A 57,671-nucleotide genomic window follows, 5' to 3' on the forward strand; every position below is an offset into this window, starting at 1 on the left:
TTAGTCGATTGTTAAATTCTACAATCGGCTTTTTTGCTATATTTCTGGCCGATAGGCCATTGTATTTTCCTCCACTATGTCGATATTAGTAATATACCACTAAAACCAAATACCAACATAGGGAGGTTGTTACCATGTTTTCTTTATCAGAATTTAAGCAACTAAATCTATTTGAACAATTTTCATCTTTAAAAGTACTTTCTTATGAAAAACCAGAGGTTTTTCTAAATTTAATTAAAGATAATTTTAATCTTGAATCTTTTATACCTGATGCTTTTCGTAACCATTATTACTCTAGTTTAGGTAGGAATAGAGACTATAATCTTTCTTCAATACTTGCAGCTTTATTATTTATGCATATGTTCAATATTCCTACAACTACTTTACTAACCCTATTCCTTCAATTTTCAAAGGTTCTCAGAGAGTTTTGTGGTTTTAATAATAAAGTCCCTGATGATTCCTTTTTTAGTAGATTCAAAATTAATTATGAAAAAGATATTTGCGATTTATTTAATTCTATGACCTCTTATGTCTTAGATATTTGTAATGAATTTGATGAATCTTTAGATGACGATTCACCTTTAAAAGGCTTAGCTTCAATACTTATTTATGATACATCTGGGTTAAAACCTAAGGTTAAAGAAAATAATCCTAAAACTTTGGCTTCTGAGATAAATAAGCAAAAAACCTATGCTAAAATCACTAATAATGAAATTTTCAATCCTTATGCTGCCGCATATAAAAACATGCCTAAACAAGCTGAGACTAATTCTTCTATTAAATTAGATTTTGTTAATGGTCATTTTGGTTATTTTTATAAATTTGGTATTCTTACTAATGGTTTTGGAATACCAATGCACATTAACTTTTTTGATGATGATTTTTATTCTTCTATAGACGATGTTTTTGATACTCCAGAGGAACAAAAATTTTCCTTTGATAATGCCTCTCTAAAGCCTGTAATAGACCAATTTTTTAAACATAATCCTAATAAAAAATTTATTAGTTTCCTTGGCGATAGTGAGTTTGATAGCTATAATAATTTTTCACTTTTAAAACATTATGGTTTTGAAAAAGTTTTTATCCCTATTAACACCCGCAATACTAATCGTGTTGATAATTCTGACTTAGAATTTGATGTATCCGGTGCTCCTCTTTGTCTTCTTACTAAAGAACCTTTTATTCCTGAAGGAATTTGTAGAGGAAAAAATAGAAGCCCTCGTTTAAAGTATAAATGTCCTAAAGCCCGTAGGGATAAAAAAGGTAAATGCTATCATACTTGTGAAAATCCATGTACATCTTCCAAAGCTGGAAGAATGCATTATGTTTATCCTGATAAAGACTTTAGACTTTATCCTGGCATTCAAAGAAATTCTGATGAGTGGAATTCTACTTATAAGCTTAGAACAACTATTGAAAGAACTATAGCTTCGCTAAAGAAAAATTCCTCTATTGCTTTTCCTATAACTTTAAACACAACCAGTATGAGAGCCAATTTATTTTTAACAGCCATAACTAAATTAATTAATGTTATAGTTGCTAACGCAATAAATAAACCACAATATTTTAGAAGTATCAGAAAGCTTTATAAATTAGCTTCTTAACACTATCCACAAGTTAATATTTTTTCACTATGCTACGCATTATTTTATATTAAAAAATTATGGGACTTAATAAATGCGTCCTTTTTTGTGCTTTTTTCTATGTTTTTTCAGTCTTTGTTGTGGATAACTCTTTAATTTATTTTACAATCCACTAAAGAAGTTATCATATTTGTAAAGGACAATGGATTAGGCATTGCCAGCGAAGATCTTCCTAATATTTTTCAACGTTTTTATAAAGGTAGCAAATCTAGCATTTCTAGTACAAAGAGCCGAGGGCTTGGATTATCTATAACAAAAGAAATTGTTGAATATCATGGTGGACATAGTAAAATAAATAAAGGTAGTACCTTCTATTTCTCTTTACCTATATATTAGAAGAATATTTCACATTTAAAATAATTTTTCAAATTTATCATAGATACTATTGAATTGTCCTTCTATATATGGTTACAATAAAGTAAGTGAAAAATATATTTTAGAACAAATTTACTATACAAGGAATTTCATAATTCAAATTTGGTACAATTGCATATTATACATAGTATGCTGTTAAAAAATTTAAAACTATATGTAATAGCAAAGTTTTACTTAAGGGAATTATACAAATTCCTCAATAAAGTTAAAAAATATAAAGGAGGAGCTCAATGAAATCATTTAATATCAACTCTCAAGACGAAAAATTGTTGAGTAAAAAATATTCTTTAAAAGAAGAAATAGCAAATAGCATTACCCATGGAATAGGAATTGTATTTAGTGTAGTGGCACTAACAATCCTTTTGGTTTTTGCTATTTGGAAAAAGAATCCTATTTCTATTGTCAGCTTTAGTATCTATGGATTGTGCTCTATTGCTTTATATACAGCCTCAACCCTTTATCACAGTTTTCGAAAGGAAAAGCTAAAAAGGATACTTAGAATATTTGATCATTCATCTATTTTCCTTTTTATAGCTGGTACCTATACCCCTATAGCTTTACTTTCTATGGAAGGATATTGGAGAATCGGAATATTAGTCGCAATATGGGTGATTGCAATTGTAGGTATCGTCTTTAAAATAATTTCTTATAATAAGTTAGATAAACATAAATTATTCTCCTTGATTCTTTATCTTGCTATGGGTTGGCTAGTTGTAATAGCAATCAAGCCTATGCTTGAGATTACCCCTATAAATTTTTTAATATGGCTTGTGGCAGGAGGATTATTTTATAGCCTTGGTACTATCTTTTACTCTAATAAAAAAATTCCTTTTAATCATGCCATTTGGCATATTTTTGTACTAGGTGGTAGTGTAATGCACTTTTTGGGTATATTCTTTTATCTTAGGTAAAACATAATGTAACCTGTTATGCTATTAATTCAATTGTTTTGGTTTGAAATATAAACTAGGGAGTTTTAATATTTCATTTTAGTAATTTTTACAAACCTGTTTTTTCCTTAAAAATTATATATAAAAACAGGTTTATAGCATGAACGAAAAGGAAATATTAAAACTCCCGATATACGAACTAGCACAACAGGTTAATATACAATTCTATTATCTCAATTACAAAAAGCTGTACTTTAAACTACCATATAGGGTTATAAGTACAGCTTCCATTAACTCCAAGATAAAAAATATATACTTTTCTATTCCCGTATTATGTATAAGTTTTTTAGAAGACTTCTAAATCAAAAATAGATTTTATTTCTTCCTCACTCAATTTTGATATAAGCGTTTGACCTGGTTTTATTACCGATTCTATTAATTCCTTTTTCTTTTCCTGGAGTCTAAATATCTTTTCTTCAATTGTTCCTTTTGTTATGAGCTTCATTACATGAACAGAGTTTTTTTGTCCAATCCTATAGGCCCTATCGGTGGCCTGCTGCTCAACAGCAGGGTTCCACCATGGATCAAAATGTATAACTGTATCGGCACCGGTTAAATTCAATCCCGTTCCTCCGGCTTTAAGGGATATTAAAAAAATATCTCCTTTTCCTTCATTAAACTCCCTAACAAGGTGCCCTCTTTTTTTAATATCCGTTGACCCATCAAGATATTTGTACTCAACACTATTTTCATCTAGCATATTTCTAATTATTCCAAGCATTGATGTAAATTGTGAAAACAATAAAATTCTATGTCCACTACTAATAGATTCTTTTATAAGCTCTTCTAGTAAAAGTAATTTTCCACTGGAACCTTTATAATTTTCAATAAACATAGCAGGATGGCAGCATATTTGTCTTAGTCGTGTTAAACCTGCTAAAATCTTGATATGACTTCTTTGAAAACCCTTGCTATTTATTTCTTCTTCAATTTCGCCCTTGATCTTTTGTAGATATGCAAGATATATTTTTTTCTGATCATCAGTAAATTCAGCAATTAGCTTGCTTTCAATTTTTTCAGGAAGTTCCTTTAATACATCCTTTTTAATTCTTCTCAACACAAAGGGTTTTATATGTTTACTTAGCTCAAGCAATGCATTATTATCCTTGTTCTTTACTATAGGGTTTTCATATTTTTTCTTAAATTTATTATAATTCAAAAGATATCCTGGCATTATAAAATCAAAAATTGACCATAGTTCGGTTAAAGAATTTTCTATAGGCGTACCTGTTAATGCAAAATAATTATTTGCTTTTATTTCCTTAACAGATTTAGCATTTTGTGATACAGGATTTTTTATATGCTGAGCTTCATCCAAAATACAATATCTAAATGATATACCTTCATACATATATATATCCCTTCTAATAAGTGGATAAGATGTAATTATAATATCGCATTTTTCAATGGTGCTTATTATTTCTTTTCTCTCTTCCTTTTTACCAGTCACTACAAGGGCTCTTAACTCTGGAGTAAACTTTTCTATCTCTGCCAACCAATTGTAAACCAATGATGTAGGTGCAATTATAATTGATGGACACATACCCTTTTCTTTCTTTTCCGATAATAAAAATGTAAGAACCTGTAGTGTTTTACCTAGCCCCATATCATCTGCCAAAATTCCGCCAAGCCCATAGCCAGATAATGTTTTAAGCCATTTAAAACCAAATTTTTGATATTTTCTTAATATATGATTTAAATTGTTTGGAACCTTATAATCCATATCTCCAGGCTCTTTAATATTTTGAACCAATTCTTTAAATTTAAGATTTCTCTTTACTGAGGTAATATTTGACTCCTTTAAATGTTCATCTATATATAATGCTCTATATTTAGGAATATTTATCATTTCTTTTTCAAAATCCTTTGAATCTAAATCTAAATATTCCATAAGCTTAGATATTTCATAAAGCTCTTTAATATCCAATGGTAAAAAAGATCCACCATTTAATCTATAATACTTCTTATTCTCTTTTATAGAATTAAATACATCATTAAGCTCGGAACTATCTATCCCATCAATTGAAAAATTAAATTCCAATAAATCATTTTCTATATTTAATCTTACTCCACCTGTAAATGAGCTAGAATCATGGATTTTTAACCCCTTAAAGCTTTCAGAATAATATACATCCGCAATTTCTTGTAGCTGTGGAAGCTTATAATATACAAAATCAAATATTCCATCCTCATCATCCAAATAAATATAATTATTACTAACTTTAAATTCAGCAGCTTCAAAATAACCTACTACTTCCTTCTCTCTAGCAATATCCCTTAGTAGTATTCTATCACTTCCACTTGTTTTTTCTTTTTCATTGAAGGCATTTATAGTAATATCTCCATATATAAATTTTATATCGGCAGTAATTTTCTCTTTTACTCTATCAAAAAATATCTCAGGCTTTATACCTGGATTATAAATGGAGTCCTTTACCCTTTCATCAATTTTTACCTTTCCTATCTTTTTTATAATTGGATATACTTCAGAAATAAATCTATCATTATACTTTTGTGAAATCTTAATTACATTTCTATTTTCCTTAAGAAGGGTTTTGTAAAAGGGTTTTAAATTTTCCCTCTGATATTTCGAAATTCTATATATTTTATTATTAGAAAAGACATATTCTCCATCGGTGACTAAGGGTATTAAAAGTTTACCCAAATCCACTTCAAGCTTTAAATCACTATCTTCTTTTGTAAAGAAAAATTCTATTTGTAAGTCCTCATGAACTATTTCCAAATCATCTACAATTATGCCATCAATAATTCCTTTAAAAGGTCTGTTCTTGACTATTTTAAAAAACCTCTTTATTACACTTTGAGATAGATATACCTTCTTTCCATTAAAAAGCGATGGATTTCTATAGGAATAGGCAAATTGTAATAGTGCTTCTTCATTATCATAAAGCTCTGTAAGCAAATCTATAATAGCCATATCCTCTTCTCTGAAGCAATGCAGCTTAGGGTCAAATGTAAATTCTTTACCATAATAAATTGTATCATTTGTTTTAATACTTTTAATAAGATTTTTTATACTCTTAACAACATATAGCTTTTCTTCTCCAATTTTCATACTTAGATATGTATCATTTAGAAGGCCATATCCATTACGAATAAACTCATATGTAATCTCTATATTTATAGGCATTTTTCGTGGAGCTTCTTTATAACTAAAAAAATCCAGTATATTTTTAGCAGCTTCATCTTCTTTTATATAATTATATTCTTTTTTGAAATTCTTCTCTAATATCTTCAAAAGCACAGCCGTTATATGCTTACAATAACCCCAATATTCGGTATAGGCCGGACAATCACAAACAGCATTTTCTAGATACCCATCCCTATCAAAGGTAGCTTTTACAGTATAGTCATAAGAACCTTCTACCTCTGCAAAAAATGTATAGGCCCCTTCATCAAAAAAAAATCTCTTCACCCTGTTTTCTAAATAATACTTTTCTCCCCTTATAAATGTAAGCTCATTGGTAGCCATATCTTTAATATCTTTTCTTGTTAAATAAATCATAATACCCTCCACAACAAATTGACAGCAAAAATAATTAGACTATCTTTGTTTCTTATATCCATGATTATAAACATTATTTTATAAATTATATCATATCATAGTAAATTCTATAATTGTATTCTTTAAAAATAATTATTATATTTTCTGTATTATTCCAGAAATATAATTATAATTTACAAACATTAAACCATGATATAATTTGAAATAACTAGACTATTTAAATTTATGATAAAGATAAACAAATTTTAAAATATAAAAAGGTGGAAGTAATATGACTGTAGATAAGATTCTAAAAAAATATAGTGATGAACTAGAGACTTTAGTTTTCGACCATTTCACCAGTGAAACTGCTTTAGCTATTGGCCAATCTATTATTGATACCGCCAGGAATAATAAATATAAAATAGCTGTTGATATAAGTAGATTTAATCATCAATTATTTCACTACTCCTTCGATGGGACTACTCCCGATAAAGATTTATGGATTTATCGTAAAAAAAATGTGACTTTACATTTTTATACCAGTTCAATTTATATGGCTTATAAACTAAAACATGACAATACAACTCTTACAGAAAAATATGGATTGTCAAATGAAAAGTACTCAGCCACTGGAGGAGCAGTTCCCATTGTAGTTAAGAATATTGGTGTAATAGGTGCAATAACTATAACTGGTTTAACACCTGAGCAGGATCATGATTTAGTCGTATCAGCAATAAGAAATTATTTAAAAGATTTAGAATAAAGGAGATGAGCTAAATGGACTCAACATTTAATGTTCCAACTAAAATACACTTTGGTGCCGGGGAAATAGAAAATTTGTCTCAAATTGCTAAAACATATGGGAAAAAATGTTTATTGGTTACTACTGAAAATATATATCCTTTAAATGAACTTTTCTCAAAGATAAAGGGTTTATTAACAGAACATGGTTTTGAGGTAGTTCATTTTGATAAAGTAATACCTAATCCTACAACTGAAGTTGTAGAAAAAGGAATTAAAATCCTTAATGAAAATAATATAGATTTTGTTTTATCTGTAGGTGGGGGATCTAGTATAGATACAGCAAAAATTATTTCTTTACTTAATGGACTTGATAAAATCGATTGGAAAAATATGTTCGATACCTATAATAATCCACAGGGCACTTATAAATCCTTATCTCCCAAATATATTCCTCACATTGCAATACCAACTACTGCCGGAACCGGTTCTGAAGTAACACAAGCTGCAGTAATCTCCATGGGAGAAGAAAAAAACACCATTTTTCATCAGGATAATTATTCCGACACTGCTGTACTTGATCCAAATTTATTAATAACCTTACCACAAAAATTAACTGCTTCAACTGGTTTCGATGCTTTTTGTCACGCTTTTGAAAGTTACATTCACTCTAACACTTCTCCATTTGGTGAATTAGCATCCCTTGAGGCTATTAAAACAATAAAGGAATATCTCGTAAAATCAGTAGAAAACCTGGAAAATGTTGAATATAGGAAACAATTATTGTATGCTCAAACATTAGCAGGTATAGGATTATCCAATGCTGGAGCCTCTGCACCCCATCCCCTTAGTGAAATTATAGGAGGCATTACCCATATTAGCCATGGTGAAGCTTTAGCACTTGTTTTTCCTGAATTTCTACGTAATAAATATCATTTAAATATACAAAAATTTGCTAAAGTAGCTAAAATTTACGATGAATCCTTAAACTCAATATCTGATGAAAAAGCAGCAGCTAAATTAGGGGATATTATTGAAAATTTCCTTAAAGAAATTGGACTTTACTACAAATTTGAAGATTATAATTTGACAGATGAGCAGTTCAAAGCTATAATTGATTGCCCAATTCTTGGATTTTTACCTTTTGGAACTAAGGAAGAACTGCAACAAATTATTTTAGATTCAAAGGAATTAAGATAGTAAGCGCCTAATCAGGCACTTTTTTATAGCATGACGAAAATTATAATAATATTATATAAAAAAGCTAGGACGATATTAGATTTATCTATCCTAGCTTTTGCTTTTCTGTATTTTATAATAATTCAAATCCCGCTGTAAAATGCCTTAATGATGTTATCGGCCCTTCATATACAAGCTTCATTCCCTTGTATTGGTCTCGGTTTTTATATATTTCACCAAGGGCATTAGCAATTACATCCATATGGCTATTTGTATAAACCCTCCTGGAGATTGCAATTCTCATTGTTTCCAGTTCGGGCCATATTGGCTCTCCTGTTTCCTTATCCTTTGATCCAAAGGCACATGCTCCTAATTCTACTGCACGTACTCCTGCTTCTTTATATAAAGCACAAACCAGTCTCTGGGATGGAAATTCATATTGCGGAATATGAGGAAAGAATCTTCTCCCATCTACATATACTCCATGGCCACCGGTAGGTTCAACTATTGGTACTCCTTTTTCTTGTAATTTATCTCCTAGATATTTTACTTGATTTATACGGTACTCAAGATATTGTTCATCACAAACTTCCTGAAGCCCTACAGCTAATGCTTCCATATCTCTTCCTGACATACCTCCATAGGTTATGAATCCTTCGTGAACAATTGCCAATTGGTTTGCAAGTCCAAATACTTCTTTATTTCTTGTTACAAAAAGTCCACCTATATTAACAAGACCATCTTTTTTTGAACTCATAGTGGCTGTTTCACAATATGAGAACATTTCCCTTGTTATTTCTTTAATAGACTTATCCTGATACCCTTCTTCCCTTTGCTTAATAAAATATGCATTTTCTGCAAGCCTTGCACTATCCATAACTACGGGAATATTATGTTTTTTAGCAAGTTCACTTACTTCTCTAATATTCTGCATGGAAACCGGTTGTCCACCATTATTATTGCAAGTAACAGTTATAATAACTACTGATATGTTTTCTGCACCTTTTTCATCTATTAGTCTCTGCATTTTATTAATATCTATATTTCCCTTAAACGGATGGGAAGCACTTCCTGCATCCTTACCTTCATCTATAACATAATCAACTGCTAAAGCTCCTAAAACCTCGGCATTTCCCCTAAATGTATCAAAGTGCATATTTCCAATGGCATATTTACCTTCTTTAGCATAAATTTTTGCCATAATATAATCTGCTGCCCTTCCCTGATGGGTTGGCTGTACATAAGGCATCCCAAAAACATCTTGAACAGATTCCTCTAATCTATAAAAACTCTTACAGCCTGCATAGGATTCATCTCCCAACATTAAAGCTGACCATTGATGACTGCTCATAGCCGATGTTCCACTATCTGTTAAGCAGTCCACATAAACATCTTCCGCTCTAAGTCTAAAAGCATTGTATCCGGCTTCCTTAAGATATTTCTGTCTTTGCGCCTTTGTAGTTTTTCTGATAGGTTCTACCATTTTAATTCTAAAGGGTTCCGCTGTCATGAATTTCATAGTCTTTCTCCTCTCGTAATAAAACTAATTTGACCTGTTGTGCTAGCAAATTGGATATTTAGTTCTAAGTTTGATTTAAGGGATTTTAATATGGTAAATACACAACGAGTTAATTTATTCTAAGATTAATAAGATCACCTTGTTTAGCCTCACCAGACTCTTCTAATTCAACTGTTTTTCCTTTTAAATTAGTAATAACAACTGCGGTTATTAAAGATGGTATTTTATCTTTAATATTATCAATATCTACATCAAGCAATAAATCCCCCGACGCTACCCTATCTCCAGTATTAACATGAAGCTTAAAACCTTCACCATTAAGATTTACAGTATCTATACCAAAATGTATCAGCACCTCATACCCATCATCTGATTTTATTCCAATAGCATGTTTAGTAGGAAATATAGACATTATTTCTCCCTTTACTGGAGAATAGACCTTTCCAATAGTTGGGTCAATACAAAAGCCATCTCCCATCATCTTTTCTGAAAAAACTGGATCAGGAGCTTCGGTAATTGGCTTAACTATACCAGTTAATGGTACTGACCACGATAATTCTTTCTTCTTTTTTAAAAATTTTTTAAGCATTTTTCCACCACCTTAAAGCAAGGTAAATTTCTAATTATTCTAAGTTAAATTTTCTGGCTGCTGTATCAATTGCCTCTCTACAAGCCTTTACTCCCGCTGTAATTCCATCGGGATGTTTAAATATAGCTGATGAAAGAACTATTACATCAGGGTTACACTCTATTAATGGCTCCATATTGTTATGTCTTAAGCCTCCATCAATTGCCAACTCGCATTTTGGATTTTTTTCGTCGATTAATTTTCTAGCTCTTTTAACAAGATCCACTGCACTCCTGCGCCATCCCCAATTATCCTTTCCGTCGGTTTCATCTACTCCATGTACAACTAAATGCAATCTATCTATATCATAAATTGATTCTTCAACAAAACATAATGGTGTATAGCATCCAAGGGTTAAACCAAATTTTATGCCAAATTCTCTACAATAATTGATAATATAAGCTAATTGTGCTCCAATAAAATGTTCAGCCGGTAGTATTAACATATCCGTCCCTACATCAGCTAGCTTTTCTATAAATAATCTATCACAGGTCTCTGTATAAAAATGACATTCAATCATGTTATCAGTAACAGGTCTAATCCCTTGTATAATTTGATGTCCTCCCATTAATTGCTGATTCTTTAAATCATGCATATCGGCAGCATCTGAGTGGACATAATCTGCACCTGCTTCAACGGCTTCCTTTACAACGCCTGCAATATTTCCATAATTTACATGGGCTAATCCTGCTGCAATTTTTATATGTTTCATATGATCACTCCTTATTTTTCTTTCTTCATTGATAGTCTAACATAATATTTTTTTCTCTGCTGTAAAAGTAATTACCACTATTTATGGAACTTTCTTAAATTTTTATCATTCTGCTTTTCATATATATCTCTAAGTATTTTAGAAAATTTATCCATATCTTCATTTACTAATACTGTTGGCAATACAACTATCTTACTATCAGATTCTTCTAGTTTTTGAGTTGTTATTATTAAATCCACTTCATGGTGATTAATGTCATCAATCATAGAAATTGGAATAACTTTTTTAACTTTAAGCTGATTGAAATTGTTCCTTAGAATTTCTATCATGAGTTTAATCTCACTATAACTAGAATGATAAACAATATAAGTAGAAATAGATTTTTTGCTACGCTCTATAGCAGCAGCTATATGAAGAGCAATATACCCAACCTCTTCGATAGGAATTTCATAACTGTAATATTCTTCAAATATTGATTTACTCTTTAAAGCAATTTCAAAGGGTTCAGCATAATTCTTTTTTATTTCATCAACTAAGGTATTATGAAAATCTAAACCATATTTGATTTTATTTGTAACAGACTTTAAATGATGTATCAGTCCATTATAAAAGGTTTCTTCATCGGATATATGATAACTCTCCTTTGTAAGTTCAATTATATCTTTAGCTACAATTTTATTTATAACTAACATTTTTTCACTGATATTCCAATCAATATCATCAAAATGGGTTTTAGATACTATTGTAATTCCAAACAAATAGCCTATTTCTTCTACTGGAACTATAGTATTAAATTCCCTTTCTATCTCATGTGCAACATCAATCATCTTTTCATATTTGTCTAATTCCTGTAGATCCTTTAATGTGGATTCCTTCATTTTCACATACTTTTTATCCATCATTCTGGAAATTGCCAAAGAATATTTCACAGTCAATCTACTTAAATCAGTAGCTGTAAATTTAATATTGAATTTGTCTTCCAGTCCTAAAATAATATTATTTACTTTCTCATAATCCAACCCTAAAATATCCTCTTTTTGACAATATGAAAAATAGTTAATGGCGGCATAATTTGAATCGCTATATTCACTGGTTTTTTCAACTGCATCCAGCATTTCATCGTAATCTTCACTTAAAAAGAATAGATCAAACATAGCCTTTCTAATTCTTTTTTCACCAGCCTTAAGAATTAATCCTTTCCTTTTATCCGCTACAACATCTATATCCCTTTCCTTTAACCATTCCTTAACTTTTTCTAAATCTTTATAAACAGAAGGCCTGCTTATAAAAAGCTCATTTTGCAAAGTGCTCGTTGTAATTTTTTTATTGCTTGTAAGGAGCTGATTAAGAATATATAACTGTCTGTCCCTGGATGTATAATGAGAACTCATTTGTTTATAGGATTTAACATTAGTAATCATCTTTAACTTTGCTTTTTCATCACCTTCAATATAAATGCCTACACCTGTTTTTTTAATAAGTCTCAAATTATTTTCAGATAATAATTTTCCCACACTCTTTAAATCATTTCTAATGGTTTTATTTGAAACCTTTAATTTATCAGCAACATAAGCAATGGTTTTTATTTCATTATCATTAAGCAATATCTTAATAATTTGAGGTATCCTGGCATTCATAATATCACCTCTTATAATTTCAATCTTTTTTATAGAGTTTACATAGTAAAACTTAGTTTATACATGTGCAAATACTCACTGCTTTTTGGGATTTTTTGATGTATAAACTTACTTTTGAATTTGTTTTACTATATATCTAGCTTAATAATTTAATTGCTTCTGCATATATAAGAAGGGCTTTTTCAAAATCCTTTAAATTAATGTTTTCATTTGGTTTATGGGAATTTGCTCTATGGGTGGAAAATGTGGGGCCAAAAGCAACTCCCTGCTCTAATGTTCTTGCATAGCTTGCTGCTCCTTTGGAAAAAAGCTGTGCTTCCTCTTTAGTAATATTATGATAGGCCTTCTTTAAAGCACAAATCAAAATGCTATCTGAAGATACATATAACAGAGGCATCTCTTTTATTGTAATTAACTCCAACTTGTTTTTAATTCCTATTTCCTTAAGTCTGTTAATGACTTTTTCATATTCTACTCCTTTACCATATCTGTAATCAAAGGAAATAATACAGGTCTCATCATTTAATAGTACATAGGAAAGATTATTAGTTGTAATTCCTGTCTCCTCATCATTATAATAAAGCCCAAGCTTTTCTCCATGTATAGAATCAACAAAATAGCCATTTAGAAAATCTATTAATTCCTTTGCCCTTTTATCTAGACCATCGATAGTTTTAAAATCTTTTACAAATTTAAAAATAGCATTTTCTCCTCTATGGGGATTCCTTCCCATCGCTGATATACCTCTATAAACAATTTTGACACCATTATCATCAATATAATTATCTATATTATCCGATAAAATTTCTAATAGCTTTTCCGGATAATGAGTTTGAACATATATTTCCACTTCTGAACAAACCTTAGTAATATCTTCTTTAGCTTTGATTGAAACAATATTATAAATTCCATCATTAGTAGCTTTTCTTAAACCCTGGTAATTATAATAGCTAATTCCCTTTTCACAATTGACAATAGGAAAATCACCATCGGGAGAAAAACCATATATCGGCATTTTATTATATCTAAAATAATGACTCATACATTCCCATGTAGTTTCTTCTGCGCCTCCAAGGATAAGCCTGATTTTTTTATTAGGTTTATAGCCAAGCTCCTTTAATATTTTTAATAGATACAAACATCCAAGCATAGGACCTTTATTATCATTTATACCGCGTCCATACCAAAAACCATTCTTTTCTATTAATTCAAAAGGTTTACTATTCCACTTGTCTTCCTCCTGAATTCCTACTATATCCAAATGACCTAATATTCCCAATACTTCCTCTCCATATCCATATTCAATATGCATCGCATAGCCATCAAAGTCCCTTACAGTAAATCCTTCTCTTTTTGCAAATTCAATCATTTTATTAAAGCATTTCCTGATTCCTAATCCAAAGGGAGCTCCTACTTTTTTAGTTGTTAAATCCCTCTTTGAATTAATTTCAATAAGCTGGGAAAGATCCCTTTTAATATCACCTCTATAGCTATGAAGCTTTTCTAATATTTTACCAGTATCCATTAATTTCACCTCTTAGAAGTATAAAAACAGAATCGATACTTTTACCTTCTAAATTTTTATTTTTAAATTTCAAGCAGTAAAGTTATAAGAGGCCTTCTTTAAAAAAGAAGGCTCTTTTTTAATCGTTGCTTGAATCAGTATTTAATGCTTCTTTTACAGCAGTAGCAATCGAAATTACCCTTGGACCATATATTATCTGAAAACCTTTGTTATTTCTTACAACTCCATGGGCTTCCAGTTTTTCAACCCAAACCGAATTATCAGAAACTAAAGACTTATCCTTTACGCTAACCCTTAATCTTGTAGCACAATTACTAACACTTTCTATATTATCCTCTCCACCAAGATTTTCAATAATGCCTTCTATTAAATTATTAGCTTTTTCCTTTTTATTTTTTTGTTTTTCTTTATAGTCCCTTTTATTAAATAATTTTATATTGCCTTCATTCCTTCTACCTGGTGTAGGAATATTAAATTTTAAAATTGCCCATTTGAATAGGAAGAAATATGCAGCAAAATAAGCTGGTACTAATAGGAATAAAGACAGTGCATGGACTTTATGGGGTTGAAATAAATTTGGTATCATAAAGAACAATGCATGACCATTAATTGAAACCTTTGTTATTTCTGCCAATACATATGCTAGACCTGATAGCGGCACATGGATTAAATAATAGAGTAATGGGTTAACAAATAAGAATGTATATTCAATTGGCTCAGAAATACCAACAAACATTGCTGTTAATGCAGCAGGAAGAACAATTGAAGCAACCTTCTTTTTATTTGCTGATTTAGCAGTTGCATATATTGCTGCAGCCGCACCGGGAAGCCCACCAAATTGAAATAAAATTCTGCCTGTTGTAAAATTACGTACTATATAACCAGTTGCCTCCGCTGAACCAGCTTGTCCAACAATAATATTTCTAACTCCTTCATATACAATCCCACCTATCTCCATGGTTCCACCAACACGTGTATATTCAATAGGGAATGCTATCAAATGGTGAATTCCAAATGGCAGTAGAGCTTTGTCCGTTGCACCGAAAAGGAAGGTTCCAAACAATCCTGATGTTGTAATTAGTTTAGTAAGACTTTGTAGCCCAGCAGCAACTATTGGCCAAATATAGTAAGTGGCAATTCCTAAGGGGATTGAGAATAAAGTAATGAGTATAATCACATATCTTGGACCACTGAAAAAGGAAAATACAGTTGGGAGCTCCTTCTTATACCATTTGTTGTGAATAGCAGCAGTAACAATACCAGTTATAATTCCACTAAAAATTCCCATATCAAAGGTGAATATTCCTGCAATATTTTTCCAGAGGGCATTATAGTTTTGTGCCTTTGTCATTGCCCATCCCAGATTATTAACTAAATGGTCTACAGTAGTAGTATCTGCATTCCATCCCTGAGCTCCAGCATAAGTACTTATAACAGTATTAAAACACATAAACATTACAAAGCCGCTAAAAGCAGCCCAGCCTTTTTCCTTTTTAGCCAATCCAAAAGCAACACCTATTGCAAACCAAAATGGCAAATAGCTCATAATCATAAAACCTATGCTAGCAATAACGGAAAAAATTGTATGCAAAAAAGTCCCTTCGGTTAGAATATATGCAGTAAATGAGCTTGCAATACTAACATAAAAGCCTACCAGTACAAGTAAAATAATTGGAATCATCATTGAACCTGCGAATGCTTGTAATTTTTCTCTCATGACCTCACCTCATTTATTTAGTATGACACATAATTTTACTGAAAAATTCAATTTTTTACTATTTTATTAATTATCGATAATTAATTTATATTTATAATTATACAGCTGAAAACGTTTTTGTTGAACATTTCACTTGTAAAACTAATTGCCACATTAAAACGGTAAGTTTTAACTGAAATTTACCACAAGTAAGTTTCAAGAGTAAGCTGAGCATCGTTCATAATGTTTATATGTACCTTCTATTTTGTACCTCCTGCATCAACGTTAATTATACCATCCATAAAATTACTCCTTAATCAATAGCTATTGCTATATTGTTTGTATTTATTCTTTCCTCTACAATTTTCAAATTATGTCTAGTTGGATGCACCATGTTCCCTGTTGGTTAGTAATATAAAGGCTTTATTAAACTTTTTATCAATTAGCATAGAAGTCCCGGTAAATTCTGTATGATATTATTCAAAACTAATATATTTATAGCATAAAAATAAACCCTTAAATTGTATTAATCTAAGGGTCTTAGGATATGACCAAAATAATATTGTATTGTCTTAATATAAATCTATATTTTAATTATTCTTCTTCAAATTTAGCTTTGAAAGAGCCTGGGCTAAAGCATTATTAAAGGGCTCATCCTTTGATTTTTTTTGTTCCTTAATATATTTGCTTACATCCTTCTTTGAAGCTTTATTTGTTTCTTTTTTCTTTCTTTTATTAAATGAAGAAAGCTTTTCTTTATAGCCACATCTGCAAACAAATATTTTTCCTTCTCCTTCACCACAGAGCTCCATTTTTTTATGACAGTTTGGACATCTTGCATTAGTTATCTTAGAAATACTTTTTCTATACCCGCATTCCCTATCTTGGCATACAAGCATCTTACCTTTCTTGCTATTAACCTCTAACATAAATTTATCACACTGGGGGCATCTGTTTCCTGTAATATTATCGTGTTTAAACTTTTCTTGACTATTTTTTATCTCATCTACAATTTCCTTGGAGTAATCCTTCATATCATTTATAAAGCTATTCTTTTTAAGAAGCCCCTTTGAAATAGAGCTTAATTTTTGCTCCCACTGTGCTGTTAATGTAGGAGATTTTAAATCCTCCGGAACTAAATCAAGGAGCTGCCTTCCCTTTGACGTAGTGAAGATGTTTTTTCCCTTCTTTTCAATTAAAAATTTATCGTACAGCTTTTCTATAATATCGGCCCTTGTGGCAACTGTGCCAAGTCCCCCTGTTTCTTCTATTGTTTTAAGAAGTTTTCTATTTTCACTCTTCATATATTTCCTTGGATTCTCCATGGCCGAAAGCAAACTTCCTTCGTCAAATGGTTCTGGTGGTTTAGTTTCTCCTTTGGTTTGAGAAATACTGGATATTTTCAGTTCGTCTCCTTTATTTACATTCGGTAATATTTGATCTGATATATCCTCATTTGATCCATCCTCTTCAAAATTCCCATTATAAACTTCCTTCCAGCCCTGAGATATAACGATTTTTCCTTTTGCAGTGAAAGTTTCATCTTTAATTTTGGCTTTTATTATCTTTTGCTCATATTCAAAAGGGGGATATAAAACAGCTAAAAATCTTTTAACAACCAAGTCATAAATCCTTCTTTCCCTGTCATTTAAAGAGCTTAGAATCACCCCTTGTTCAGTAGGAATAATTGCATGATGATCCGATACCTTTTTATTATCAACAAAGGATTTATTTGTTTTTATAGGCTTTTTTAAAATCTTAAAGGCGGCCTTTGAATACTCTCCAACACCACAAGCTTTGACCCTTTCCCTTAAAGTATCTATTATATCTGTAGTTATATATCTAGAATCAGTTCTTGGATAGGTTAGCAACTTATGACTCTCATATAATCTTTGCATAATAGATAAAGTCTCCTTAGGAGAATAACCAAATATCCTATTTGCATCTCTTTGAAGTTCAGTAAGATCATATAAGCCATTGGAATATTTTTTCTTATAGGTTTTCTTTACTTCTATAACTTGAGCATTTTTTCCTTTTATTGATCTAAGTATTTTATCGCATTTATCCTTATTAAAAATTCTATTATTATTAGTTCTATTATCCTGCCAAATTAGCTTTAACCCATTGCTTATGGCCTCAATACCATAAAAGGTTTTTGGCTTGAACTTTTTTATTTCTTCTTCTCTCTTTGAAATTATTGAAAGGGTAGGTGTCTGAACCCTTCCACACGAAAGTTGGGCATTGTACTTACAGGTCAAAGCACGAGTAGCATTAATCCCTACATACCAATCAGCCTGAGCTCTAGCAAGGGCAGAAGCATAGAGATTCTCATATCCCCTACCTGGTTTAAGGTTTTTGAAACCTTCTTTAATAGCTTTATCAGTAACAGAAGATATCCATAGACGTTTTATTGGTTTCTTTACACGGGATTTTTCAATTATCCATCTAGCCACAAGCTCCCCTTCACGACCTGCATCTGTGGCAATAACTATTTCTTCAACATCCTTTCTATTCATCTGCTTTTTGACGATATTGAACTGCTTTCCACTTCTCTTTATAACCACAAGTTTTAAGGGAGAAGGTAGCATTGGTAAATCCTCAAGTCTCCATGCCTTATATTTCTCATTATAAATCTCAGGATCTCCCAATGTAACTAAATGCCCCAAAGCCCAAGTTACTATATATTTTTTACCCTCTATATACCCATTGCCCTTTTTATTGCAGCTTAACACCCTAGCTAAATCCTTTCCAACAGAAGGTTTTTCAGCTAAAACCAATGTTTTATTCATATTAACAATCCTCTCGCATAAACAATCTTAATAGTTTTATTTGTTTTTTTCTTTAAGAATTAATCCAAGCTGTACATCCCTCTAAATACTTTTTCCGGTGTAATAGGTAAGCTCTTAATATTCACTCCTACAGCATTGTAAACTGCATGGACAATTGCAGGAGGGGGTGTATTTATTACTACCTCTCCAATAGATTTAGAACCAAAGGGGCCTGTTGGCTCATAGCTAGGCTCAAATTCAACTCTAATCTTTCCTATATCTTTTCTACAAGGGATCTTATATTGCATAAAGGTATTGGTTTCCATTCTTCCTTTATCATCATATACTACATCCTCATACATTGCCATTCCTATCCCCTGCACTAATCCACCTTCTACTTGAATCCGAGCAAGATTTTTATTAATAACCGTTCCACAATCTACAACAGCAACATAATCAATTAAATCCACCTTACCAGTTTCTTTATCTACTTCTACCTCGGCAAATCCTGCTATAAATGGAGGTGGACTAGTCTCTCCACCGAAGGAACCATTTCCAATTAGCTGAGACTTGCCTTCTCCTGAAGCCAGTTTTTGTGCAATCTCATCAAGGGATATAGTATGTTCTTCATCGACAGTCTTTACAAAGCTTCCATCAAAAATGACATCTTCCTTTTTTGCCCCTAAAAACTTTCCACCATTTTCTATTATCTGCCTTTTAATATCCTCTGCCGCCTTTATAACTGCATTTCCTGTAACATAGGTTGTACTTGAAGCATAGGAGCCAGTATCATAGGGAGAAACATCTGTATCCACTCCATTTACTATGATTTTATCCATTGGAGTTTCAAGGATTTCTGCTGCCATTTGAGCCAATATAGTATCACAGCCTGTGCCCATGTCAGTGGCCCCTATCATAAGACTGTAAAAACCATCATCATTTAATTTAATCAATGCCGAAGCTGAATCTATACCAGCAATTCCAGAGCCCTGCATTGTTATGGCCATTCCTATTCCTCTAACCTTTGTTTCATTAATAATTTTTCTTGGATATTTCTCATCCCATCCAATAAGCTTTTTTCCTCTTTCAATACACTTATCAAGGGTAGAGCTTTTCAAAACCACTGGTAAGCCTTCCTTTGATCCATCTAATACTGGATTTGTCTCTCCCTGTCTAATAAGATTCTTTTCACGTAAAATAGAGGGGTCAACATTTAGCTTATTAGCTAATAGATTTATTGTAGATTCAACTGCAAAGGCTCCCTGTGTGGCACCATATCCCCTTAGGGCCCCGGCTGTCATTTTATTAGTATATACTGCTCTGCCGATATATCTTACTGCATTTGCTTTGTTATATAATGGCAAAGTTTTATGTCCTACAAGGGTAAATACAGTTGACGCATGGTCTCCATAAGCGCCAGTATCAGATAAAGCATTAATATCTATTGCTTTTATAATCCCCTCTTGATCTGCACCTATTCTTACCTTTATTCCCATGGCATGTCGACTGGTTGTGCAGCCAAAGGTTTCTTTTCTATTATAAATTATTTTTGCCGGTTTTCCTGTTTTTAAAGTAATAATTGCAGGAAATATTTCTACTGAGGCCGTTTGTTTTCCTCCAAAACCTCCTCCAATTCTTGGCTTTACTACCCTTACCTTGCTTTTAGGGATTTTAAGTGCCCTAGCTAACAATTTTCTAACATGGAAAGGTATTTGTGTAGAACTTACAACGGTCAGTCTTCCATTATGGTCCATATAAGTATATGCTCTATAGGTTTCCATCATACCATGGGCTTGGGCCTGAGTATAATAAGTTTCTTCAACTACAAAATCACTATCTTCCATTTCCTTTTCTATATTTCCAACCTCAATTTTATATGAAGCTGCAATATTTCTCTCCTTTTCCATTCCAATATCAAAATTTACATGTAAATCATCCTCAGGATGTATGATAGTTGAATGTCCTATTGCTTTTTCAAAATCCAAAACCGGATCCAATGCTTCATATTCAACCTTAATAAGCTTCATAGCTCTTAATGCAGTTTTCTCATCCTTAGCAGCTATAATTGCAACTTCATCTCCAACATATCTCACATACTCATCTAAAATCAAACGATCATAGGGCGACGGTTCAGGATAAGATTGTCCTGCTGTTGTAAAGCGTATATTAGGTACATCCCTATAAGTAAGTATACATTCTACACCATCTAGTTTTTGGGCCTTTTCAGTTTCAATAGATTTTATTTTTGCAAAGGCATGGGGATTTCTTAAAATTTTTATAATTAATGCATGTTCACTAGATAAATCATCGGTATAAGCTGGTTTACCAGTTGCTATGTCTATTCCATCGATTTTTGAAATTTCTTTGCTAATATAACGCATTTTATTCAACCCCCATATACTTTTTTACTGCCCTTAACTGCCCAACATATCCTGTGCATCGGCAAAGATTCCCTGTCAGATAATGAATAATATCTTCTTCAGTAGGATTTTTAAGTTCTTCTTTCATTGCTAATACCGTCATAATAAACCCCGGACTGCAAAACCCGCATTGTTCTGCCCCTTCTTTAACTAAAAACTGTGCAAATTCATTGGCCTCTTCCTGTACCCCTTCTATAGTAGTAATATTTTTCCCCTTTGCCCTTACCGAAAGTGTTGAACACGAGAGCACTGGCTTTTCATCAAGCCATACAGTACATAACCCACAGGAACCTGTATCACATCCTTTTTTAACACTTAAATATCCATATTTTCTTAATGTATCTACTAAAAACTCATCGCAGTTCACTTCCAAGTCCATTCTTTTATTATTTATAGTTACATTGATTTTCATGCTAAAACCTCCATTATTGCCCTTTTTACGAGAACTTTACATATTGACTGTCTATATTCTTTACTGCCTCTCATATTACTGCCAAAAACTAATTCACTTGCTGCAAGAAGAGAAGCCTTTTCTATATCCTCCATTGTACCTTTACTTTCAGATAAATACTTAGAAGCCATCCTTGCAATTTCTGCTCTTTGAGGTCTTGCCCCTACTACAATATTCCAATCATTGTCTAATTTTGATACAGCAACATTTAAAATTGCATAATCACTTTTTGAATTTCTCATGGTTTGAAAGGCTGCTTTTCTATTATTTTTTTTCAAAACTATCTTTACTAGTATATCTTTATTGCCACCATTTTTCAAAAACTCCTTTAAGAGAATTTGTCCTCCCTTGTATAATACAACCTCAGCATCAAGGGCTAATAAAGCAGTAATAAAATCTGAAAATCCATACCGAGAATAAACGGTTCCACCTACTGTAACAATATTTCTAAGCTGCACACCTACAATATTTTTAACTGACTTAGATAGAATTCCATCAAAATACTGTGTCAAAATAGGGCTTGTTTCAACTGATCTAAAGGTTGTCATTGCTCCTATTTCTATTGTATCCTGATTTTCACGAATATAATTTAAATGAAGATTGGACAAATCAACTGCTTTTCCAATCTTCTTTGAACTCATTCTTAAAAAACCACAGCCCCCTAAAATTGTGCTGTTTTTATTAGTTTTTAAAATCTCATAAGCTTCCTCGAAGCTTTCTGGAAGCACATACTCCTGTATTGTTAGCACATATATTCCTCCTTCGAATAGTTAGTTGATTATATATATATTTATAAAGATTTATTTGAGTTCGTAATCACTGAGAATCCTTTTGGTTTATAAAAATCGCTTAAAAGGAAACCCCAGTGACTACTCCCTCTATTAATTTTTATTAATTTATCTCTATATCAGTTTATAATAATTTTTATATCATTTCCTTCATATGTCTAAGCTTACCATTATTTTTAATTAAGAGAATCTCAGTCATTATACTAAATGCAATTTCCTCTGGTGTTTGTCCTCCAAGATCAATTCCAATCGGTGCATAAACTTCCTTAAGTTCTTCCTTTGATATACCTTCACTTTTCAAATTATCCATAATATGTTTTGTCTTATTTTTACTGCCTATCATTCCAATGTATTTGGCATTACTTTTAATAACAGATTTTAGAGCTATTTCATCATGCTTATGTCCTCTGGTTACAATAACAATATAACTATTTTCATCCAATGCACATTTCATCAAGGTTTCTTCTATATCCCCGACCATCAATTCATCAGCCCTTGGAAATCTTTCTATATTGCAAAATTCTTCTCTATCTTCAACTATTATAGTATAAAATCCCATCATTTTTCCAAGATCATATAACTTTAATGCAACATGTCCTCCCCCAACAATGTAAAGCTTGTCATAGGGATTAAAAACCTTTATGAAAACATCTGCCTCTCCACCACATTGCATATGTAAGCTTCCTTTAGAATCTGTTAATTCATAGTGAAATGTATCACTCTTTCCAACAGCCATACATTTTTTAGCCTGTTTTATAACTTCTGCTTCAAGATTCCCCCCACCAATTGTACCAAAAATATTTCCATCCTCAAGGATTCCCATCATAGAGCCTTCTCTTCTTGGTGTTGAACCCTCTACTTTAGTTATTGTGGCAAGTGCCACCTTCTTATTTGATTTAATCATTTCTGATATACTATCTAAAACTTTATACTCCAAACTATTCACCCTTCCCCTTTTTTCCGAATATTTAAAGCTAATCTTATTATATCATAAGGTTTTTTATTTTTGCTATCTATAAAACAAACAAAAATCTAACCAATTGATTAGATTTTAGGTCAAAATAAAATAAGTATTTTTAAAATTTAAATATATTTTCTTTTTAATTCTATAGCTTTTTTCTTAGTTTTTGGACTAATACTGGTAGCAGATCTTTCTATAAAAGTGTTTATAGCATCTCTTTTATTACTTTCATCATAAACTAAGTCCAAAATTTCTAATACTCCATATTTTAATAATTCTTTTTGCTTTCTAGGATATGAGGATTTTTTATCTATATTTAATAATGTCTCAACTATAATTTCTCTTAAATCAATTCTTTCTTTAATTATCTTTACAAGATTCCTTATACAGCACTGGGCAGTCATGAATTTTTTATCATTTATATGTTCTAAATAATCCTTTAAAATATTATCAAATAATTTGTCTTGATCAACACTAATCAAATTTGCAATTATAGTAAGTCCTATATCCCTATGATAAGAATTATCATGATTCATAAGGGCCGCAAAGTCATCCCAGTACTGATAAAAGATTTCTGGTCTCAATTCACTTGCTTTTGATACAATATAATAGCAATGGTAATAAACCATTATGTCCTTATTATTAAGAAGCTGCTTTATTATTTCCTTTTTTAAATATTCTTCTTTAATTATTTTATCAACAAAATTTTCCACATCAATATTTTTATCTTTAATTTTTTCAATTAATATTTTTTTATCCATTTTTTTCACCCTTTAGTCTATGGATTTCAAAATACTATCTGTTATTTGTAGGCTTTCTAGCTCTTGTAAAATATTAATTCCTTTTAAATTCCCCTTATTTAAAATTTCAGCTAAATTATCAAGGATTTTTAATTCTTTTTCTTTTATGTCACTATTTTCTCTACCCATAATCCCCCAGCAGTCCCAAGGTAAAGGTTCAATTTTATTAAGGCATAAAAGATCCCTTATCATATTATCCCGAATAAACCATGTTCCCTTTAGGAAATCTTCATAGGTACCATAGTCCTTTGGGTTATGACCGTACTCTCTACAATTAATCCACGCCTGACTACCTGTTATAAAATATTCATTTGTTACATCATGAAAATTATAATTCAAACTCAATAAGCCTTCAAATAATTCTGGAGGTAATATTTCTCTTCGATAATATATCTGACTCATCCAAGGATCTACCCTAACCCAGCGTTTTTCTAATTCATTCCAATATTCACAAATCCAATGATCAAAATATTTTTTGGGAACAAAAAAAGTAGCAAATCCTGATCTTAATCGAGCGGGAATCCTATGATTTCTCAGCACTGAACACATCAAAAGGGATAAATCTCTACAATTCCCTAATAAAAGCTTCTCATTACATCTTAGGTTCAATATGCTTGAATCATCCCTATGGATTATTTCTTTAAGTTTTTTTTGAATCGCCCTAATATTACTATCATGTAAATGCTCCTTTGGAACTACAATTAGTCCCATAGCCGTCAATAAATCGATTAGCATAAGTTTATTAATACATTTACATAACTCTTTGATATCCCTTGGAAAATCTTCAATAAAATACTTATATGGACCTGGAGATGTAATTGCACCATGTACACTATAATACTCTAAATAATTATGTATCGCCATAATAAGCCTCCTAATTAATAATTTTTATAAACTTATTATAACAAGTAAAATATGACAACTGTATGTCATATATATTATTTTTTTAAGCTACTGTTGTTATTTTTTTAATTGCTTTATATCCTTTAAATTTTAGAATGTCCTCTAAACTTAAACCAACTTGTATTATCCCTCTTGAATCTTTCCTAGAGACCCCAACAAATTTGAAATATCTATTATCTATATCTCTCTTCATTGTTTTTTGTGTAATCTTTAATTCTGGATTTTTAAGTATTTGATAAAAATCAAAGGCCTGGGTTTGTGGATCATTTGTAAATTCAAAGCCAATTCCTTTAGGATTATTAGAATATATTGTAACCCCACTACTATTTGTTATATAAATTTCTGAAATTCCCGTTTTTTCAGATACATCAGCTAAAAAATTGTTACTCATCTTTTCTTTAATTATTATATCTGCTAATATTTCACATACATATATGAGTTCCTTTTCAATTTCTTTTTCAAAAACTCCAATAAATTTATTGAATTTATTAGAAATTTCAATTATTCTATTTGCTATCTCATTATTTTCTTCTAGCATTTTTATTTGTTTTACCACTCTTGATTGAATATTTCCACTAAGTTCATCTGTATCATGGGCATATTTAGCAATTCCCTCAATGTTTCTAGTTAAAACTTCTGAAGCACTGGCTTGTTCTTCTATGCTCTCAGTTATATTATTTATTAATTCAACCATTTCGGATATTTTCAAGTTTATATTGGCCAGATTTTCTGCTGCTTTTTTACTTTCTTCCCTAGTATGTTTTGATTTTGTAACACCTGTATCTATAACTAATATCACATTTTTTATATTATTTTGAATTTCTTTTGTACTTTCAGCAATTTCCATTGATGCAGCGGCGCTTTGCTGAGCTAATTTCTTTATTTCATCAGCAACAACCCCAAAACCTTTTCCTTCTTTCCCTGCTCTAGCAGCCTCAATTGAAGCATTTAATGAAAGTAAATTTGTCTGGTTTGCTATATTGGAAATAGTTTCCGACATCTTTGAGATGGATTTCAATAATTCTCCCAATGTGTTTATATGATCTGAAGCTCTCCTCATAATTTCCTCTACTTCTTCAACTCTATCTAATGCTTTATTAATAATTTTACTGTCACTATCTATGACTTCAATAGATTCACTAGCAAATTTCTTAGCATTATTACTATAATCAGCTATATTCATATTTGTACTTAAAAGTTCTTCAGATATTGAAGCTATTTCATTAGAGTCATCGGAAGTCTTTGTAGATCCATTGGCTATATTGGAAATATTATCTGAAACCATTTGCATACTTAGAAAACATTCCTTAGAATTTTGATTTAATTGCTCTGACACATTACTTAAATGCGTTTCCGCATAAAGAGTATTAAACAACCAGTTTTTCATTTGATTTCTCGTTTCATTAATTAATTTTTCCAATCTATTAAACTCATACAGTTTGAAGCTCCTATCTAGCCCTATTAGCAGATTTCCTTTTGAATACTCTTCAAAAAAATTTTCTAATATCTCAATTGATTTCTTTAATCTTATTTTATAAAAAATCATATTTAAAGTCACAACAATAATAATTATCCCCGATAGAATTCCGCTTTTATAGAAAATATTGTGAATATTACTTAGAAAGAATATTTCAGTAATAAAAATCATTACAATTATACCAATCATATTAATTATATAATTTCTTTTCATACCAATTCCTCCTTGTATTATTTAAACATTATTATATTCTTATACAATTCTATTCAATTTCTGTTAAACCTTTGTAAGAAGTTAACAAATAATGTCAAATAATATGATAGAAGGATTATTATAATAGACAAAACTAAAAAACAAAGGAAATAACTAAAAGCTATTTCCTTTTACAACTTTAATTCTAATCAAATAAATTGGCCTGATTAAACAATGCCGGCGTCCCCCCTGTTATATAACAACAGACTGCTTCACTTCGGGGAATTATACCTTTTTTTATTAGATCAAACATTCCTGCAAATACTTTGCTATTGTATGTATTCTCAATAAATATTCCTTCCTTTTGAGCAAGCAACTTTACAGCATCTAAGGATTCCTTGGTAGTTTTTCCATATCCCTCTCCTATATAATCATTATAAAGTACAGCTACATCTTCAATTTTCCTTGGAGGCACTAAATCAAGCTTATTACACATTCCTTTAAAAATTTTTTGTATACGCTTTTCTAAATAAGAAATTTCATATTCTACACTTATTACATGAACTTTAAATGCATTGCCAAATAAAGACAATCCATAAATTAAGCCAGTCTCTGTTGGACCTTCAGATCCACAAATAACAACATGTTTCAAATCTATATTCTCTCTTTCAGCTTGATAGACTAGTTCTAAAGCTGAGCTTACATAGCCAAAAGCCCCTGTTACAAGATCTTCTCCTATTATATAAGGTTTAAATCCTTTTTTTCTTAGATTTTCTGAATAGTTAAGAGTGTATTCTTTTCTCGAAGCTTCATCCATCTCCCCTAAAAATATAGTTTTAACTCCCATTAACCTATTTAATAGGCTGTTCCCATTTAATTTCTTTGGCTCATCAGAACTATGAAGAATAATGCAGTCCATTCCTATCTTTGCTGCAGCTGCAGCTGCTAAACGACATTGATTTGAAACAGATGCTCCAGCCACAAGTAGAATATCACATTTTCTTTGAATTGCATCCCCAAGCCAAAATTCCAAACATCGAATCTTATTTCCACCCATTCCAATAGGCATAATATCGTCCCTTTTAACAAAAATATTATTATTATCCATTATATTCCCTATATTACTAAGACATTGTATAGGAGTTGCTTCCTCAAGCAGTTTTATTCTTGGTATTCCAGAAAATAGCATTTAAATACCCCCGCCTTCCTCCATGTTAATTTAATATTTTCATTTTATCATAAAGTTACCTTCCTTAATTAATATTTATAAAATTTATTCTCATTCTTCATAAAATATATATTTGTCTTGTTTCAATAAATATATTATTTCAAGCACATTGTTTATTTTTAATTTTAATCTATGTTATAATTACTATTATTAATATGTAAAAGGTGGGAATCTAATTGAACGAATTAAAAATAAGAAATGTTTTTCCTGATGATTTAGATTGTATTACAAGGATAGAAGCTGATTGTTTCCCTGCTGCCGAAGCAGCATCAAAGGATTCATTCAAAGAAAGAATATCAGTTTTCCCCCAGGGCTTTTTTGTCGGGGAATTAAACAATAAAATTATAGGCTTTATTAATGGAGGAGTAACAAATGAAAATCATATAAAAGATAAATTCTTCAAAACTATGGACCTTCATATTTCTGATGGAAACAATATAGTAATCTTTGGTCTAGATGTACATCCCGACTATCAAAAGAAGGGATATGCTAAGAAGCTTATGAATCATTTTATCAGATCAGCTAAGAAAGATGGAAGAAAGAAAATATTACTTACTTGTAAAGAACATTTAATTGAATTCTATGAACAGTTCGGTTATATCAATGAAGGCGTATCCCAGTCTCAACATGGAGGGGCTAAATGGTATGATATGTATCTTAAATTGAAATAGAAGCAGGGAAAATATACTTTTTTCCCTCTTCTATTGATTATAAAACCCTTTATTAATAAAACCCATGATTCAATAATCTGAATCATGGGTTTAATCTATTGGTGGAGGCGAGGGGAATCGAACCCCTGTCCGAAAGCACTTCACCACAAGCTTCTCCGAGCGCAGTCATTGTTTTATTTTCTCGCCGTCAAAATCGCCCAATGACAGGCTATCTATCTGGCCAGTCTCAATTATACACTAATAGGTCGAGACAACCCTAGTAGCGGTTCCCGGCATAGTGTCGTCCAGCCCTAAGCGGCCGGTAGGCCTAGGAGGGACGTAGCTGCATTAGGCAGCTAAAGCGTAATTATTATTATCAGCGTTTATATTTAATTGCCCAGTTCTTTAACGTGTACCCCAAGCAAAAAACACGGCTCGCTACTTCTAGGTCCATACCCCCGTCGAAACCAGTACGCCCCCTAAGTAATCAAAACTGCTGTGCAGTTTTGTAGTTAATAATTGAAAATGAATAATTAATAATTATTTGAATTAATACTTATACGTCAATATACTAATACATCTTTTGTTTTTGTCTAAGTTCCTTTTGTATTCTTCTTTCTGCATCCTTTTTAGCTATACTATGTCTTTTATCATATATCTTTTTACCTTTTGCAAGTCCAATCTGTACTTTTATTAATCCTCTATCATTTAAATATAGTTGTAAAGGTATTAGTGTGTAACCTTTTTGAGTAATGTATCCAATAAGCTTTCTTATTTCTCTTTTATGGAGCAATAGTTTTCTTGGTCTTGTAGGATCTACGTTAAATATATTTCCTTTTTCATAAGGACTTATATGAACATTGTGCAGAATTACTTCCCCATCCTTTAATTCTGCATACCCATCCTTTAGATTGACCATACCCAGCCTAATGGATTTTACCTCTGTTCCTTTTAATGCAATACCAGCTTCATATGTCTCTTCTATGAAGTAATCATGCCTTGCTTTTTTGTTTTTTGCTATTACCTTTACTTTAGCCATACTAAGCACCAACTTGTCTTCTAATTTAGATGCAACAATTATTATATCATGTTATTGACACTATGTCAATAGTTATATCTATTTTAAAATCTTACATTTTGCATATGAACTTTTTAAGAACCTCTGCAACACCATTTTTATCATTTACTTCTGTTATATAATCCGCTGTCTTTTTTACAATTTCTTCTGCATTACCCATAGCCACACCTAGTCCTGCATATTTTATCATACTTATGTCATTTTCATTATCTCCTATGCAAATTACCTCTTCCCTTTTAACGCCTAAAGAATCAGCTAAATTCTTTACTGCCTTACCTTTTTCTACTCCTTTGTTCATTATTTCTAGATTGTTATAATATGATTTAGAACACTCTATGCCTGGTATTTCTGAAAGCTCTTTTCTTATTCCTTTAAGTAAATCTACATCTTCATCTATTACTATAAATTTAAAAATCTTTTCATCTGAATCATTTATGAGCTCATAAGAATCTTCAATTATTTTCAAATCTATCCTATCTTCTTCATCTAAAGTTTCATTCCATTCCGAATATTTTAAAGCACTCCTGGCCATGGACTCAGCATAGAAAGTATCCTCTGTATAAAAATGATAATATACATTATGTTTACGACATATATCAATTATCTTAAGACTATCCTCTTTATTTAAATAACTTTCATATAGAGGCTCATTATTATCTATTTCCCTAACAATGGCGCCATTACACGCTATAATTGGAGTCTTTACACCGATATATTTTGCAAATACTCTTGCCGAGGTATATATCCGTCCTGTGGCCACAGCCACATGGACCCCTTTATCCTGTAATTTCGTCAATATTTCTTTATTCTCTTCTGGTACTTTTCCTTGGCTATTTAGTAATGTTCCATCCATATCTGTTACAACTAATTTGTATTCCATAGTAATCCTCCTAATTAATATATATAATTTCTATATTATTTTCTTTAAAAACATTCTTCCTCTATATATTACCATAATAATACTACATATTTAAAGCAATCGATATAGGATATCGATTGCTAAATTTTTTACCACTATTACCTACATAAAAATATAAAATAATTTTTAAACTATCACAAAGTCAATTTCTTTTTGGTCTAAATTTACATTACTAACTCTAATTCTAACCTCATCACCTATTCTAAAAATTCTATTTGTTCTCTCTCCTCTGAAAAGATGGTTTTCTTCATCAAATATATAATAATCATCAACTAGATTACTTATTCTAACTAATCCTTCTACTGTGTTCTCTAGCTCAACAAACATCCCAAAAGAGACTACACTGGATATTATGCCATCATACTCTTCACCAATATGATATGACATATATTCTGCCTTTTTAAGATCATCGGTTTCTCTTTCAGCTTCTACAGCTATCCTTTCCCTTTCTGAAGATCTATCAGAGCTTTCGGCAACTATTCCCTTCAGTCTGGATAACCTCTTATGATTTAATTTTTCATCCAGCATTTCTCTTAAAATTCTATGTATCTGTAAATCAGGATATCTTCTAATTGGAGAAGTGAAATGGCAATAATAGTTTGAAGCTAATCCAAAATGTCCTAAATTTTCTGGAGAATATCTTGCTTGTCTAAGGGATCTAAGCATAAGAGTACTTACAATATGCTCTTCCTTTTTTCCCTCAATTTTCTTTAATAAGTCCTGTAATGCCTTTGGATGTATTTCTTCTGAAACTCCCTTAAGATGATATCCAAAATTATGTATGAATTTATTAAAATTTTCTATTTTCTGTGAATCAGGTGTTTCATGAACTCTATAAACAAAGGGAAGCTTTAGCCAATATATATGCTCTGCCACAGTTTCATTACAGACTATCATAAATTCTTCAATAATTCTATTTGCTATTCTTCTCTCAGCTTTTTTTATCTCAATCGGTCTTCCGGTATCATCTAATATTATTTTACTTTCAGGAAAATCAAAATCTATGCTTCCTCTTCTATATTTCCGTTTTGAAAGAATCATAGACAGTTCTTCCATTAATTTGAAATCTTCTACTAAATACTCGTATCTTTTAATAAGCTGAGGATCTTTCTTTTCCAGTATATCTGAAACATCAGTATATGTCATTCTTTCCTTGGTCTTTATAACACCTTTGAAAATTTCATGATTCACTACTTTTCCTTCTTTATCTATCTCCATAAATACAGACATAACAAGCCTGTCAACACCTGGATTTAAACTGCAAATTCCATTGGAAAGCTTCTTTGGAAGCATAGGTATAACTCTATCAACTAAATATACGCTGGTTCCTCTCTTAAAGGCTTCCTTATCTAAGGCACTTCCTTCTTTAACATAATAAGTAACATCGGCTATAAAAACTCCTAGCTTGTAATTCCCATTTGGAAGCTTTTCAACTGAAACAGCATCATCAAGATCCTTAGCATCTGCACCATCTATAGTTACAATATTCATATCCCTAAGATCTCTTCTCAAGGATATTTCATCTTCTGAGACTGTTTGGGATATACTGTCAGCTTCTTTTAGAGCTTTCTTAGGAAATTTTTCTGGCAATTTATATTTTCTTATTATTGATACTATATCAGTTCCTATCTCATCTTTATGACCTAAAACTTCTATTACCTTTCCTTCAGGATTTCTCCTAGCCTTTGGCCATCTAGTTATTTCTGCTACTACCTTGTAACCATCCTTTGCTCCATTCACTTCACTTTTCGGTATATATAGATCATAATTAATTCTTTTATCATCGGATACAACAAAGCCAAAGTTTTTGCTGCTTTCAAAGGTTCCTACAATTTCTTTATTGGCTCTATATAATATCCTTATTATCTCTCCCTCTGCTCTTCTGCCATTTGTAGTTTTATTTATGACCCTTGCTATGACTCTATCATTATGCATAGCTCCATTTAAATCACTAGCTGGTACAAAAACATCATTATAGTTTGTATTATCAGGGATAATAAAGCCAAATCCTTTTTGACTACATTGAAGTCTTCCTACAATAAGATTCATTCTTTCAGGGATAGCATATCTTTTTTTCTTTGTTTTAATAATAGCCCCTTCATTCTCCATCTCATCAAGCAATTTAATGAAATATCCCATCTCTTCACTCTTTATATCAAATACATTAGCTAATTCCGAATTAAGCATAGGTTTATATGCCTGTTCCTTCATAAACTCTAACAAAAGTTCCTTAGATACCATATTTTTAAACCTCCTAAGGTGAATACATACATTAATTAAATATACCCTTTCTTCCTACCATAAAACATTAAAATTTTTTATAATACTAAAAACAGTAATTCTTATATGTCACTTTCTAAAATAATAATATAAAAAATTTTTGAAAGTGACATATAAATCTATGATATATTATGTATACATTTTAACATGCAACTTGTATTATATCATATTTGGTATTTTCTTCAAACTAAGTATAACTAAAGTTTTTTTAAAGTTCTTATTATTTCATTTATATTAGTTTTAGCTACATTTATTTTTAAAACCTTATTATTGTTAATTAGATTATTCTCATTAACAACTTGATTTCCATTTAGAAAATCACTTTCTTCATTATAATAAATTATAGCATCCAACTTTTTTTCAGTATCCATCATATTTGTTACTTCAAAACCATTTACAGTTAGAGCCTCCGCTATTTCATTTAGTTCTTTTTGGATTCCAATTCTTTTTCTCATTTTATTCACCTCCATAATACTTATTTTTTCTAAATATTATGGATTTATTCTTTTTAATGTTACTATAAGACAAAAGATAATAAAACTTATTAAGACTTGAATTTATTTATCTTTATTCAATAGCAACAAAAAAGCATAACGGTAAATTTACGTTATGCATATTTAAAAGCCCAAAAACTTAATAGTTTCTATAATTATTCAGTAATATATTTTATTAATAATTTTATATTGTTTTCAATAGCCTCAATATGTGTTCTCTCATAATGGTGTGTTCCATCTACCCCTGGTCCTATACATGCAAAATTCACATCATATCCCTGATGAACTACTGCTGATGCATCTGAGCCATATCTATTATAAACATCAACTTTATAATTTATATTATATTTTTGTGCCACATCTACAAGCTTTTTTCTAAGTTCAAAATTATATGGTCCTTTATTATCCTTAGCAGCAATACTAACACTATATTCATCAGACTCTTGTCCTTCACCTACTGTACCAATATCAATTGCTATAAATTCCTTTGTTTTTTCAGGAACAGCTGAAACTCCATGTCCAATTTCTTCATAGTTACTTAAAAAGAAATGGGTTGTATACTTTGGTGTTATATTATTTTCCCTTAGATATTTACATATAGAAAAAACAATTGCAACAGCTGATTTGTCATCTATGTATCTAGATTTAATAAAACCATTTTCAGTTATTTCAGTGCGGGTATCCATGTATATAAAATCTCCTACTCTAATACCCATATTAAGAACTTCTTCCTTTGTATGCACTTTTTCATCAATTCTTACAAGCATATTTTCCCCATCACGAAGAGTCTTATAGGATGCCTCACCATAAATATGTGATGAAGCCTGCCTTGGTAATATAGAACCTCTATATTTTTTACCTTCTTGTGTTATAACATGACAATTTTCTCCTTCTATAGCATTCCAAGAGCCTCCACCAATTTTATGAAATTTTAATCTACCATCGGTTGTAATTTCCTTTACCATTGCACCCAAAGTATCTACATGGGCAGAAATTGTTTTATGTTCTTTATCATTTATACCTTCAAAAGTAGCTATTAATGCACCTTTATTTGTTAATCTAGCAGGTATACCCATATCTTCAAATTCTTTTTTAGCTTCATTTATAATTTTAGTAGTATATCCACCAGGACTTGGAATATCTAAATATTTAACAAGTGTTTTTACAATATATTCTTTATTCAATTTCATTATTTTACCCACCTTTTTTAAAATTCACCAGCAAAGTGACATGCAACGAACCTGTTTTTTTCGTATTTTTTAAGTTTTGGTGATTGTTTTTCACATATTTTCTCTCTATACTGGCAGCGTCCATAAAATCTACAGCCCTCGGGTGGATTAACTGGACTTGGTACATCCCCCTCCAATATAATTTTTTCCCTCTCCACATCAATTTTAGCAATAGGAATTGCAGACAATAGTGCCTTGGTATATGGATGTAATGGACTGATAAAAATTGATTTATAATCTGATAATTCCACTATTTTTCCAAGATACATTACAGCAATTCTATCACTTACATGTTTAACTACGCTTAAGTCATGGGATATAAATAAATAGGTCAATCCTAATTCTTTTTGAAGCTTATGCATAAGATTTAAAATTTGGGCTTGTATAGATACATCTAATGCAGAAACTGGCTCATCTTGAACAATAAAACTTGGATTCAAAGCAAGTGCTCTAGCTATGCCCACCCTTTGTCGCCTTCCACCGTCCAGTTCATGGGGATAAGCATTTACAAGCCTATCAGCTAAACCAACGGTTTCCATTAATTCATATACCCTATCTTCAAGCTTATCTTTTTTATTGTAAATTTTGTTCACATTTAGAGGTTCTGATATAATCTCAAAAACAGTTTTTCTTGGATCTAATGATGCATATGGATCTTGAAAGACTATTTGCATCTTCTGTCTAGCTTCTCTTATTTGATTCTTATTAAATTTAAGAATATCCTTGCCGTTAAAAATAACTTCTCCATCTGTTGCCTCAAGTAGTCTTAAAATCACCCTTCCAGTTGTAGACTTCCCACATCCCGATTCTCCAACCAGTCCTAGGGTTTCACCTTTATTTATATAAAAATTCAAATCATCTACCGCACGAAGCATTCCTTTGCTAGTTTTAAAATATTTTTTCAAATTTTTAGCTTCTAAAATCTTCTCAGTCATTAATTTCACCCCTAGCTTTTTAGCCATTTATACCGATTATATTTCTAAATTTAATATCCTTGCTATTTTTGAAATAGAAAACATTTAACAAAATGATTATCCTTTATATCAACATTTTTAGGTTTTTCCTTTGAACATTTTTCTATTGCCTTTGGACATCTTGGGTGGAATGGGCATCCACTTGGTAAATTTGTTGGATCTGGCATTAATCCTTCTATTGGAGATAGCTCTTCTTCATCAGAAAAGACATCAGGGATACATCCAAACAAACCAATTGTATATGGATGACTTGGATTTGTAAATAATTTCTTTTTATCAGTATATTCGACAACATTACCTGCATAAATAACAGCAACCTTGTCACAAGCCTCTGCAACAACACCAAGATCATGAGTAATCATAATCATAGATGTTTTATATTTCTCCTTAAGCTGCTGCATAAGTTTAAGTACTTGGGCCTGAATAGTTACATCTAAAGCAGTTGTAGGTTCATCAGCAATTAATAGTTTAGGATTGCATGCTAATGCCATAGCTATTACAACTCTTTGTTTCATCCCTCCGCTAAACTGATGGGGATAATCTTTAGAACGAAAGCTTTTTATTCCAACAGTTTCGAGCATTTCATTGGCCTTAGCCAAAGCTGCTTCCTTTTTAAGATTTTGGTGAAGCATAATTCCCTCTGCAATCTGTTCTCCTACTGTCATTACTGGATTTAGTGCAGTCATAGGATCTTGAAATATCATTGAAATTTTGTCTCCACGTATTTGTCGAATATCTTTGATGGACTTTTTAAGTAAATCCTCTTTTTCAAAAAGAATTTCCCCACTCATTATTTTTGCAGGAGGATCTGGCAGCAAACACATAATACTCTTAGCGGTTGTTGTTTTTCCTGCACCGGTTTCTCCTACAAATCCTAAGGTTTCGCCATACCCAATTTCTAAATTCATATCTTCTAAAGCACGAACAGTTCCATCATCTGTTATATAATGAACAGTTAAATTCTTAATTTCCAATAATTTTTTTTCTTCCGCCATGGTATCTACTCCTATCTAAATTAATTCTTAAGCTTTGGATCAAAAGCATCCCTTAATCCATCACCAAACAGATTCAATGCAAAAATGGTAATCATAATTGCCATGCCGGGAAATGCTGTTACATGCCAATAATCTCTTAGATAATCTCTACCTCTTGATAACATTGAACCCCATTCTGGCGTAGGCGGATTAATACCTAGTCCAATAAAGCTAAGACCTGCACATGATAAGATAGCAGATGCAACTCCAAGTGTTCCCTGAACAATAACTGGGGCTAAACAATTTGGAATAATATGTTTTACAATAATTGTGAAATCGCTCGCCCCAACTGATTGAGAAGCTTCTATAAACTCTTGATCTCTAACTGATAATATTGAAGCACGCATAATACGTGCATATCTTGGTATATTTGCTATTCCTACAGCAATCATCAAATTTACCAGTCCACTTCCCAAAGCAGCTACAATTGATATAGCTAATAGAATTGATGGAATAGCTAATAATACATCCATACTTCTCATAATTACATTGTCCAATTTCCCACCATAAAAACCTGCAATTGCGCCTAATCCTCCACCAATAAAAATTGCAATACCTACAGCTAATATCCCAACTAGTAAAGATATCCTTGAACCATATATTATGCGAGTAAATATATCTCTTCCAAATTCATCTGTACCAAAAAAGTGCTTAAAACTTGGAGACTGCAAAGCTTCATCTAGATTTTGCTTTGCATAATCATATGTAGTAATAAAATCTGCGAAAATTGCTACTATGATTAACATAAATATTATGAACAGACCAAACATTGCTGCCTTATTTTTCTTTAATCTTCTTAAAACTTCAACCCACTGACTTCTTTTTTTATTACGTATACGTGATCTTTCTTTATTATCTATTTTAGCTTCCATAAACTGCCTCCTTTCTAACGATATTGTGACCTTATTCTGGGATCAGCAAAGGCATATAAAATATCAACTAATAAATTTACGATGCAAAAACAAAATGCAATATAAAGAACCCCACCTTGAACCATGGGAAAATCTCTGCATTTGATAGAATCTACCATTAATCTTCCAACTCCAGGAACGGCAAATATAGATTCAGTTAACACAGCTCCACCTAATAGTTTTCCAAATAGTAGACCTACTACAGTTATTATCGGAATCAAAGCGTTACCAAGAGCATGTTTATTTATAACTTTACTTTCTTTTTGACCCTTTGCCCTAGCCGTTGTAATATAATCCTGTCTAATTACCTCAAGCATACTTGAACGTGTCATGCGGGTAATTATTGCAGCAGTACTTGTACCTATAGTCAACGCTGGCAAAATTATGTATTTAAATCCACTAAATCCCGATGCTGGAAGCCAACCTAAATGAAGTGAAAATATCATGATAAGAATTAAACCCTGCCAAAAATTAGGCATAGAAACTCCAATTAAAGCAAATACCATGGAAACGTTATCAAATATTGAATACTGTTTAGTAGCTGATATAATTCCTAAAGGTATGCCTATTCCCATTGAAACCAATACAGCTGCACCAGCTAGTCTTAATGTAGCAGGAAAACGGGCTAAAATTTCTTGAGATACAGGTCTTTTTGTAACATAAGATGTACCAAAATCTCCATGCAATACTATATTCTTAACAAAGCTTCCGTATTGAACTAAGAAGGGTCTATCTAACCCTATCTCTGCTCTAAGCTTTTCAACCTCTTCTTGTGGCACATCCTCTCCTAGCATAATAGCTGCTGGATCACCTGGTGTAATATACATTAATGTAAATACAATAAATGTTACTCCAAGAAGTACTGGTATTAATAAAAGTAGCCTTTTAAATATATATTTATGCACTGATTTACCCCCTTTATCGCTATTAAGTACCCTAGATACAATAATTTAAATTATTATATCTAGGATAATTGTATTAACTATTCTCCAAAGTAAACAAAATCAAATCTATGCTTATTATTAGGCCATACTTTTAGTCCTTTAAGATTTTTCTTAGCTCCTAACACTACTTCTTTATTATATAAAAGCCCCCAAGCTGCTTCATTATAAATAATTTCTTGAACTTCATAGTAAATTTCATTTCTCTTTTCAGTATCAAATGTTTTTCTGCCTAGGTCTAATAATTCGTCAACTCGCTTATTTGTATAGCATACTCTGTTTCCACCTTTACCATGCTTTGATGAATGAAATGGTGCATATAAACCTATATCTGGATCACCGGTACTGTTATTCCATCCTAAAATAAGCATTTCATGTTCTTTATTATTTAACCCCTCTAACATTGCTCCCCATTCAAGAATTTTAACTTCTACATCAATTCCTACTTCCTTCAGCTGAGCCTGAATTATTTCAGCCATATTAATACGGTCCTTATTTTCATTTGTCCAGAGTTCTGTTTTTAGTCCATTTTCAAAACCAGCTTCTTTTAATAGCTGTTTAGCTTTTTCTATATCATGTCCATATGGTTTTAATTCTAAATTTGCTCCTGGAACATTTGGTGTTAATGGCCCTTTGGCAACAGTCCCAACACCCTTGAGAACAGAATTAACCATGGCATCTACATCAAGGGCATAATTAACTGCTTGTCTTACTCTTGCATCTTTAAATTTATCATCTAGACAATTCATTCCTAAATAACCTGTTGAAAAACTTATTTTTCTATAAACCTCTATATCTTCATTTTCTTCAAGCCTCGTGATATCGTTTGCCCCAATATCATAACATACATCTATTCCGCCGGTTTCAAGTTCAATTACTCTATTTGTTCTTTCTGGAATGACTCTCATAACTAATTTCTTTATTTTAGCCTTTTCTCCATGATAATCGTCAAATCTTTCAAAGATCAAGCTATCTCCTCTTTTCCATTCAACAAACTTGAATGGTCCAGTTCCAACTGGTTTTTCTCCATAGGCTTCTCCTGCTTCATTTACTGCCTTTTCGCTTAAAATCATTCCCCCAGTATGACATAAGCTAGGAAGCAACGCAGAGAATGGCTCTTTAGTTGGAATACGAACCGTATAATCATCAATAATTTCAATATTGTCTGCATCTATCATACCTACTATATGCCCTATTCTTGCACTTTCACATGCTCTTTGAAAAGAAAACTTAACATCACTTGCTTTCAATTCTTCACCATTATGAAATTTAACACCCTTCTTAAGTTTAAATTCCCAAGTCAAATCATCAATTTGCTTCCAAGTCTCAGCTAGTAAGGGTTGTATATTCATGTCAACATCTTGAGTTATTAGTGTTTCATAAATTTGTACCAGCGCATTTCCTGATGGTACATCATTAACTGGGTGAGGATCTATACCCTTTGGCTCTGCGGCTAAACCCACAATCAAAGTATTCTTTTCTTCTCCTTCTTTAGCTGCTGATTTACTTCCACCACAACCAGTCATAATAGCAAAGCCTAAAGTCATAATCATAATAAGCAAAAGTATTTTTTTGATTTTCTTGTTAAACATTTCTTTTCCCCCTATAAAAATTAATCAGCCTTATTTCGGTCATATTAATGACACGACTGTAACTATTATTTTCGACATAACTTTCTGAATTCCTCTATTTTTTTTAATTTTTTTAATTATTTATTTTTCCTTTCTTGAATATACTATCTTCCCATTGATAATAGTATATTCCACAGAAGCTTGTACATCCAATGGATCCTTATCCCATATTACAATATCAGCATCTTTTCCAACTTCTAAACTTCCAACCCTATCTGATATCCCCATAATATCTGCTGCATTAATTGTTATGGCCTTTAGTGCTTCATACCTATCCATTCCTTTTTTTACTGCTAATGCTGCACAAATAGGAAGATATTGTAGGGGAACAACCGGACTATCTGTTGTTATTGCAACTTTTAACCCCTCTTCACTTAAAATTCCCGGTGCAATGAAGGACTTGTTCTTTAATTCAAACTTTGTACGATGTCCTAAGCTAGGGCCAACTATAACATCAAATCCTTCCTTCTTTAGATCTTCTTTTATCAAATGACCCTCTGTACAATGATCTAAAGTTATTCTGATATTAAATTCCTTAGCAATTCTAATTGCAGTAAATATATCATCAGCTCTATGGGCATGTACCTTTAAAGAAATTTCTCTATTAATAATTGGTTGCAAGGCTTCCATTTTCATATTAAAATCAGGAGCTTTATTATTATCATTTTTTGATTTGATTAATTTTTTCTTATATTCAATAGCCTTAAATAAAGTTTCCCTAAGTAATGCTGCAATTGCCATTCTAGTCATAGGTGATTTTCCTTTTTCATTATAATTCCTTTTAGGATTTTCCCCGAAGGCACATTTTATAGCAATAGGTTCTTTAATTATCATGTCATCTACACGATGTCCATAGGTTTTTATAGCAGCAAACTGTCCTCCAATAACATTTGCACTTCCTGGACCTGCTCCTACAGAAGTAATACCTGCTTCATAGGCTTCATTAAATGTTCTATCCATTGGATTTATGGCATCAATGCCTCGAATATGGGGTGTAATAGGATCACTTTTTTCATTGTGATCAATACCTTCAAATTTAATTGAATCCTCCTTTAGCCCTAAATGAGTATGTGCATCAATAAATCCAGGCATTACAATCTTTCCCCTAGCATCAATTAATGTAGTTCCTTGTGGTATAGATAGATTTTCACCTACTCTTCGGATTTTTCCATTATTTACAATAATATCGCCCTCTTCAAAAACATCCCCAACCATTGTTACAACTTTACCACCTTTAATAAATAACATAATTCTCCTCCTTAGTTTCTTTTTGTCAATAATGGTTCACACACAAACAAAAGTACTTGTTCCTTTAGGAAATACTGTATCTAAATGGGCTGCTACTAGTTTAGGTCCTTGTCCTTTACCTGGTAATTCACCAAAAACATTTCCCTCTTCGTCCATTTGAATATCTTCAAGAGATAAATTTTTTATTTTTTAAAAATACTCTTTTCCACGGTCTTCTTCACAAAATGGAGATGCTAAAATCGAACAAAGCTTTTTTTGTGGTAATCAGTCTACCTGGTTCATGAGTTAAAATCCATCAATCATACAAACCTTTACAAGAGGCAAACCCATTTTATTTAACTCCCCATACATATAAACAAACAGCCCTATACTTAATGTAAAATATTTATTTTCCTAATTAGAAATTTCTTAATTGTTTAGGACATATTATTGTCATGTCTTTAATATATTCTACATAAATTTTGATTCCCCTTTTATTTTTTTAAAATTTGGTATCTTTTTTATTTTCTCATAATAAAAACTGCTATGTAATAAATTTAAATACATAACAGTTTTTTATTATTTAAGGAAATTGTATAATTACCTCACTCATTATTAAATTTTTCTTTGGTCATATTTCAATTTTAATAATTCTCCTAGGACGACCAGTTGGGGACTGCCTTCCTTTACCTATAACCTTTGCGTAGCCTCCATCTAAAAATTGATTAATTATTCTTCGTGCACTACGAAGGCTAATACTAAGATAATTTGAAATTTCTTCTGAATCCATAACATCTTTACCTGTTTGTTCAATAATAGACTTTATTTTAGCAACATAAGTAGGGCTAATATTAATTTCATTAGCTATATTCTGGATTCTATCCTCTGTTACAAACAGTTTGTATGATATATCAATTTCATCACAGCTTGAAATAGGTCCTGAAATTTCTCCATCTTCGTCTACTATAAAGCAGGAACTTGCCGTTTTTTTCATAGCATGGGATAGAGCAATTCTAGCATTTATTTCAGCTTTATAAACGGTGCTTCCATATCCTATACCTGAAGCGAATACAATATTCAATTCCTTTTCTAATTCTATTATTTTACTAAACTTTTTACCAATACTTTTTTTATTTAAAGCACCTCTTGTTGTAAATATTAAGTACTCATTATTTCCAAAGGGAAAAAAAGAGCCAAAGTTTTGTTGTGTATAATCAATCAATATAGCTTCAAAATGATTCTTAAGTTTTAAAAATTCATATTCAGAAGCATTTCTTATATTATCATCTTTTATTCTTACAATTTGAATAGCTGTCTGAGTACTTTTAATTCTTTCTACATCGGCTATGTAAATAGCTTTATTAATATACTCTCTTATAGAAGAATTAGTAGGATATAATCTAGCTACTGGTGTTCCAGCTTCTACTAGCCGTTTTTTCACCTTACAATTACTAGTAATTGCAACCGAAGTCTTTCCAGTCTTCCACAGATTATAATGAAAAGGAAATAATTCATCTACATTTTTCATTTCTGAATTTGATCTAACATAAAAATTCTCTTTTGGAATATTTAGAGTATCTAAAACCTCATAAACATCTTTTTCTTCTATAACATCAATGCTAACACTTGTGTAATCTAATTTTCTGTCTCTAATTTTCCAAAGAACATCATATATACTGCTGGCAATTCGAGGTACATATACAGCGGGCATTTTTATAGCATTATTATTTTGTGCATAAAGATAAGGAAAGCTTCCAGAAAACAATAGTACATCAACATTATTTTGATTGTTTTTAACAATATCTATGATTTCTTCTTTCTTAGAATATACAAAATAATATGCTTCAGCTTGATTGGAAAATTCCTTCATAATCTTTTTTATTTTTTCAACAGTATCAAAAACACCAATAACCCCTATTCTTATTTTCACTCAAACCACCTCCTATATGGTACTAATAAAATGGATCTATGCACTCTCTATTTTAATTCTATGAATACTTCTTGAATATTTTCTTTATTATACCATTTTATTATACCATATAGAAAAACCCTATTAGTGGATTTTTAATTTTGTCCAATAATAGGGTTTAATTTGAATTTTAAAAATGAATTTTTTCTAAATTAAGTTTTACAATAAACTTCCAATTGAATTGAATAATGGGGCAAATACCAATGCAACTATAGTCATTAATTTGATTAGTATATTGATAGATGGTCCAGAAGTATCCTTGAATGGGTCACCAACAGTATCTCCAACTACTGCTGCCTTATGGGCATCACTTCCCTTTCCACCATGACTTCCTTCTTCAATATATTTCTTTGCATTATCCCATGCACCACCTGCATTTGCCATAAATATAGCCATAAGTACACCAGTTACTAAAGCACCAGCCAATAGTCCGCCTAATGCTTCTTTTCCTAATATTAATCCCATTGCTAAAGGTGCTAAAACTGCCATAATACCTGGTATCATCATTTCCTTCAATGCAGAAGCAGTACTTATATCAACACATTTAGCATATTCTGGCTTACCTTTTCCTTCCATAATACCTGGAATTGTTTTAAATTGTCTTCTAACTTCTTCTATCATTTCATTAGCTGCCTTACCTACTGATTCCATAGTCATAGCAGAGAATAGAAATGGAAGCATTCCACCTACTAGAAGACCTACAACAACCTTTGGATCAAGAATATTTATTGAATTTATCATAGCCACCTCAGAATAGGATGCAAATAATGCAAGGGCTGTAAGGGCAGCAGAACCAATTGCAAAGCCTTTCCCCATAGCTGCTGTTGTATTTCCAACGGCATCAAGCTTATCAGTTATTTCTCTAACCTTATCAGGTAATTCACACATCTCAGCTATACCACCTGCATTATCAGCAACAGGTCCATAAGCATCTACTGCTATGGTAATACCACCTGTTGAAAGCATACCCACAGCTGCAAGGGCTATACCATAAAGTCCCATGAATTTGTATGCTATTAAAATACCTGCAGAAATAAATAGAATTGGTAATGCAGTGGATACCATTCCTACAGCTAGTCCACTAATAATAGTTGTAGCAGGTCCTGTTTCCGATTGTTTAGCAATCTTTTTAACAGAATTAAAATCTCCAGATGTATATACCTCTGTAAGTTGACCAATTATTAATCCAACTAATAGGCCTGAAAAAATTGCCCAAAACGCATTTAAATTATCAAATAAATATCTACTTAAACCAAATGAACTAATAACAACTATTATACTACTTACATATGTTCCTATTTTTAAAGCTTTATGGGGATCAGAATTTTCATCTCCCTTTACAAAAAAAGTTCCAATTATTGATGCAATTATTCCAAATGCTGCTAAGACAAGTGGAAACACAGCTCCAGAAGTCCCCTCAGCAACTAATCCTAAAGTAATGGCTGATATTATGGATCCTACATATGATTCAAATAAATCAGCTCCCATACCTGCAACATCACCAACATTATCACCAACATTATCGGCAATAACAGCTGGGTTTCTTGGATCATCTTCAGGTATACCGGCTTCAACCTTACCAACCAAGTCAGCTCCTACATCTGCTGCCTTTGTATATATACCGCCACCAACACGGGCAAATAAGGCTATAGATGAAGCACCAAGTCCAAAACCAGTAATTATGCTGGGGTCTCCAATTAAAAGATATAGTCCACCAATTCCTAAAAGACCTAGACCAACAACTGACATTCCCATTACAGCTCCACCAGAAAAAGCTATCGAAAGGGCTTTATTCATTCCCCCTTCTTTAGCTGCATTTGCAGTTCTTACATTGGCCTTTGTAGCCACTCTCATTCCAAAAAAACCTGCTAGAGCAGAGAAAAGTGCTCCAATTAAAAAACATATAGCAGTTAACCAGCTGTTTAAGCCTATACCTATTACAACAAAAAGGACTGCTGCAAAAATGCCTAATGTTCTATATTCCCTCGTTAGAAAAGCCATTGCACCTTCTTGTATGTAAGAAGATATCTCTTTCATCCTATCTGTACCAACACTCACCTTGTCAATTTTTGAAGCTAATAAGAACGCGAATATTAGTGCGATCAACCCCACAATAGGTGCCAATACTGTAAAATCCATTAAACTGCCTCCTCACATTCCATTATAAACTTATAATTATTTATCCTTGTAAGTATACCAATATTAGAGAACAAATTATAAATGCTGCTGCTCCAATTTTTGTTACTTTTGCAAGAGTTTCATCATACCCCCTTGCTTTTTGTTTTCCAAAAAGTTGCTCTGCACCACCAGATATTGAGCCTGATAGCCCCGCACTTTTACCGGATTGTAATAGTATACTTATAATTAAAATTAAGCTAGCGATTACCTGAACAACCATAAATGCTATTCTCATTTATTCCACCTCCCATACTCAAGCTTAACAAAATAATTTTAACACATGAAATTTTTAAAATCAACTAAATAATAACAAAGGATCTATGAAAACCTTTACCATTGTATAAATTTTCTTAAATGTATATTTTAAGAGGGTATATTTAATACCCTCTTTTAAATATTATTACAATTATTTTCTAGTTTATACTTTAATTAACTTTTAATTATATTTTTTATCCTTTTATTTAAATATTATAGAAAGCATTTAAGCCTGCAAACTTAGCAGAATTATCTAACATATCTTCTACCCTTAATAATTGATTATACTTAGCAACTCTGTCAGTTCTAGAAGGCGCCCCAGTTTTAATTTGTCCTGCATTCACTGCCACAACTAAATCTGCAATAGTTGAATCTTCAGTTTCTCCAGATCTATGGGAAATTACAGCAGTATAACCTGCTCTTTTAGCCATTTCTATAGCATCTAGAGTCTCTGTTAATGTTCCTATTTGATTTAATTTTATAAGTATAGAGTTTGAAGTATTGTTTTTTATACCCCTAGAAAGTCTTTCAGTATTAGTAACAAATAAATCATCACCTACTAATTGAATTTTTCCACCAAGCTTTTCAGTTAATACCTTCCAGCCTTCCCAATCTTCTTCATCAAGACCATCTTCTATAGAAATTATTGGATATTTTTCTACTAATTCGTTGTAGAATTCTACCATTTCTTCAGAGGTTTTAACTAATCCTTCTCCAGTTAATTCATACTTTCCTTCTTCTTTGTTGTAAATTTCGCTAGCAGCAACGTCTAAGGCTAACATAATATCTTCGCCTGGTTTATAGCCAGCAGTTTTGATTGCCGCAATAATTACTTCAAGAGCTTCTTCATTAGATGTTAAATTAGGAGCAAATCCACCTTCATCACCAACTGATGTATTTAATCCTTTTTCCTTTAAGACCTTTTTTAAACTATGAAATACTTCTGCACCCATTCGCAGTGCTTGAGCAAAGGACTTTGCTCCGACAGGCATAATCATAAATTCCTGAATATCAACATTGTTGTCGGCATGTTCTCCACCATTTAAAATATTCATCATTGGTACTGGTAAAGTTTTGGCATTTACACCACCTATGTATTGATATAATGGTATTTCTAATGAATCTGCTGCTGCCTTAGCAACTGCTAAGGAAACTCCTAATATAGCATTGGCACCTAATTTCCCTTTGTTTTCTGTTCCATCTAACTCTATCATCAATTTATCAATAGCCACTTGATCGAAGGCATCCATACCAACGATTTCATTTGCAATTATTTCATTTACATTTCTTACTGCATCTAATACCCCTTTACCAAGAAACCTTTCTTCATCGCCATCTCTAAGCTCCACAGCTTCAAATGCCCCTGTAGACGCTCCTGAAGGAACAGCTGCTCTACCCATGGCACCATCTTCTAAATACACTTCTACTTCTACTGTTGGATTTCCCCTTGAATCGAGGATCTCTCTGCTATAAACACCAATTATATTTGACATATTGATTACCTCCTAATATTAACCACTGTATTTTTATCTATTTTAAAAATTAACAATTTGTGAAAAACTGTCTGCTTTTAAGCTTGCTCCACCAACTAAGGCTCCATCTATATCTTCTTGATTCATAAGCTCTTGTACATTGCTTGGCTTTACGCTTCCACCATATTGAATTCTTATTTCCTCGGAAATATCCTCACCATAAAGGTCTTTAATTACTTCCCTAATATAGGCAATAGTTTCGTTTGCCATTTCTGGTGTGGCAGTTTCTCCTGTACCAATTGCCCAAATTGGTTCATATGCAACAACAATCTTTTTTGCTTCTTCATCTGTTATATTTTTAAAAGCTTCAGTTACTTGCTCTTTAAGTAAGCTATTTGTATTACCTGCTTTTCTCACTTCAAGGGTTTCTCCAATACAAACTATTGGATTAATACCATGATCTATAGCAGATTTTATTTTTTTGTTAACAGTTTCATTAGTTTCTCCAAAATATTGTCTTCTTTCAGAATGTCCAATTATACAATAATCTATATCTAAGTCCTTAAGCATTATTGGAGAAACTTCTCCTGTAAAAGCCCCCTGCTTTTCCCAATGCATATTTTGTGCACCAATTTTTATATTTGTTCCTTTAGCAGCTTCTTTTAATATGTTTAAAAGTGTAGCAGGTGGACATATTACTACTTCCACATCTGTATCTTTAACCTCTTTTTCTAATTCTTTTATAAATTCCACGGCACCATTTTTAGTCATATGCATTTTCCAATTACCTGCTATTATTGGTAATCTCATTATACCACCTCAATTTAATTTTATAGGTTAAATTATATCACAATATTTACTCTTTTATTTATTTAAACAGTCAATCCCTGGTAAAACTTTGCCTTCTAAATACTCTAAAGAAGCTCCACCGCCTGTTGAAATATGGGTAAACTTATTTCCATAGCCTAGCTCCATAGCAGCTGCTGCACTATCGCCTCCACCAATAATAGTAGTAGCCCCTTCAAGAGCAGCAATGGCCTCACAAACGCCAATCGTTCCCTTTGCAAAATTCTTCATTTCAAATACACCCATGGGGCCATTCCACACTACAGTCTTTGCGCCTTCCAGCTCTTTTGAAAATAGCTGGATAGTATCTATACCAATGTCAAGGCCCATTTCATCATCTGATATTTCATCAATTGATACTGTTCTAAATTCTGTATCGTTTTTAAATTCCTTAGAAGCTACTGTATCAACTGGTAATATAAGTTTATCTCCACATTTTTCTAATAAAGCTTTAGCTAATTCAATTTTATCCTCTTCCACAAGGGATTTTCCAATATTTTTACCTAATGCTTTTAGGAATGTAAACATCATTCCTCCACCAATTAATATCTTATCAGCCTTGTCAACTAGATTTTCTATAACGCCTATTTTATCCGAAACTTTGGCTCCGCCAAGTATTGCCACAAAAGGTCTTTGTGGATTATCAACAACTCCACCTATAAATTTAATTTCCTTTTCCAATAAAAATCCTGGAGCTGACTCAAGATGTTTGGCTATACCAACATTTGAGGCATGTTCTCTATGAGCTGTACCAAATGCGTCATTTATGTATATCTCTCCAAGAGATGCCCAATATGCACCAAGCTGAGGGTCGTTTTTAGTCTCGCCCTTTTCAAATCTTGTATTTTCAACCAATAAAATTTCTGATTCCTTTAATTTATTTATAGCCTTTTCAAGATCTTCTCCCCTTGTTTCAGGGATGAATTTAACCTCTTTTCCTAAAAGCTCTTCAAGTCTTTCGGCCACTGGCTTAAGAGTCTTTTCTAGTTTATCTTCCTCAGTCTTTATTCTCCCCAAGTGTGAAAAAAGTATAACTTTTCCCTTTTGCTCCAGAACATATCTAATTGTGGGAAGAGCCGCTACAATTCTATTATCATTGGTTATTTTCCCATCTTTTACAGGTACATTAAAGTCAACACGAATCAGAACTTTCTTGCCTTTTAAATCTAAATCCTTTATTGTTTTAGCCATATGTAAACCCTCCTATATTTTAAAATGATAGGATCTTTAACTGTTAAAATAGCGGAACAATTTAGCTCCGCTATTCTATTTTTACAATTATAGAGAGCTTCTGATAAAACTTAATTTGTACATATTAAAATACTCAGTGCTTTTAGATATGTATAAATTAAAATCTTTACTGAAATCTCTATTAGTATATAAATTATTTATTCATTAAATCTACAAAGTACTTAGCGGTTCTTACTAATTGTGCAGTGTAGGACATTTCATTGTCATACCAAGTAACAATTTTAACCATTTGTTTGCCATCTACCTCTAGTACCTTAGTGCATCCAGCATCAAATAATGATCCATATTCAATACCAATAATATCTGATGATACAATTGGGTCTTCTGTATATCCTAACGTTTCATTTGCAGCATCCTTCATAGCAGCATTAATTTCTTCAGCTGTTACATTTTTATCTAATTCAACGGTTAGGTCAACTAAAGAGCCTGTCATAGTAGGAACTCTCATTGCTCCACCATCAAGTTTTCCATTTACTTCAGGAAGAACTTTACCAACTGCAACTGCAGCTCCTGTAGTTGTTGGTACAATATTTTGAGCAGCAGTTCTACCTCTTCTTAAATCCTTATGAGGTCCATCTAATGTATTTTGATCATTGGTATATGCATGAATAGTTGTCATAAGACCTTTTATTAAACCAAATTTATCATTTAATACTTTTACAACTGGTGCTAAACAGTTTGTTGTGCAAGAAGCCCCTGATAATACAGTTTCACTACCATCTAGTATATCATGATTAACATTATAAACAACTGTCTTTAAATCTCCCTTTGCAGGTGCTGAAATAATAACCTTTTTCGCTCCTGCCTTAACATGCTTTTCTGCTAATTCCTTTGTTCTAAAGAAACCTGTACACTCAATTACTACGTCTACATCATGGTCTTTCCAAGGAAGATTTTCTGGATCTTTTTCAGAATAAATTTTGATTTCCTTTCCATCTACTACTATGGCTCCTTCTCTAGCTTCTATTGAATTCACTTTGTATTTTCCCTGTGCTGTATCATACTTTAATAAATGAGCCAAAGTTCTTGAATCTGTTAAATCATTTAATGCAACAATCTCAAATTCTGAACTGTCAAACATTAGCCTAAATGCTAATCTCCCTATTCTTCCAAAACCATTAATTGCAACTTTTACTGCCATTATTCTTCCTCCTTATATTTTAAAATTATTTTTTTAGCTACACTTTCATCACAAATAAGAGTTAAATTTTTATTTAATTTTGAAATTGATGCTATTGCCTCTGCTTTCTCACTGCCACCAGCAACAGCAATCAAGTTTTCTATTTTTTTAAAAGTTTCTAGCTTTATTCCAATAGTGCTTATTTCATGAACAATTTCACCATTTTCATTGAAATAATATCCAAATGCTTCTGAAACAGCACCTTTGCTAATTAAACTCTGAATTTCATCATTTTTTAGCCCTCTCCTTTTGGCCATTTTATCTGCTCTTCCTATTCCAAATACTAGTATATCTATATGTTCAATTAATTCAATTATAGATTTTATGGATGGCTCTTTAAGTAAACTATCAATTGTACCCTTTGATAAAAAATCTGGAGTATATAAGGTTTTATAATTACAACCCAATTTATTAGCTAAATTTTGAACTAAGGTATTTGCTTGATACTCTACTTCCTTTCCTAGTCCACCTCTTGCAGGTATTATGGTAACATTTTTATACTTTTCTATATCCCTACTATTTTTATATTCCATAACTACTTGATAGATTGATGTTCCACCAGTTAAACCTATTATGCTGTCATTCTTAATGATACTATTTATGCATTTAGAGGCTGTTTTACCCATATCCTTATATACAAAAGGATCATCCCCAGATGAATTTGGAGATATTATTACCTTTTTAATGTTTAAAATTTCTTTAAGCTGTTCTTCTAATGCTTTTAATCCCTTTAAAGTATAAAATATATATTTCAATTTATCTAAGGTATTTTTCCCTCTATCTGTAATATTCATACCTTCTTGAGAAATCTTTATTAATCCCTGATTTTTAAGGGCAGTAGATGCTGTTCTTATATTTCTTTCAGTTAAATCTAATTTATCTGAAAGACTTCTTCTTCCAATTGGTCCAAGAAAATTTATTACCCTTAAAACACTATATCTCTTTTCTATGGTGTCTACAAAATCTGGAGCAATATTATTCAATACACTTATAAGCTCATCAATTTCTGATTTCTTTTTATTACTCATACCATTAACTCCATTCTAAAGATAAACAACTTTAGAGCTTTTAAAATTAAAAATTTAGTATTGTTTATCTATGCTTATTAGCAAGAAGATGTGGGTCGCTGTTCGACCTTACAAATTATCAACGTCCCATTAGCTTCAAAAAAAACACTTAACATTATTATACATTTAGTACTTAAAAATTTCAATAGCAAAAATAAATACTATAATATTATCTTTGTTAGAATTAACTATAGATAAACAACTTTAATTCTACCTAAAAATTACTTGAAGCTTAAAACTTTTATAAATTTAAAAGAATTAAGGCACCCTTAGGCGCCTTAACTCTAATATCTTCTTCTCTTAGATGAAGATGGTATATTAAGCTCATCTCTATATTTAGCCACAGTTCTTCTAGATATTTTTACTCCCGTTTTATTGAGTTCATTTGATATAGCTTGATCACTAAAAGGTTTTTTGGAGTTTTCATTTTGAATTAAATCCTTTATAATTGTTTTTATACTTTCAGCCGACACACCTTCTCCAAAAGCACTGGATACACCACTTTGGAAAAAATATTTAAGTTCAAACATTCCTCTGGGACATTGCATATATTTCCCATTAATTGCTCTACTTACTGTGGATTCATGAACTCCAACTTCATCAGCTATTTCCTTTAATGTTAAAGGCTTTAGGTGAATTACACCCTTTTCAAAGAAATCAATTTGATAATTAACAATAGCTTTAACAACCTTATATATAGTATTTCTTCTTTGTTGTATACATCTTATAAGCTTTAATGCTGAATTTAATTTTTTATTAATATATAAAGACGTTTTTTCTTCCATTTCATTATTTAAAAGAAGCTTTCTATAATAATGATTAATACTTAATCTTGGAGCAGTTGTATCTTTTACGATAACTAAATATTCACCGTTGACTTTTTCTACCGTAACATCTGGAGTCACATATCTCGTATCTCTACTTGTACTAAAGAGTCTACCTGGCTTAGGCTCTAAAGTTCTTAAAAAATCACCTACTTCTTGTACTCTTTCAGTTGATACATCAAGTTTTTTTGCTATTTTGTTTATTTTATTACTTGCCAGATCCTTTAAATGATTTTCAACAATTTGATATATTACTTCATCCACAACATTATTCTGCTCTAATTGGATTGTTAGACATTCACTTAAGTTCCTAGCACCTACACCAACCGGATCAAAAGTTTGTATGATTCTAATTATGTTTTCAACTTCACTATCCTCTACATTAAACTTATTACATACCTCTTCATTGTTTATTTTTAAATATCCATTTTCATTGATATTTTCAATTATATAGCTCCCAATTTTTTTTCCCTTATCCTTTAACATAGCAAATTGAAGTTGAAACAATAGGTGGTCTATTAGTGTGGTTTCAGTTGATAAATAATTGTCATAGGATGTTTCTTCTTTTTCTTCATAATTACGTATTCTATTTTTAGATTTGAAACTATCATATTCTGAAAAAAGCTTTTTTATGTCAATAATGTCGTCTTGACTGGCTCTGTCTTTCTCAGCATCATTGCTAGTTTCTTCTTTAGTTTGATGAGGTTCTAAGACTGGATTATTTACAAGCTCCTGCTGTATAAAGCTTTTTAGTTCAATAGAATTATATTGTAATATTTCTATTGCCTGCTTTAGTTCTGGAGTCATAACTAGTTTTTGAGTTTGTTGTAAATTTAAATTATACGATAATCTCATATTAACCACCCTAATCTAAGTATATTTTACATACTTTTCACAATTCAATTATACCAAAAAAACGTTATCAAACAAAGTGGCTTTACTAAAATAATCGACATATGTCGATTATTTTAGTGAAAAAAATAGTAGAAAAGTCCTAATAGCATATAATTCAACACCTTTAAAGAACTTATATTTAACATGTGAAATATTAAAAAATTTAAAATCACTTTATTAAAAACCTACTATTAAATATATTTTTGAAATCTTTAAAATATACTATAATATTATCATATATTTCAATAATTAAAATTTCCTTATTCCTTTATAAATAACTTATTTCGACGGCAAAACAAATTATTATCTCTCACCTTTCTCATATGGTTTACCTGCAGCCCTTGGACCAACAGACTTACCTGAAAAAACTACTAAAGCAATTACAGTTAATACATAGGGAAGAGCCCAGAAAAATTCTTGTGGCAGCTTATTAAAAATAGGTACTTGATATGCTATAATACCCAAAGCCTGAGAAAATCCGAAGAAAATACCAGCACCTATAACTCCTAGGGGATGCCATTTACCGAATATTAATGCAGCTAAAGCTATAAAACCAGTACCGTGGATAGTCGTATAAGTAAATTGAATATCTTGAGTCAGTACCATAATTGATCCACCTAGTCCTGCAAACATTCCTGATAATATAACACCAATATATCTCATTTTATATACATTTATACCCATTGAATCTGCAGCCCCAGGATGTTCTCCTACTGCCCTCAATCTAAGTCCAAATGGAGTTTTATATACAATATACCAAACTAATATAGCAATTATTATTACTATATATGACGTAATATGAACCTTACTAAAGAACATATCACCTAATAATGGTATTTCATTGAGTAAGGAAATATCATGTTTTTTTATTCCATATTGAAAAGCAACAGTTCTTTTTTGATCAAATATAATTTCACACAAATATATAGTTAATCCTCCAGCTAATAAGTTAATTGCTGTACCGCTAATAACCTGATCCCCTTTTAAATTTATACTTACATATGCGTGAATAACAGAAAAAATTCCTCCTGTAATTATTCCAGCTATAATTCCTATCCATGGGCTAAAAGCTCCTAACTGTGCTTCAATTAACACCGTTACCGTAGCAGAAAAAAAAGCTCCAATCATCATTAATCCTTCAAGTCCTATATTTACAACACCTGATCTTTCACTAAATAATCCTCCAAGAGAAGTTGAAATAATAGGAGCAGCTGACGTCAATGTTAAGGGAACTATTATACCTATAAACTGCATAAAATCCATACTATTTCTCCTCCTTTCTTAGTCTAAGTAAAAGCTTTTTAACACCATAATTCATCGCCGTGAAAAGTACCACCAAGGCCATAATAATATCTCCTATTTCCTTAGGCACGCTAGCTAATGACATTGCATTAGAACTAGCCTTCAATCCTCCAAAAAGAAGTCCAGCTATTACTACACCAAAAGCACTATTATTCCCAAGTAGCGCAACGGCTATTCCATCCATTCCATAGCCCTCAAAGCCACCTATAACCCTGCCATAATCAAATGTTCCAATAGAAATCATAGCTCCAGCAAATCCAGCAAAAACTCCTGATATCATCATTGAATATATTATATTCCTTTCAACCTTCATACCTGCATACTTTGAAGCATCGGGATTAAATCCAACAGAACGCAGTTCGTATCCAAAGGCAGTTCTTTCAATTATATACCAAAATATAATTGCTGCTAAAAGCGCTATAATAACTCCCCAGTGCAATCTTGAATTCCCTGTTATTCTAGATAAAAAATCACTGCCCAAATCTGCTGAGGGCAAAATTTTTACAGTTTCTGTATTTGTACTTCCTGGAATGAGCTTTATAAGATAATTAACTAAATGTAATGCAGTATAATTAAGCATAATTGTAACCACCACTTCATGAACTTTAAATCTTGCCTTTAAAAATCCGGGAATAAATCCCCATATTCCACCGGCTATACCAGCTGCCAATAATGCTAAAGGTAAATGTATAAATTTGGGAAGATTTAATAGTATTCCTACTGCAACAGCAGCAAAAGACCCTACTATTAATTGCCCTTCTACACCAATATTAAATAATCCTGTCCTAAATCCAAACGCAACTGCTAATCCTGTAAGAATAAGGGGGATTGATGCAACTATCCATTCTCCAAACTTTCTTAAGTTCCCAAAAATTCCCTTTATCATTGCATCGTAACCTTCCAAAGGATCTATGCCAGTAATAATCATTATAATAGCTCCTGCTATAAACCCAAATAGTACAGATAGTATGGGAACGATAAATTTATGATTTTTTTCATTGGTTATAAACCTTAACATTACATATCACCTTCTTTCTTATCAGGATTAGCTCCAGCCATCATCAATCCAAGCTGATTTTCAGTAGCATTTTGTGCATTTACTACATCCACAATTTTCCCTTCAAAAATTACAGCTATTCTATCACTTACATTCATAATTTCATCTAGCTCAAAGGATACTAATAATACAGCCCTTCCTTTATCCCTTTCTTCTACAAGCTTTTTATGAATAAACTCTATTGCACCTACATCTAATCCTCTTGTAGGCTGTCCTGCTATTAAAAGAGCCGGACTTCTATCTACTTCCCTCGCGATAATAGCTTTTTGCTGATTACCTCCCGACATGGCCCTGGCTTTAGTTTCTATACCTTGCCCACTTCTAACATCAAACTCATTTATCAATTTTAAGGCTTTATTATTTATTGCCTTATTATTTAATAACCCATTTTGGGAATAAGGATTCATATAATAAGTTTGAAGAACCATGTTTTCAGCTAGTCTAAAATCTAAAACTAGCCCATACCTGTGTCTATCTTGGGGTATGTGACCGATTCCAGTTTCGGTTCTGCTTCTTATAGATAAGTTAGTAATATCCTTTCCCAATAATTCTATTTTCCCTGATTCTACCTTTCTTAAGCCAGATATTGCTTCTAGAAGCTCTGCTTGACCATTACCATCAACACCAGCAATACCTAATATTTCTCCTTCTCTAATTTCTAAGTCAAGACCATTTACAGCCTTTAAGCCCCTTGAATCCTCTACTACCAGATTCGAAATACTTAAAACCACATTTCCTGGATCAGCAGGTCCTTTTTCCACTTCAAAGCTTACCTCCCTACCTACCATTAAAGAAGCTAACTTCTCCTCTGAAGTAGTATCCACATCTACGGTATCAACATATTTACCCCTTCTTATGATAGTACATCTATCTGCAACTTCTTTTATTTCTTTTAATTTATGGGTAATTAAAATTATAGATTTCCCTTCCTTTACAAGTTTTTTCATTATTTCCATAAGTTCCATTATTTCATGGGGAGTAAGGGCTGCTGTAGGTTCATCAAATATAAGTATCTCAGCATTACGATAAAGCATCTTTAATATTTCTACACGCTGCTGCATACCTACAGTAATATCTTCAATTTTTGCATATGGGTCTACTTCAAGGCCATACAACTCTGACAGATTCTTAATCTCTTTTGCTGCCTTTTCTATATTGATCTTCATACCTTCCGTTGGTTCTTGTCCCAATATAATATTTTCAGTTACTGTGAAATTATGGACTAATTTAAAATGTTGATGTACCATACCTATACCTAATTCATTAGCCACATTAGGATTGTCGATATTAACCTTTTCACCCCTTACTTTTATTTCTCCAGATTCTGGTTGATACAATCCAAATAGTACGCTCATCAAAGTAGATTTCCCGGCTCCATTTTCACCTAAAAGAGCATGAATCTCACCTAGCTTTACCTGCAATGTTATATTATCATTGGCTATTATGCCAGGAAATTCTTTTCTAATATTTATCATTTCAATAATATACTCCATTTTTGCAACTCCTCACTTTTAAAAATAAAACCTATCTTATTATATCAAATTTTGTTGTTGCTTCAACAGGTAATACAGTTGCAAATATATATTTCATAGTTTTACAAAAAATAAGCCCATCATTACAATGGGCTTATTTTTTACTTGTCTTTAACTTATTTCAAATTAGATTTGAAAGTTTCTAAATCATCCATATTATTTGGAACTACGATTTCTTCATTAACTATTTTTTCTTTATATTCTTCAATCACCTTAATTATATCATCATCTAAATTTGGGTTTTCCCCTGGTATTCCAACACCATCGTCAGCTAAAGTTAGGGAAATCACCTCTCCACCTGGGAAATTTCCATCCTGAGCTGCTTTCACCATATCATAGGAAGCAACACCAACTCTCTTAAGCATTGAAGTCAAA

The 57,671-nt window shown here is 31.7% G+C and carries 46 protein-coding genes and 1 other RNA gene (1 of these 47 running past the window's edge); 6 read left to right on the plus strand and 41 right to left on the minus strand.

Going from position 1 to position 57,671, the window contains the following annotated elements:
- The first annotated feature begins 134 nt into the window (after window positions 1–134).
- From B5X81_RS24655 to trhA, 3 genes are all read left to right on the plus strand, one after another.
- On the plus strand, window positions 135–1,604 hold the full coding sequence (locus B5X81_RS24655; RefSeq protein WP_079490840.1) for a transposase: 1,470 nt from the start codon (window positions 135–137) through the stop codon (window positions 1,602–1,604).
- Window positions 1,605–1,769: 165 nt separating this feature from the next.
- Window positions 1,770–1,979 (plus strand): ATP-binding protein, encoded by a 210-nt coding sequence (locus tag B5X81_RS28870; RefSeq protein ID WP_408606853.1) that lies wholly within the window; start codon window positions 1,770–1,772, stop codon window positions 1,977–1,979.
- Window positions 1,980–2,248: 269 nt separating this feature from the next.
- A complete protein-coding gene (gene trhA / locus B5X81_RS24665; protein WP_170917599.1) occupies window positions 2,249–2,929 on the plus strand; it encodes a PAQR family membrane homeostasis protein TrhA in 681 nt (226 codons plus the stop codon).
- A gap of 325 nt (window positions 2,930–3,254) precedes the next feature.
- Here the strand turns inward: trhA and B5X81_RS24670 are convergent, their stop codons facing one another.
- On the minus strand, window positions 3,255–6,494 hold the full coding sequence (locus B5X81_RS24670; protein WP_139380466.1) for a DEAD/DEAH box helicase: 3,240 nt from the start codon (window positions 6,492–6,494) through the stop codon (window positions 3,255–3,257).
- A 271-nt stretch (window positions 6,495–6,765) separates the two neighbouring features.
- Here B5X81_RS24670 and B5X81_RS24675 point away from each other — a divergent pair, with 271 nt between their 5' ends.
- A complete protein-coding gene (locus B5X81_RS24675) occupies window positions 6,766–7,239 on the plus strand; it encodes a heme-degrading domain-containing protein (protein WP_079495694.1) in 474 nt (157 codons plus the stop codon).
- A 14-nt stretch (window positions 7,240–7,253) separates the two neighbouring features.
- On the plus strand, window positions 7,254–8,417 hold the full coding sequence (locus tag B5X81_RS24680) for an iron-containing alcohol dehydrogenase (protein WP_079495695.1): 1,164 nt from the start codon (window positions 7,254–7,256) through the stop codon (window positions 8,415–8,417).
- A 112-nt stretch (window positions 8,418–8,529) separates the two neighbouring features.
- Here the strand turns inward: B5X81_RS24680 and B5X81_RS24685 are convergent, their stop codons facing one another.
- From B5X81_RS24685 to B5X81_RS24755, 15 genes are all read right to left on the minus strand, one after another.
- A complete protein-coding gene (locus tag B5X81_RS24685; RefSeq protein ID WP_079495696.1) occupies window positions 8,530–9,915 on the minus strand; it encodes a tryptophanase in 1,386 nt (461 codons plus the stop codon).
- Window positions 9,916–10,024: 109 nt separating this feature from the next.
- A complete protein-coding gene (locus B5X81_RS24690) occupies window positions 10,025–10,504 on the minus strand; it encodes a PTS sugar transporter subunit IIA (protein WP_079495697.1) in 480 nt (159 codons plus the stop codon).
- Window positions 10,505–10,538: 34 nt separating this feature from the next.
- Window positions 10,539–11,255, minus strand: a complete 717-nt coding sequence (locus tag B5X81_RS24695) for a ribulose-phosphate 3-epimerase (protein WP_079495698.1) — start codon at window positions 11,253–11,255, stop codon at window positions 10,539–10,541.
- A 77-nt stretch (window positions 11,256–11,332) separates the two neighbouring features.
- Entirely contained in the window at window positions 11,333–12,892 is a 1,560-nt protein-coding gene (locus tag B5X81_RS24700; protein ID WP_079495699.1) for a BglG family transcription antiterminator, read from the minus strand.
- A 136-nt stretch (window positions 12,893–13,028) separates the two neighbouring features.
- Window positions 13,029–14,417 carry a Sapep family Mn(2+)-dependent dipeptidase gene (locus B5X81_RS24705; RefSeq protein ID WP_079495700.1) on the minus strand — a complete coding sequence of 463 codons (1,389 nt, stop codon included), beginning with the start codon at window positions 14,415–14,417 and terminating at the stop codon, window positions 13,029–13,031.
- 118 nt (window positions 14,418–14,535) lie between these two features.
- Window positions 14,536–16,134: a PTS transporter subunit EIIC gene (locus tag B5X81_RS24710; RefSeq protein WP_079495701.1), complete on the minus strand. Its 1,599-nt coding sequence runs from the start codon at window positions 16,132–16,134 to the stop codon at window positions 14,536–14,538.
- 569 nt (window positions 16,135–16,703) lie between these two features.
- On the minus strand, window positions 16,704–18,902 hold the full coding sequence (locus B5X81_RS24715) for a DNA topoisomerase III (RefSeq protein ID WP_079495702.1): 2,199 nt from the start codon (window positions 18,900–18,902) through the stop codon (window positions 16,704–16,706).
- A 59-nt stretch (window positions 18,903–18,961) separates the two neighbouring features.
- Entirely contained in the window at window positions 18,962–21,262 is a 2,301-nt protein-coding gene (locus tag B5X81_RS24720) for a xanthine dehydrogenase family protein molybdopterin-binding subunit (RefSeq protein ID WP_079495703.1), read from the minus strand.
- A 1-nt stretch (window position 21,263) separates the two neighbouring features.
- A complete protein-coding gene (locus B5X81_RS24725) occupies window positions 21,264–21,713 on the minus strand; it encodes a (2Fe-2S)-binding protein (RefSeq protein ID WP_079495704.1) in 450 nt (149 codons plus the stop codon).
- Complete coding sequence (locus tag B5X81_RS24730) at window positions 21,710–22,501, minus strand: FAD binding domain-containing protein (RefSeq protein ID WP_079495705.1); 792 nt, start codon at window positions 22,499–22,501, stop codon at window positions 21,710–21,712. Before B5X81_RS24730 ends, B5X81_RS24725 begins: the two co-directional genes overlap by 4 nt.
- Before the next feature lie 175 nt (window positions 22,502–22,676).
- Window positions 22,677–23,477 (minus strand): XdhC family protein, encoded by an 801-nt coding sequence (locus B5X81_RS24735; protein WP_244282241.1) that lies wholly within the window; start codon window positions 23,475–23,477, stop codon window positions 22,677–22,679.
- 146 nt (window positions 23,478–23,623) lie between these two features.
- On the minus strand, window positions 23,624–24,262 hold the full coding sequence (locus B5X81_RS24740; RefSeq protein ID WP_079495706.1) for a hypothetical protein: 639 nt from the start codon (window positions 24,260–24,262) through the stop codon (window positions 23,624–23,626).
- A 12-nt stretch (window positions 24,263–24,274) separates the two neighbouring features.
- Complete coding sequence (locus tag B5X81_RS24745) at window positions 24,275–25,165, minus strand: transglutaminase-like domain-containing protein (RefSeq protein WP_079495707.1); 891 nt, start codon at window positions 25,163–25,165, stop codon at window positions 24,275–24,277.
- Between the two features lie 82 nt (window positions 25,166–25,247).
- Window positions 25,248–26,894, minus strand: a complete 1,647-nt coding sequence (locus tag B5X81_RS24750) for a methyl-accepting chemotaxis protein (RefSeq protein ID WP_079495708.1) — start codon at window positions 26,892–26,894, stop codon at window positions 25,248–25,250.
- 184 nt (window positions 26,895–27,078) lie between these two features.
- Complete coding sequence (locus B5X81_RS24755; RefSeq protein WP_079495709.1) at window positions 27,079–28,062, minus strand: pyridoxal-phosphate dependent enzyme; 984 nt, start codon at window positions 28,060–28,062, stop codon at window positions 27,079–27,081.
- A gap of 215 nt (window positions 28,063–28,277) precedes the next feature.
- On the opposite strand from B5X81_RS24755, the gene B5X81_RS24760 reads away from it, so the two are divergent.
- Entirely contained in the window at window positions 28,278–28,772 is a 495-nt protein-coding gene (locus B5X81_RS24760; protein ID WP_079495710.1) for a GNAT family N-acetyltransferase, read from the plus strand.
- 99 nt (window positions 28,773–28,871) lie between these two features.
- On the opposite strand, the gene ssrA is transcribed toward B5X81_RS24760, so the two are convergent.
- The 25 genes from ssrA to B5X81_RS24885 all read right to left on the minus strand — a co-directional run.
- Window positions 28,872–29,231, minus strand: a transfer-messenger RNA (tmRNA) gene (gene ssrA, locus B5X81_RS24765).
- Window positions 29,232–29,322: 91 nt separating this feature from the next.
- Entirely contained in the window at window positions 29,323–29,790 is a 468-nt protein-coding gene (gene smpB, locus B5X81_RS24770) for an SsrA-binding protein SmpB (protein WP_079495737.1), read from the minus strand.
- 91 nt (window positions 29,791–29,881) lie between these two features.
- On the minus strand, window positions 29,882–30,709 hold the full coding sequence (locus B5X81_RS24775) for a Cof-type HAD-IIB family hydrolase (RefSeq protein WP_079495711.1): 828 nt from the start codon (window positions 30,707–30,709) through the stop codon (window positions 29,882–29,884).
- A 165-nt stretch (window positions 30,710–30,874) separates the two neighbouring features.
- Complete coding sequence (gene rnr, locus B5X81_RS24780) at window positions 30,875–32,989, minus strand: ribonuclease R (RefSeq protein ID WP_079495712.1); 2,115 nt, start codon at window positions 32,987–32,989, stop codon at window positions 30,875–30,877.
- Between the two features lie 236 nt (window positions 32,990–33,225).
- A complete protein-coding gene (locus tag B5X81_RS24785) occupies window positions 33,226–33,483 on the minus strand; it encodes a YkuS family protein (RefSeq protein WP_170917600.1) in 258 nt (85 codons plus the stop codon).
- A gap of 194 nt (window positions 33,484–33,677) precedes the next feature.
- Window positions 33,678–34,712 (minus strand): M42 family metallopeptidase, encoded by a 1,035-nt coding sequence (locus B5X81_RS24790; protein WP_079495714.1) that lies wholly within the window; start codon window positions 34,710–34,712, stop codon window positions 33,678–33,680.
- Between the two features lie 17 nt (window positions 34,713–34,729).
- Entirely contained in the window at window positions 34,730–35,713 is a 984-nt protein-coding gene (locus tag B5X81_RS24795) for an ABC transporter ATP-binding protein (RefSeq protein WP_330397450.1), read from the minus strand.
- Between the two features lie 35 nt (window positions 35,714–35,748).
- Window positions 35,749–36,720 carry an ABC transporter ATP-binding protein gene (locus tag B5X81_RS24800; protein ID WP_079495716.1) on the minus strand — a complete coding sequence of 324 codons (972 nt, stop codon included), beginning with the start codon at window positions 36,718–36,720 and terminating at the stop codon, window positions 35,749–35,751.
- A gap of 20 nt (window positions 36,721–36,740) precedes the next feature.
- Complete coding sequence (locus tag B5X81_RS24805) at window positions 36,741–37,631, minus strand: ABC transporter permease (RefSeq protein ID WP_079495717.1); 891 nt, start codon at window positions 37,629–37,631, stop codon at window positions 36,741–36,743.
- A gap of 14 nt (window positions 37,632–37,645) precedes the next feature.
- Complete coding sequence (gene nikB / locus B5X81_RS24810) at window positions 37,646–38,575, minus strand: nickel ABC transporter permease (RefSeq protein ID WP_079495718.1); 930 nt, start codon at window positions 38,573–38,575, stop codon at window positions 37,646–37,648.
- Window positions 38,576–38,652: 77 nt separating this feature from the next.
- Entirely contained in the window at window positions 38,653–40,203 is a 1,551-nt protein-coding gene (locus B5X81_RS24815) for a glutathione ABC transporter substrate-binding protein (RefSeq protein ID WP_079495719.1), read from the minus strand.
- Window positions 40,204–40,323: 120 nt separating this feature from the next.
- Entirely contained in the window at window positions 40,324–41,490 is a 1,167-nt protein-coding gene (locus B5X81_RS24820) for an amidohydrolase (RefSeq protein ID WP_079495720.1), read from the minus strand.
- A gap of 610 nt (window positions 41,491–42,100) precedes the next feature.
- Window positions 42,101–43,399 (minus strand): hypothetical protein, encoded by a 1,299-nt coding sequence (locus tag B5X81_RS24825; protein ID WP_079495721.1) that lies wholly within the window; start codon window positions 43,397–43,399, stop codon window positions 42,101–42,103.
- Between the two features lie 198 nt (window positions 43,400–43,597).
- A complete protein-coding gene (locus B5X81_RS24830; RefSeq protein ID WP_079495722.1) occupies window positions 43,598–45,577 on the minus strand; it encodes a sodium-translocating pyrophosphatase in 1,980 nt (659 codons plus the stop codon).
- Between the two features lie 40 nt (window positions 45,578–45,617).
- Window positions 45,618–45,851, minus strand: a complete 234-nt coding sequence (gene secG, locus B5X81_RS24835) for a preprotein translocase subunit SecG (RefSeq protein WP_079495723.1) — start codon at window positions 45,849–45,851, stop codon at window positions 45,618–45,620.
- Between the two features lie 226 nt (window positions 45,852–46,077).
- On the minus strand, window positions 46,078–47,364 hold the full coding sequence (gene eno, locus B5X81_RS24840; RefSeq protein WP_079495724.1) for a phosphopyruvate hydratase: 1,287 nt from the start codon (window positions 47,362–47,364) through the stop codon (window positions 46,078–46,080).
- Window positions 47,365–47,406: 42 nt separating this feature from the next.
- Entirely contained in the window at window positions 47,407–48,153 is a 747-nt protein-coding gene (gene tpiA, locus B5X81_RS28270) for a triose-phosphate isomerase (RefSeq protein WP_079495725.1), read from the minus strand.
- A gap of 54 nt (window positions 48,154–48,207) precedes the next feature.
- Entirely contained in the window at window positions 48,208–49,380 is a 1,173-nt protein-coding gene (locus B5X81_RS28275) for a phosphoglycerate kinase (RefSeq protein WP_079495726.1), read from the minus strand.
- A gap of 193 nt (window positions 49,381–49,573) precedes the next feature.
- On the minus strand, window positions 49,574–50,581 hold the full coding sequence (gene gap, locus B5X81_RS24855; protein WP_079495727.1) for a type I glyceraldehyde-3-phosphate dehydrogenase: 1,008 nt from the start codon (window positions 50,579–50,581) through the stop codon (window positions 49,574–49,576).
- Window positions 50,581–51,648, minus strand: coding sequence for a sugar-binding transcriptional regulator (locus tag B5X81_RS24860; protein WP_079495728.1), 1,068 nt, complete (start codon window positions 51,646–51,648; stop codon window positions 50,581–50,583). Before B5X81_RS24860 ends, gap begins: the two co-directional genes overlap by 1 nt.
- 323 nt (window positions 51,649–51,971) lie before the next feature.
- Window positions 51,972–53,366 carry an RNA polymerase factor sigma-54 gene (gene rpoN, locus B5X81_RS24865; RefSeq protein ID WP_079495729.1) on the minus strand — a complete coding sequence of 465 codons (1,395 nt, stop codon included), beginning with the start codon at window positions 53,364–53,366 and terminating at the stop codon, window positions 51,972–51,974.
- A 342-nt stretch (window positions 53,367–53,708) separates the two neighbouring features.
- Entirely contained in the window at window positions 53,709–54,668 is a 960-nt protein-coding gene (locus tag B5X81_RS24870; RefSeq protein WP_139380467.1) for an ABC transporter permease, read from the minus strand.
- Between the two features lies 1 nt (window position 54,669).
- On the minus strand, window positions 54,670–55,725 hold the full coding sequence (locus B5X81_RS24875; protein ID WP_079495730.1) for an ABC transporter permease: 1,056 nt from the start codon (window positions 55,723–55,725) through the stop codon (window positions 54,670–54,672).
- Window positions 55,725–57,257 (minus strand): ABC transporter ATP-binding protein, encoded by a 1,533-nt coding sequence (locus B5X81_RS24880; protein ID WP_079495731.1) that lies wholly within the window; start codon window positions 57,255–57,257, stop codon window positions 55,725–55,727. The genes B5X81_RS24875 and B5X81_RS24880 overlap by 1 nt, the downstream gene beginning before the upstream one ends.
- A 155-nt stretch (window positions 57,258–57,412) precedes the next feature.
- A protein-coding gene (locus tag B5X81_RS24885; protein WP_079495732.1) for a BMP family lipoprotein crosses the window boundary here: on the minus strand, window positions 57,413–57,671 show its end. Its footprint extends 884 nt past the window's final position; 259 of the gene's 1,143 nt are visible here — the last part of the coding sequence; the start codon falls outside the window, past its right edge — the gene reads right to left on this strand; the stop codon is at window positions 57,413–57,415.

The organism is Maledivibacter halophilus (genome assembly GCF_900167445.1).
Classification (GTDB): domain Bacteria; phylum Bacillota; class Clostridia; order Peptostreptococcales; family Caminicellaceae; genus Maledivibacter; species Maledivibacter halophilus.

Bases quoted from the DNA above. Each gene is read 5' to 3' on its own strand.
- B5X81_RS24655 (WP_079490840.1), top strand. From the start codon at position 135: ATGTTTTCTTTATCAGAATTTAAGCAACTAAATCTATTTGAACAATTT.
- trhA (WP_170917599.1), top strand. From the start codon at position 2,249: ATGAAATCATTTAATATCAACTCTCAAGACGAAAAATTGTTGAGTAAA.
- B5X81_RS24670 (WP_139380466.1), bottom strand. From the start codon at position 6,494: ATGATTTATTTAACAAGAAAAGATATTAAAGATATGGCTACCAATGAG.
- B5X81_RS24675 (WP_079495694.1), top strand. From the start codon at position 6,766: ATGACTGTAGATAAGATTCTAAAAAAATATAGTGATGAACTAGAGACT.
- B5X81_RS24680 (WP_079495695.1), top strand. From the start codon at position 7,254: ATGGACTCAACATTTAATGTTCCAACTAAAATACACTTTGGTGCCGGG.
- B5X81_RS24685 (WP_079495696.1), bottom strand. From the start codon at position 9,915: ATGAAATTCATGACAGCGGAACCCTTTAGAATTAAAATGGTAGAACCT.
- B5X81_RS24690 (WP_079495697.1), bottom strand. From the start codon at position 10,504: ATGCTTAAAAAATTTTTAAAAAAGAAGAAAGAATTATCGTGGTCAGTA.
- B5X81_RS24695 (WP_079495698.1), bottom strand. From the start codon at position 11,255: ATGAAACATATAAAAATTGCAGCAGGATTAGCCCATGTAAATTATGGA.
- B5X81_RS24700 (WP_079495699.1), bottom strand. From the start codon at position 12,892: ATGAATGCCAGGATACCTCAAATTATTAAGATATTGCTTAATGATAAT.
- B5X81_RS24705 (WP_079495700.1), bottom strand. From the start codon at position 14,417: ATGGATACTGGTAAAATATTAGAAAAGCTTCATAGCTATAGAGGTGAT.
- B5X81_RS24710 (WP_079495701.1), bottom strand. From the start codon at position 16,134: ATGAGAGAAAAATTACAAGCATTCGCAGGTTCAATGATGATTCCAATT.
- B5X81_RS24715 (WP_079495702.1), bottom strand. From the start codon at position 18,902: ATGAATAAAACATTGGTTTTAGCTGAAAAACCTTCTGTTGGAAAGGAT.
- B5X81_RS24720 (WP_079495703.1), bottom strand. From the start codon at position 21,262: ATGCGTTATATTAGCAAAGAAATTTCAAAAATCGATGGAATAGACATA.
- B5X81_RS24725 (WP_079495704.1), bottom strand. From the start codon at position 21,713: ATGAAAATCAATGTAACTATAAATAATAAAAGAATGGACTTGGAAGTG.
- B5X81_RS24740 (WP_079495706.1), bottom strand. From the start codon at position 24,262: ATGGATAAAAAAATATTAATTGAAAAAATTAAAGATAAAAATATTGAT.
- B5X81_RS24745 (WP_079495707.1), bottom strand. From the start codon at position 25,165: ATGGCGATACATAATTATTTAGAGTATTATAGTGTACATGGTGCAATT.
- B5X81_RS24750 (WP_079495708.1), bottom strand. From the start codon at position 26,894: ATGAAAAGAAATTATATAATTAATATGATTGGTATAATTGTAATGATT.
- B5X81_RS24755 (WP_079495709.1), bottom strand. From the start codon at position 28,062: ATGCTATTTTCTGGAATACCAAGAATAAAACTGCTTGAGGAAGCAACT.
- smpB (WP_079495737.1), bottom strand. From the start codon at position 29,790: ATGGCTAAAGTAAAGGTAATAGCAAAAAACAAAAAAGCAAGGCATGAT.
- B5X81_RS24775 (WP_079495711.1), bottom strand. From the start codon at position 30,709: ATGGAATACAAATTAGTTGTAACAGATATGGATGGAACATTACTAAAT.
- rnr (WP_079495712.1), bottom strand. From the start codon at position 32,989: ATGGTATCTAAGGAACTTTTGTTAGAGTTTATGAAGGAACAGGCATAT.
- B5X81_RS24785 (WP_170917600.1), bottom strand. From the start codon at position 33,483: ATGAGAAAAAGAATTGGAATCCAAAAAGAACTAAATGAAATAGCGGAG.
- B5X81_RS24790 (WP_079495714.1), bottom strand. From the start codon at position 34,712: ATGAAATTGAATAAAGAATATATTGTAAAAACACTTGTTAAATATTTA.
- B5X81_RS24795 (WP_330397450.1), bottom strand. From the start codon at position 35,713: ATGGCTAAAAAGCTAGGGGTGAAATTAATGACTGAGAAGATTTTAGAA.
- B5X81_RS24800 (WP_079495716.1), bottom strand. From the start codon at position 36,720: ATGGCGGAAGAAAAAAAATTATTGGAAATTAAGAATTTAACTGTTCAT.
- B5X81_RS24805 (WP_079495717.1), bottom strand. From the start codon at position 37,631: ATGGAAGCTAAAATAGATAATAAAGAAAGATCACGTATACGTAATAAA.
- B5X81_RS24815 (WP_079495719.1), bottom strand. From the start codon at position 40,203: ATGTTTAACAAGAAAATCAAAAAAATACTTTTGCTTATTATGATTATG.
- B5X81_RS24820 (WP_079495720.1), bottom strand. From the start codon at position 41,490: ATGTTATTTATTAAAGGTGGTAAAGTTGTAACAATGGTTGGGGATGTT.
- B5X81_RS24830 (WP_079495722.1), bottom strand. From the start codon at position 45,577: ATGGATTTTACAGTATTGGCACCTATTGTGGGGTTGATCGCACTAATA.
- secG (WP_079495723.1), bottom strand. From the start codon at position 45,851: ATGAGAATAGCATTTATGGTTGTTCAGGTAATCGCTAGCTTAATTTTA.
- eno (WP_079495724.1), bottom strand. From the start codon at position 47,364: ATGTCAAATATAATTGGTGTTTATAGCAGAGAGATCCTCGATTCAAGG.
- tpiA (WP_079495725.1), bottom strand. From the start codon at position 48,153: ATGAGATTACCAATAATAGCAGGTAATTGGAAAATGCATATGACTAAA.
- B5X81_RS28275 (WP_079495726.1), bottom strand. From the start codon at position 49,380: ATGGCTAAAACAATAAAGGATTTAGATTTAAAAGGCAAGAAAGTTCTG.
- gap (WP_079495727.1), bottom strand. From the start codon at position 50,581: ATGGCAGTAAAAGTTGCAATTAATGGTTTTGGAAGAATAGGGAGATTA.
- B5X81_RS24860 (WP_079495728.1), bottom strand. From the start codon at position 51,648: ATGAGTAATAAAAAGAAATCAGAAATTGATGAGCTTATAAGTGTATTG.
- rpoN (WP_079495729.1), bottom strand. From the start codon at position 53,366: ATGAGATTATCGTATAATTTAAATTTACAACAAACTCAAAAACTAGTT.
- B5X81_RS24870 (WP_139380467.1), bottom strand. From the start codon at position 54,668: ATGGATTTTATGCAGTTTATAGGTATAATAGTTCCCTTAACATTGACG.
- B5X81_RS24875 (WP_079495730.1), bottom strand. From the start codon at position 55,725: ATGTTAAGGTTTATAACCAATGAAAAAAATCATAAATTTATCGTTCCC.
- B5X81_RS24880 (WP_079495731.1), bottom strand. From the start codon at position 57,257: ATGGAGTATATTATTGAAATGATAAATATTAGAAAAGAATTTCCTGGC.